Origin of the sequence: Bradyrhizobium sp. 155, from assembly GCF_023101105.1 — a bacterium.
In the GTDB taxonomy this organism is placed as follows: domain Bacteria; phylum Pseudomonadota; class Alphaproteobacteria; order Rhizobiales; family Xanthobacteraceae; genus Bradyrhizobium; species Bradyrhizobium canariense_D.
The window spans coordinates 1,032,609-1,085,892 of record NZ_CP064704.1; the positions used below are offsets into that span (position 1 = coordinate 1,032,609).

61 protein-coding genes and 1 riboswitch (2 of these 62 only partly in view) are annotated in these 53,284 nt (G+C 64.6%); of the genes, 19 read left to right on the top strand and 42 right to left on the bottom strand.

What is annotated here, in order from left to right; genetic code table 11:
* Positions 1–780 carry the 5' portion of a DNA mismatch repair endonuclease MutL gene (mutL, locus tag IVA93_RS04990; RefSeq protein WP_018453471.1) on the bottom strand. The gene continues 1,032 nt to the left of window position 1, outside the view, so the window shows 780 of its 1,812 coding nt (coding positions 1–780); its start codon is at positions 778–780; the stop codon falls past the left edge of the window.
* 264 nt (positions 781–1,044) lie between these two features.
* Between mutL and IVA93_RS04995 the strand changes: the two genes are divergently transcribed.
* The gene (locus IVA93_RS04995; RefSeq protein ID WP_018453472.1) at positions 1,045–1,362 is read left to right on the top strand and encodes a ribbon-helix-helix domain-containing protein; all 318 of its coding nucleotides are present in this window, start codon (positions 1,045–1,047) and stop codon (positions 1,360–1,362) included.
* Positions 1,363–1,509: 147 nt separating this feature from the next.
* On the opposite strand, the gene IVA93_RS05000 is transcribed toward IVA93_RS04995, so the two are convergent.
* The 4 genes from IVA93_RS05000 to IVA93_RS05015 are packed head-to-tail and all read right to left on the bottom strand — an operon-like array spanning position 1,510 to position 4,477.
* On the bottom strand, positions 1,510–3,078 hold the full coding sequence (locus tag IVA93_RS05000; RefSeq protein ID WP_085350087.1) for a GMC family oxidoreductase: 1,569 nt from the start codon (positions 3,076–3,078) through the stop codon (positions 1,510–1,512).
* Between the two features lie 29 nt (positions 3,079–3,107).
* Positions 3,108–3,656: a hypothetical protein gene (locus tag IVA93_RS05005; RefSeq protein ID WP_018453474.1), complete on the bottom strand. Its 549-nt coding sequence runs from the start codon at positions 3,654–3,656 to the stop codon at positions 3,108–3,110.
* Positions 3,657–3,694: 38 nt separating this feature from the next.
* Entirely contained in the window at positions 3,695–4,090 is a 396-nt protein-coding gene (locus IVA93_RS05010) for a VOC family protein (protein WP_018453475.1), read from the bottom strand.
* Positions 4,091–4,477: a c-type cytochrome gene (locus IVA93_RS05015; RefSeq protein WP_018453476.1), complete on the bottom strand. Its 387-nt coding sequence runs from the start codon at positions 4,475–4,477 to the stop codon at positions 4,091–4,093.
* A 425-nt stretch (positions 4,478–4,902) separates the two neighbouring features.
* On the opposite strand from IVA93_RS05015, the gene IVA93_RS05020 reads away from it, so the two are divergent.
* The gene (locus tag IVA93_RS05020; protein ID WP_240544164.1) at positions 4,903–5,091 is read left to right on the top strand and encodes a hypothetical protein; all 189 of its coding nucleotides are present in this window, start codon (positions 4,903–4,905) and stop codon (positions 5,089–5,091) included.
* A 62-nt stretch (positions 5,092–5,153) separates the two neighbouring features.
* Here IVA93_RS05020 and arfB read toward each other — a convergent pair whose 3' ends face one another.
* From arfB to IVA93_RS05055, 7 genes are all read right to left on the bottom strand, one after another.
* The gene (arfB, locus tag IVA93_RS05025; protein ID WP_018453479.1) at positions 5,154–5,570 is read right to left on the bottom strand and encodes an alternative ribosome rescue aminoacyl-tRNA hydrolase ArfB; all 417 of its coding nucleotides are present in this window, start codon (positions 5,568–5,570) and stop codon (positions 5,154–5,156) included.
* 113 nt (positions 5,571–5,683) lie between these two features.
* The gene (locus IVA93_RS05030) at positions 5,684–7,051 is read right to left on the bottom strand and encodes a M16 family metallopeptidase (protein ID WP_018453480.1); all 1,368 of its coding nucleotides are present in this window, start codon (positions 7,049–7,051) and stop codon (positions 5,684–5,686) included.
* Positions 7,048–8,442, bottom strand: coding sequence for a M16 family metallopeptidase (locus IVA93_RS05035; protein ID WP_018453481.1), 1,395 nt, complete (start codon positions 8,440–8,442; stop codon positions 7,048–7,050). Before IVA93_RS05035 ends, IVA93_RS05030 begins: the two co-directional genes overlap by 4 nt.
* A gap of 199 nt (positions 8,443–8,641) precedes the next feature.
* Positions 8,642–9,367, bottom strand: coding sequence for a hypothetical protein (locus tag IVA93_RS05040; protein WP_018453482.1), 726 nt, complete (start codon positions 9,365–9,367; stop codon positions 8,642–8,644).
* A 97-nt stretch (positions 9,368–9,464) separates the two neighbouring features.
* Positions 9,465–9,959: a signal peptidase II gene (gene lspA, locus IVA93_RS05045; RefSeq protein WP_026232539.1), complete on the bottom strand. Its 495-nt coding sequence runs from the start codon at positions 9,957–9,959 to the stop codon at positions 9,465–9,467.
* A gap of 156 nt (positions 9,960–10,115) precedes the next feature.
* On the bottom strand, positions 10,116–13,124 hold the full coding sequence (gene ileS / locus IVA93_RS05050; protein WP_247299163.1) for an isoleucine--tRNA ligase: 3,009 nt from the start codon (positions 13,122–13,124) through the stop codon (positions 10,116–10,118).
* 202 nt (positions 13,125–13,326) lie between these two features.
* Entirely contained in the window at positions 13,327–14,298 is a 972-nt protein-coding gene (locus IVA93_RS05055; RefSeq protein ID WP_018453485.1) for a bifunctional riboflavin kinase/FAD synthetase, read from the bottom strand.
* A 228-nt stretch (positions 14,299–14,526) separates the two neighbouring features.
* Between IVA93_RS05055 and IVA93_RS05060 the strand changes: the two genes are divergently transcribed.
* Entirely contained in the window at positions 14,527–14,922 is a 396-nt protein-coding gene (locus IVA93_RS05060; RefSeq protein ID WP_007596883.1) for a response regulator, read from the top strand.
* 120 nt (positions 14,923–15,042) lie between these two features.
* Here IVA93_RS05060 and IVA93_RS05065 read toward each other — a convergent pair whose 3' ends face one another.
* The 9 genes from IVA93_RS05065 to uvrC form a co-directional block, all read right to left on the bottom strand.
* Positions 15,043–15,897 carry a TIGR01459 family HAD-type hydrolase gene (locus IVA93_RS05065; protein ID WP_018453486.1) on the bottom strand — a complete coding sequence of 285 codons (855 nt, stop codon included), beginning with the start codon at positions 15,895–15,897 and terminating at the stop codon, positions 15,043–15,045.
* 15 nt (positions 15,898–15,912) lie between these two features.
* Positions 15,913–17,385: an EAL domain-containing protein gene (locus tag IVA93_RS05070; protein ID WP_018453487.1), complete on the bottom strand. Its 1,473-nt coding sequence runs from the start codon at positions 17,383–17,385 to the stop codon at positions 15,913–15,915.
* Positions 17,386–17,527: 142 nt separating this feature from the next.
* Complete coding sequence (locus IVA93_RS05075; protein WP_026232540.1) at positions 17,528–18,658, bottom strand: YihY/virulence factor BrkB family protein; 1,131 nt, start codon at positions 18,656–18,658, stop codon at positions 17,528–17,530.
* 2 nt (positions 18,659–18,660) lie between these two features.
* Complete coding sequence (locus IVA93_RS05080) at positions 18,661–19,260, bottom strand: hypothetical protein (protein WP_018453489.1); 600 nt, start codon at positions 19,258–19,260, stop codon at positions 18,661–18,663.
* Between the two features lie 90 nt (positions 19,261–19,350).
* A complete protein-coding gene (prmB, locus tag IVA93_RS05085; protein ID WP_018453490.1) occupies positions 19,351–20,310 on the bottom strand; it encodes a 50S ribosomal protein L3 N(5)-glutamine methyltransferase in 960 nt (319 codons plus the stop codon).
* Positions 20,310–20,786 (bottom strand): molybdenum cofactor biosynthesis protein MoaE, encoded by a 477-nt coding sequence (locus IVA93_RS05090; RefSeq protein WP_018453491.1) that lies wholly within the window; start codon positions 20,784–20,786, stop codon positions 20,310–20,312. Before IVA93_RS05090 ends, prmB begins: the two co-directional genes overlap by 1 nt.
* A 3-nt stretch (positions 20,787–20,789) precedes the next feature.
* The gene (moaD, locus tag IVA93_RS05095) at positions 20,790–21,041 is read right to left on the bottom strand and encodes a molybdopterin converting factor subunit 1 (protein ID WP_018453492.1); all 252 of its coding nucleotides are present in this window, start codon (positions 21,039–21,041) and stop codon (positions 20,790–20,792) included.
* Positions 21,038–21,655, bottom strand: a complete 618-nt coding sequence (gene pgsA / locus IVA93_RS05100) for a CDP-diacylglycerol--glycerol-3-phosphate 3-phosphatidyltransferase (protein WP_007596859.1) — start codon at positions 21,653–21,655, stop codon at positions 21,038–21,040. The genes moaD and pgsA overlap by 4 nt, the downstream gene beginning before the upstream one ends.
* Positions 21,656–21,754: 99 nt before the next feature.
* Positions 21,755–23,824, bottom strand: a complete 2,070-nt coding sequence (gene uvrC, locus IVA93_RS05105; protein ID WP_018453494.1) for an excinuclease ABC subunit UvrC — start codon at positions 23,822–23,824, stop codon at positions 21,755–21,757.
* Between the two features lie 249 nt (positions 23,825–24,073).
* On the opposite strand from uvrC, the gene IVA93_RS05110 reads away from it, so the two are divergent.
* Positions 24,074–24,697 carry an outer membrane protein gene (locus IVA93_RS05110; RefSeq protein ID WP_018453495.1) on the top strand — a complete coding sequence of 208 codons (624 nt, stop codon included), beginning with the start codon at positions 24,074–24,076 and terminating at the stop codon, positions 24,695–24,697.
* Positions 24,698–24,768: 71 nt separating this feature from the next.
* On the opposite strand, the gene IVA93_RS05115 is transcribed toward IVA93_RS05110, so the two are convergent.
* The 4 genes from IVA93_RS05115 to IVA93_RS05130 all read right to left on the bottom strand — a co-directional run bounded on the left by IVA93_RS05115 (position 24,769) and on the right by IVA93_RS05130 (position 27,424).
* Positions 24,769–24,984: a cold-shock protein gene (locus tag IVA93_RS05115; protein WP_007614865.1), complete on the bottom strand. Its 216-nt coding sequence runs from the start codon at positions 24,982–24,984 to the stop codon at positions 24,769–24,771.
* Between the two features lie 250 nt (positions 24,985–25,234).
* On the bottom strand, positions 25,235–26,095 hold the full coding sequence (locus IVA93_RS05120; RefSeq protein ID WP_018453496.1) for a 23S rRNA (adenine(2030)-N(6))-methyltransferase RlmJ: 861 nt from the start codon (positions 26,093–26,095) through the stop codon (positions 25,235–25,237).
* Between the two features lie 52 nt (positions 26,096–26,147).
* The gene (locus IVA93_RS05125; protein ID WP_247539322.1) at positions 26,148–26,840 is read right to left on the bottom strand and encodes a ribonuclease T2 family protein; all 693 of its coding nucleotides are present in this window, start codon (positions 26,838–26,840) and stop codon (positions 26,148–26,150) included.
* Positions 26,841–26,959: 119 nt separating this feature from the next.
* Positions 26,960–27,424 (bottom strand): hypothetical protein, encoded by a 465-nt coding sequence (locus IVA93_RS05130; RefSeq protein ID WP_018453498.1) that lies wholly within the window; start codon positions 27,422–27,424, stop codon positions 26,960–26,962.
* Positions 27,425–27,606: 182 nt separating this feature from the next.
* Between IVA93_RS05130 and IVA93_RS05135 the strand changes: the two genes are divergently transcribed.
* Positions 27,607–27,900, top strand: coding sequence for a hypothetical protein (locus IVA93_RS05135; RefSeq protein WP_026232542.1), 294 nt, complete (start codon positions 27,607–27,609; stop codon positions 27,898–27,900).
* Positions 27,901–27,943: 43 nt separating this feature from the next.
* Positions 27,944–28,474 carry a DUF3617 domain-containing protein gene (locus IVA93_RS05140; protein ID WP_018453500.1) on the top strand — a complete coding sequence of 177 codons (531 nt, stop codon included), beginning with the start codon at positions 27,944–27,946 and terminating at the stop codon, positions 28,472–28,474.
* A 168-nt stretch (positions 28,475–28,642) separates the two neighbouring features.
* On the opposite strand, the gene IVA93_RS05145 is transcribed toward IVA93_RS05140, so the two are convergent.
* The 3 genes from IVA93_RS05145 to IVA93_RS05155 are packed head-to-tail and all read right to left on the bottom strand — an operon-like array spanning position 28,643 to position 31,316.
* A complete protein-coding gene (locus tag IVA93_RS05145) occupies positions 28,643–30,031 on the bottom strand; it encodes an ATP-binding protein (RefSeq protein ID WP_018453501.1) in 1,389 nt (462 codons plus the stop codon).
* Positions 30,032–30,048: 17 nt separating this feature from the next.
* Entirely contained in the window at positions 30,049–30,780 is a 732-nt protein-coding gene (locus tag IVA93_RS05150; protein WP_018453502.1) for a response regulator, read from the bottom strand.
* Entirely contained in the window at positions 30,777–31,316 is a 540-nt protein-coding gene (locus IVA93_RS05155) for a MarR family winged helix-turn-helix transcriptional regulator (RefSeq protein WP_007596846.1), read from the bottom strand. The genes IVA93_RS05150 and IVA93_RS05155 overlap by 4 nt, the downstream gene beginning before the upstream one ends.
* A 338-nt stretch (positions 31,317–31,654) precedes the next feature.
* Here IVA93_RS05155 and IVA93_RS05160 point away from each other — a divergent pair, with 338 nt between their 5' ends.
* From IVA93_RS05160 to IVA93_RS05180, 5 genes are all read left to right on the top strand, one after another.
* Positions 31,655–32,737, top strand: a complete 1,083-nt coding sequence (locus IVA93_RS05160; RefSeq protein ID WP_026232543.1) for a branched-chain amino acid aminotransferase — start codon at positions 31,655–31,657, stop codon at positions 32,735–32,737.
* A 268-nt stretch (positions 32,738–33,005) separates the two neighbouring features.
* The gene (locus IVA93_RS05165) at positions 33,006–33,530 is read left to right on the top strand and encodes a YegJ family protein (protein WP_247539324.1); all 525 of its coding nucleotides are present in this window, start codon (positions 33,006–33,008) and stop codon (positions 33,528–33,530) included.
* A 50-nt stretch (positions 33,531–33,580) separates the two neighbouring features.
* Positions 33,581–35,101, top strand: coding sequence for a histidine--tRNA ligase (gene hisS, locus IVA93_RS05170; RefSeq protein ID WP_026232544.1), 1,521 nt, complete (start codon positions 33,581–33,583; stop codon positions 35,099–35,101).
* Between the two features lie 55 nt (positions 35,102–35,156).
* A complete protein-coding gene (locus IVA93_RS05175; RefSeq protein ID WP_083926322.1) occupies positions 35,157–35,405 on the top strand; it encodes a tautomerase family protein in 249 nt (82 codons plus the stop codon).
* A gap of 183 nt (positions 35,406–35,588) precedes the next feature.
* On the top strand, positions 35,589–35,993 hold the full coding sequence (locus IVA93_RS05180; protein ID WP_018453507.1) for a thioesterase family protein: 405 nt from the start codon (positions 35,589–35,591) through the stop codon (positions 35,991–35,993).
* Between the two features lie 99 nt (positions 35,994–36,092).
* Here IVA93_RS05180 and proC read toward each other — a convergent pair whose 3' ends face one another.
* On the bottom strand, positions 36,093–36,920 hold the full coding sequence (gene proC / locus IVA93_RS05185) for a pyrroline-5-carboxylate reductase (protein ID WP_018453508.1): 828 nt from the start codon (positions 36,918–36,920) through the stop codon (positions 36,093–36,095).
* Between the two features lie 193 nt (positions 36,921–37,113).
* A complete protein-coding gene (locus tag IVA93_RS05190) occupies positions 37,114–37,614 on the bottom strand; it encodes a type III secretion system chaperone family protein (RefSeq protein ID WP_018453509.1) in 501 nt (166 codons plus the stop codon).
* Positions 37,615–38,025: 411 nt separating this feature from the next.
* A riboswitch (FMN riboswitch) is annotated at positions 38,026–38,183 on the top strand.
* A gap of 76 nt (positions 38,184–38,259) precedes the next feature.
* Between IVA93_RS05190 and IVA93_RS05195 the strand changes: the two genes are divergently transcribed.
* Positions 38,260–38,823: a 6,7-dimethyl-8-ribityllumazine synthase gene (locus tag IVA93_RS05195; protein WP_026232546.1), complete on the top strand. Its 564-nt coding sequence runs from the start codon at positions 38,260–38,262 to the stop codon at positions 38,821–38,823.
* A gap of 75 nt (positions 38,824–38,898) precedes the next feature.
* Here the strand turns inward: IVA93_RS05195 and IVA93_RS05200 are convergent, their stop codons facing one another.
* From IVA93_RS05200 to IVA93_RS05235, 8 genes are all read right to left on the bottom strand, one after another.
* A complete protein-coding gene (locus IVA93_RS05200; RefSeq protein ID WP_018453512.1) occupies positions 38,899–39,933 on the bottom strand; it encodes a D-alanine--D-alanine ligase family protein in 1,035 nt (344 codons plus the stop codon).
* Positions 39,930–40,958, bottom strand: a complete 1,029-nt coding sequence (locus IVA93_RS05205; protein ID WP_018453513.1) for a putative zinc-binding metallopeptidase — start codon at positions 40,956–40,958, stop codon at positions 39,930–39,932. Before IVA93_RS05205 ends, IVA93_RS05200 begins: the two co-directional genes overlap by 4 nt.
* 239 nt (positions 40,959–41,197) lie before the next feature.
* A complete protein-coding gene (locus IVA93_RS05210) occupies positions 41,198–42,151 on the bottom strand; it encodes a ribose-phosphate pyrophosphokinase (RefSeq protein ID WP_007614838.1) in 954 nt (317 codons plus the stop codon).
* A gap of 193 nt (positions 42,152–42,344) precedes the next feature.
* On the bottom strand, positions 42,345–42,953 hold the full coding sequence (locus IVA93_RS05215) for a hypothetical protein (protein ID WP_018453515.1): 609 nt from the start codon (positions 42,951–42,953) through the stop codon (positions 42,345–42,347).
* 113 nt (positions 42,954–43,066) lie between these two features.
* The gene (pgeF, locus tag IVA93_RS05220; protein WP_018453516.1) at positions 43,067–43,834 is read right to left on the bottom strand and encodes a peptidoglycan editing factor PgeF; all 768 of its coding nucleotides are present in this window, start codon (positions 43,832–43,834) and stop codon (positions 43,067–43,069) included.
* Complete coding sequence (locus IVA93_RS05225; protein WP_018453517.1) at positions 43,831–44,949, bottom strand: class I SAM-dependent methyltransferase; 1,119 nt, start codon at positions 44,947–44,949, stop codon at positions 43,831–43,833. The genes pgeF and IVA93_RS05225 overlap by 4 nt, the downstream gene beginning before the upstream one ends.
* 21 nt (positions 44,950–44,970) lie before the next feature.
* A complete protein-coding gene (gene lgt / locus IVA93_RS05230; protein WP_018453518.1) occupies positions 44,971–45,816 on the bottom strand; it encodes a prolipoprotein diacylglyceryl transferase in 846 nt (281 codons plus the stop codon).
* An 8-nt stretch (positions 45,817–45,824) separates the two neighbouring features.
* The gene (locus IVA93_RS05235) at positions 45,825–46,562 is read right to left on the bottom strand and encodes a dienelactone hydrolase family protein (protein WP_018453519.1); all 738 of its coding nucleotides are present in this window, start codon (positions 46,560–46,562) and stop codon (positions 45,825–45,827) included.
* A 169-nt stretch (positions 46,563–46,731) separates the two neighbouring features.
* On the opposite strand from IVA93_RS05235, the gene IVA93_RS05240 reads away from it, so the two are divergent.
* The 4 genes from IVA93_RS05240 to ychF all read left to right on the top strand — a co-directional run bounded on the left by IVA93_RS05240 (position 46,732) and on the right by ychF (position 49,653).
* On the top strand, positions 46,732–46,983 hold the full coding sequence (locus IVA93_RS05240) for an accessory factor UbiK family protein (protein ID WP_007596812.1): 252 nt from the start codon (positions 46,732–46,734) through the stop codon (positions 46,981–46,983).
* Between the two features lie 183 nt (positions 46,984–47,166).
* Positions 47,167–47,886 (top strand): 50S ribosomal protein L25/general stress protein Ctc, encoded by a 720-nt coding sequence (locus IVA93_RS05245; protein WP_018453521.1) that lies wholly within the window; start codon positions 47,167–47,169, stop codon positions 47,884–47,886.
* Between the two features lie 58 nt (positions 47,887–47,944).
* Positions 47,945–48,550 carry an aminoacyl-tRNA hydrolase gene (gene pth / locus IVA93_RS05250; RefSeq protein ID WP_018453522.1) on the top strand — a complete coding sequence of 202 codons (606 nt, stop codon included), beginning with the start codon at positions 47,945–47,947 and terminating at the stop codon, positions 48,548–48,550.
* Between the two features lie 5 nt (positions 48,551–48,555).
* Entirely contained in the window at positions 48,556–49,653 is a 1,098-nt protein-coding gene (ychF, locus tag IVA93_RS05255; protein WP_026232547.1) for a redox-regulated ATPase YchF, read from the top strand.
* Positions 49,654–49,682: 29 nt separating this feature from the next.
* Here the strand turns inward: ychF and IVA93_RS05260 are convergent, their stop codons facing one another.
* On the bottom strand, positions 49,683–49,979 hold the full coding sequence (locus tag IVA93_RS05260) for a DUF4282 domain-containing protein (RefSeq protein WP_018453524.1): 297 nt from the start codon (positions 49,977–49,979) through the stop codon (positions 49,683–49,685).
* Between the two features lie 178 nt (positions 49,980–50,157).
* Here IVA93_RS05260 and IVA93_RS05265 point away from each other — a divergent pair, with 178 nt between their 5' ends.
* The 3 genes from IVA93_RS05265 (at position 50,158) to IVA93_RS05275 (ending at position 51,437) form a co-directional block, all read left to right on the top strand.
* Positions 50,158–50,610, top strand: a complete 453-nt coding sequence (locus tag IVA93_RS05265) for a MaoC family dehydratase (RefSeq protein ID WP_018453525.1) — start codon at positions 50,158–50,160, stop codon at positions 50,608–50,610.
* Positions 50,610–51,092 (top strand): MaoC family dehydratase, encoded by a 483-nt coding sequence (locus tag IVA93_RS05270; RefSeq protein ID WP_018453526.1) that lies wholly within the window; start codon positions 50,610–50,612, stop codon positions 51,090–51,092. Before IVA93_RS05265 ends, IVA93_RS05270 begins: the two co-directional genes overlap by 1 nt.
* 198 nt (positions 51,093–51,290) lie before the next feature.
* Positions 51,291–51,437, top strand: coding sequence for a hypothetical protein (locus tag IVA93_RS05275; protein ID WP_007596790.1), 147 nt, complete (start codon positions 51,291–51,293; stop codon positions 51,435–51,437).
* A gap of 28 nt (positions 51,438–51,465) precedes the next feature.
* Here the strand turns inward: IVA93_RS05275 and IVA93_RS05280 are convergent, their stop codons facing one another.
* The 3 genes from IVA93_RS05280 to IVA93_RS05290 form a co-directional block, all read right to left on the bottom strand.
* A complete protein-coding gene (locus tag IVA93_RS05280; RefSeq protein ID WP_018453527.1) occupies positions 51,466–51,603 on the bottom strand; it encodes a hypothetical protein in 138 nt (45 codons plus the stop codon).
* 280 nt (positions 51,604–51,883) lie between these two features.
* A complete protein-coding gene (locus IVA93_RS05285; RefSeq protein WP_018453528.1) occupies positions 51,884–52,306 on the bottom strand; it encodes a hypothetical protein in 423 nt (140 codons plus the stop codon).
* 240 nt (positions 52,307–52,546) lie between these two features.
* Positions 52,547–53,284: the 3' portion of a hypothetical protein gene (locus IVA93_RS05290; protein ID WP_026232548.1), read on the bottom strand. It continues 180 nt past the right edge of the window; the window shows 738 of its 918 coding nt (coding positions 181–918); its start codon lies off the right edge, out of view; it ends in the stop codon at positions 52,547–52,549.

Consider the following 53,284-nt stretch of genomic DNA (forward strand, 5'->3'; position numbering starts at 1 on the left):
CGGGCGGCCGTTGACGAAGAGATATTGCCCGAGCGCGTTGGCTTTGGTCAGCGCCGGCGCTGCGGCATAGCCGGCGACCACCACGCCCTCGCGCTCGGCATGGACCCCGATGGCATGGCTGCGGAACTCCGCCCCCAGGATGTCGCCGAGACGGGTCAGGCGACCGGCGACGCCGGGCAGCGCCGCAGCCCAGGTCACCGGCGCGCGCTCTTCGCCCGCGAGCGTGAAAGCGATTTCGGGTCGCGCCATCGCGAGGCGCCGCACCACCTCACGGATCGCTTCCGCCTCGGTCCGGTCGGTCTTCAAGAACTTCAGCCGCGCCGGCGTCGCGTAGAAGAGGTCGTTGACCTCGACCCGCGTGCCGTGGGCCAGCGCCGCCGGCATGATCTCGGATTTCTCGCCGCCCTCGACATTGAGCGCCCAGGCGTGCGGCTCGCTGGCATGCCGCGTGGTGATGGCAAGCCGCGCCACGGAGCCGATCGAGGGCAGCGCCTCGCCGCGGAATCCGAGCGTGCGGATCTGCAGCAAGTCCTCGTCGTCGAGCTTGGAGGTGGCGTGACGCTCGACCGCCAGCGACAGGTCCCTGGCGGTCATGCCGCCGCCGTCGTCGGTGATGCCGATCCGCCGGCGTCCGCCGCCATCGGTAAAGACGTCGATCCGGCTCGCGCCGGCGTCGATGGCGTTCTCGACCAGTTCCTTGACCACGCTCGCGGGACGCTCGACCACTTCGCCGGCGGCGATGCGGTTGACGACCTGTTCGGGTAATTGGCGGACGGGCATGAAACTCGATTTTCGGCTTTGATCTTGGGCTTCGATCTGGATTCGCGGAGAACGCCATTCTAGGCCGTGTTGCGTCAAAAGCATGTGTTGGGCAACAGGAACGTGGCGGGCTGGGGAAAAGGGCTATCTATCGCATTGATGGGATTGGACGTTCGAGAAAATCGCGCAACCGGGATGGATCGATCTCCGGCTGCCGTCCCGATTGTGGGGTACCGGGCTGCGGTGTAGCATCGCGAAAAAATGGCAACAGGACGGGAGGACGCCATGTGCCATCTCTTCGCGCATCAGCCCCAAGGCGACTACGAATCCCAGACCCGCTCGTTGCGGATCGGTGGGCATTGCACCTCGATCCGGCTGGAAATGGCATTCTGGGACACGCTGGAGGAGATCGCGGCCAAGGAGAACATGAGCGTCGGCAAGTTCCTGACGACGCTCTACACCGAGGTGCTCGACCATCACGGCGAGGTCAACAATTTCGCTTCGTTGCTGCGCTGCTCCTGCCTGATCTACCGCTCCAAGACGGCAGCGCCGGTGCAGGCGTTCAAGACGACGGTTGCGCCCATCCTCGATGCAGCGGAATAGCCCTGATGTCGTCCTGGCGAAGGCCAGGACCCATACCGCGGAATCCATCAGCGATGGGCGGTATGAGTCCCGAACAACAAGCCTTCGCCGAACTCCTTCCCGGGGCAATGGGTCCTGGCTTTCGCCAGGACGACGAACGAGATTGGATCAAATTTCCTTCTTCTGCATCGCACCCGCAATGTAATCCGCCTGCCGGATCGCCAGCGAGACGATGGTCAGCGTCGGATTGCAGGCTGCGCCGCTGGTGAACTGGCTGCCGTCGGAGACGAACAGGTTCTTGACGTCGTGGCTTTGCCCGAACTTGTTGACCACACCATCCCTGGGCTTCTCGCTCATCCGGTTGGTGCCGAGATTGTGCGTGCTCGGATAGGGCGGTGTCGGATAGCTCACGGTGGCGCCGACGGCGTCGTAGACCGCAGCGCCCTGCTTGTAGGCGTGCGCGCGCATCGCGAGATCGTTGGGATGATCGTCGAAGTGCACGCTTGCGACCGGCTGGCCGAACTTGTCCTTCACGACAGGATCGAGCGTGATGCGGTTGGTTTCCTGCGCCATGTCCTCGCCGACCAGCCACATCCCGGCCATCCTGGGATAACCGTCGAGCGCGGCGGTGAACGGACGTCCCCAGGCGCCGGGGTTGAGGAACGCCGCCATGAAGGGCAGTCCGAGCGACAGCGTCTCCATCTCGTAGCCGCCGACGAAGCCGCGCTTCGGATTGTTGGCGGCCTCGTCGCGGATGATGCCGGCCATGGTGGTGCCGCGATACATGTGCACCGACTTCTCGAACACGGCATAGACGCTACCGGTCATGTGGCGCATGTAATTGCGGCCGACCTGACCGCTTGAGTTGCCGAGGCCGTCGGGGAACATCGTGGATGCGCTGTTCAACAGCAGCCGTGGGCTTTCAATCGAATTGCCGGCGACCGCAACGATGCGTGCCTTCTGGCGCTGCATTGCACCGCTCTCGTCGGCGTAAACCACGCCGGTGACTTTGCCGGCGGCATCGTGCTCGATCTTGACCGCCATGCTGGCGGGGCGAACCTCGAGATTGCCGGTCGCCTCGCCCTTGGGTATCTCGGTGTAGAGCGTCGACCATTTCGCGCCGGACTTGCAGCCCTGGAAGCAGAAGCCGATCTGCTGACAGGCGCCGCGTCCGTCGCGCGGCTGGCTGTTGATCGCCATGTTGCCGGTGTGCACCGTCTTGTAGCCGAGCTTCTTTGCGCCGGCCTCCATCACTCTGAAGTTATTGTTGCCGGGAAGTCCGGGAATGCCGTTGGTGCGGGTCACGCCCATCTTGTTCTCGGCCTTGGCGTACCACGGCTCCATCTCCGCGAGCGTGACCGGCCAGTCCAGCAGGTTGGCGCCGGGAATGTTGCCGTAGGTGCTCTTCACCTTGAACTCGTGCTCGTCGAACCGCAGCGACGCGCCAGCCCAGTGTGTGGTCGAGCCGCCGACCGCCTTGACGATCCAGGCGGGAAGACCCGAGAAGTCTTTTGCGACGCGCCATGATCCCGATGTGGTGCGCGCATCGGTCCAGGCGAGCTGCGAGAAACTCTCCCACTCGTCATTGACGAAGTCCTGATTCTCGATGCGGGGACCTGCTTCGAGAATCACGACCTTGACGCCCTTCTGTGCGAGCTCGTTACCCAGCGTGCCGCCGCCGGCACCGGAGCCGACGATCACCACAACGCTGGAGTCGTTCAGATCGAATTTTGCCATATGCGTTCTCCTGAACCGTTGGGTGAGCCTTAAGCCTTCGGCAGCCAGTCGATGTCGGCGAAGCCGCGGTTGATGTAGCCGCCGTGTTCGGCGGAGGAGCCCTCGTAGCCGAACCGCGGCCAGACCTCTTTCTGGTTGTAGAGAGAGACGACGAGGTCGCCGCGCACCTTCTGGAAGAAGTCGCTCTGCTCGATCTCCTTCAAAAGCACCACGCGGTCGGCTTCCCAGGGCACTTCGACATAGGGCGCCTTGTGGCGATCACGCGCGTTCTGATCGAGCCTGGTGATGCCGTCGCTGATTAGCGCCTTGACGGCGGGGTCCTTGGCGGCCTTTCCGTCCCACGGCTTGATCGCGGTGATGTAGTAGCTGTCGCCGAGGACGTCGTGTGGATAGATATCGCGCGCGACTTTCAGCAGCGTCTTCATCGTCGCGGGCGAAAGCGCGCTTGCCTCGTCGGCCCAGGCGCCCTCGATGCTGACGGCGACGCTGGTCGCGACTGCCGCGACCGGCACGGCGGCCGCGGCGCCCTTGAGAAAGATGCGGCGGCTGTGCCTGCTTCGACGATCGACTTCTCTCATGGCATTCCTCCTTTTATGATTTTGATTTTGTGGTTCGATCAGTTGAAACGTCCGCCGCGCTGGATCACCTCGATCTTGTAGCCGTCGGGATCGCTGACGAAGAAGAAGCGCGCCAGCGTTTTGCCGTCGTGCTTGAAGTCGCGCAGCGGACCCGGTGCGAGCTTCTCACGCTCGAAGCGGGCATGTTCGGCATCGAGATCCTCGACCACCACGGCGAGATGTCCGTAGCCGTCGCCGAGCGCATACGACTCCTTGCGATCGAAATTGACCGTCAGCTCCAACTCGAAGGGTGAGGAGGGGTGACGCAGATAGATCAGGGCAAAGTCTGCGAACTTCAGACGGTCGGTGACTTCCAGGCCAAAGGCCCGTCTGTAGAAGTCGAGCGAGCGCGCCTCGTCGAGTGCGCGGATCATGGAATGGACCGGCTTTGCCACTCAGTTCTGCTCCTTAAGAAAGGCGATGATGGCGGCGCGCGTCTCCGGCTTCGCCTGCCGGTAGACCATGACCACGCCGGGAATCACGGCTTGCGGATTGGTCAGCCATGCGTCGAGCTTCGTCTCGTCCCAGGCGAAGGCTGCTTTTGCGAGGGGCTCTGAATAGTGAAAGCCTTCGACCTTGCCGGCGGGCCGCCCGACGATCCCGACCAGCGGCGGACCCTGCCGCACCGGTTCTGACAGGTTCGTGGTGTGGCACACCGCGCATTGCTGCTTGAACAGTGTTGCGCCATCCGGCGGCTTTGCAGCCGGCAAGGGCATCTGCGCCTCGGCCACCCGCACCACCAGCACCACCGCTGTGCACAATCCCAGCACGATCGCGCGCATCGTCAAAAGTCCGCCCGTCGACGTCAATTCAGCGTGCGCAAACTCTAGGCGCGGCAAAACATGCGGTGGTAGTAGCGGGCTGTTTCGCTGCGTGCGGAGGTGCACGCGGGTGCGTTGTTCCGCGCTGCCGTATATGCGGAGGACAATTCCGCGAAACCGCCGTCAAATCCCTAAACGATCACCACACGAGACAGGTTGCATTGCGGTCGCGCCGTTCGAGCTCGTAACGCGATGGACTGGTTCGGCTCAGACGGACGGCGCATCAAGCCGCCGAACCGATCATCGCGAAAATCCAGGAGAAATGGATGAAGTTGGTGAAGACCTCCGCAATCGCATGCGCCGTCTCGGCTCTCATTGTGACACCGGTTCTCGCGCAAGGTACGTCGTCTGGCGCGAGGCCTAGCGGCGCCGTGCAAAGCAAACCCATGCAAGGCAGCACAATGGGCAGCGGCGACGAGGAGATGAGCGCCCAGCCGGGCGCGGCGGGCGAGACGACGGGCATGAAGCCGACGAAGGGCACCAGGGGCACGGTTGGCACCACGGGCAGTGCTGCACACAAAGGGACCGCCGACGATTCCGCGACGGGCGGTGCAGCCACGGGCAAGCGCTACTAGCCAATGGAGTGAGACGGCAGAACTCCGGTCGCCCTGCGGCCGGAGTTCTTTTGCAGTCTCTGCTAGTCGTCGAAACCGCGCCCGCGCTTCGACTTGATGTCGCTGCGGTGTTTCTTGCCCTCGAGCCGGCGCTGCTTGGAGCCAAAGGTCGGCTTTGTCGCGCGCCTCGGCTTCGGCCGGATCATGGCTTCGCCGAGCATCTCCGTAAGGCGGTCGATGGCGTCCTGGCGGTTGCGCTCCTGGGTGCGGAAGCGTTGGGCCTGGATCACGATGACGCCGTCCTTGGTCATGCGCTGCCCTGCGAGCCGGGCGAGGCGCAACGCGGCATCCTCCGGAAGCGTCAGCTTCCGGGTGTCGAAGCGCAATTGCGCCGAGGTCGCGACCTTGTTGACGTTCTGCCCGCCCGGGCCGGAGGCGCGGACAAAGCCGATCTCGATGTCGTCCTCGTCGATGACAAGATCGCGGGATATCCGCAGCATGGTGGCACCATTCGTGATGCCCGGACATATCCCGGACGCCCAAGTTCGGCAATGGCGCCCCCAAATGCAAATGGCCGGGCGAGCCCGGCCATTTCAGAAGGGTATGGAAGACGTCAGTTCGACTTCGTCGCCGGTGCGGCTGCCGGTTGCGCCGCGGCCTGCGGAGCGCGGCCGACGACGACGGTCAGGAGGCCCTGGCCCCAGAGGCGCTTTGCGGCCGCCTTGGCGTCGTCCATGGTGACCGCATCCACGACGGCGTTGCGCTTCTCGATATAGTCGATCGGCAGCTTGTCCTGCTGATATTGCAGCAGCGCCTGCGCGAGCTTCGAGGAGGTGTCGAGCGCCAGCATCTGCGAGCCCTTGAGGTAGGATTTGGCCTCGTCGAGCTCCTTCTGCGTCGGGCCTTCCTCGGCGATCCGGCGCACCTCCTTGTCGATGGCATCGATGGTGTCGCCGGCACGGTCGGCGCGGGTGCCGGTATTGCCGATGAAAACCGCCGAATGCTCCATCCAAAGCAGTGATTCGAACACCGAATAGGCGAGCCCGCGCTTCTCGCGCACCTCGCGATAGAGCCGCGAGGACAACCCGCCGCCGCCGAGGATGTGGTTGACGACATAGGCCGCCATGAAGTTCGGATCGCTGCGCTTCACCCCGGGACCGCCGAAGGTGATCACGGTCTGGGGCACGTCGAGCGTCACGAAGGCGCGTTGCGGCGGCTTGGCGGCCTCGACGTCGGGGACGGGCACGAGATTGGCCTTGGCCGGCAGGCTACCAAATGTGTGGTCGAGCAGCTTGCCGAGCGTATCGGGATCCACGTCGCCAACCACCGCGATCTTGAGCGTGTCCTTGGCGAGCACGCGGCCGACATAATCCTTCATGTCGGCAACCGTAATGGTCGGAACGCTGTCGAGGTTGCCGTTGGACTGCCGACTGTAGGGATGATCGCCAAAGGCAACCTCCAGGAATTTGCGGCTCGCGAGCGAGGTCGGGTTGGTTGTCTCGCGGCGCAGGCCCGAGATCACCTGCGAGCGAATGCGTTCGACGTCGGCAGTTTCGAAATGCGGCGAGGTCAGCGCGCTCCGCAGCAGGTCGAAGGCCTCGTCCTTGTTGTCGCGCAGCATGCGCAGGCTGCCGCGGAACGTGTCGCGGGTGGCGCTGAAAGAGAGCTCGATGGCACGGCGATCGAGCCGCTCATGGAAGGTCTTGGAATCGAGATCGCCGGAGCCTTCGTCGAGGAGATCGCCGACCAGATTGGCGACGCCCGATTTGTCCTTGGGATCCTGGGCCGAACCGCCGGCAAAGGAATATTCCATGGCGATCAGCGGCACGGTCGCATCCTGCACGAACCAGGCCTCGATGCCGCCCGGCGAGGTCAAATGCTGGATCTTCGCCGCCGCCTGTGACGGCGAGACGGTAGCGAGCGCGAGTGCCGCGCCGGTGGCAAAGGAGAATGCAACGCGTCGAAGGAAGGGATAGGTCACGAACGCTTCTCCTCGCGCTTGGTGGTCGCGGTGTCTTTGATCAGATAGCCCGTCACCGAGCGCTTCTTCTCGAGCCATTTCTGCGCGACGGTGCGGACCTGCTCGGCGGTGACGGCGCGGATGCGATCTGGCCAGCTCCGGATGTCCTCGATCGACAGGCCCGTGGTCAGTGCGCCGCCATACCAGCGCGCCAGCACCGCCTGGTTGTCCTGGGCGTAGATCGCCTCGGCGATGAGCTGGGTCTTGACCCGCTCGAGATCCTCGGCGCGGATCGGATTCTGCGCGATGTCGGCAATGACGCCGTCGACCACCTGCTCGACCTCGGCGAAGCTGACCCCGGATTTGGGCGAAGCCGAGATCGCGAACTGGGTCGGGTCGAGCGAGATGCTCGAATAGCTGGCGCTGGCGGAGACCGCGAGCGGCTTGTCCACCACGAGCGCGCGGTAGAGATAGGAATTGCTGCCGCTGCCCATCAGCTGCGCCAGCACGTCGAGGGCCGCGCTTTCGCCGGCCGCAGCCGTGGTCGCCGAGGGCACTAGGTAATAGCGTCGCAGGCCGGGTTGCTCGACGCGCGGATCGGCCAGGGTCACGGTGCGCGGCGCCGCGGGTTCCGGCTCCTGCGGGCGGACGCGGCGCGCCGGGATCGCGGGCTGCGCCGGGATGGCGCCGAAATTGCGCTCGACCAGCGGGCGGATGTCGGCGGGCTCGACGTCGCCGGCGATCACCAGGATCGCGTTGTTCGGCGCATAGAAGCGGCGGTAGAAGGCGAGCGCATCCTCGCGATCGAGCTTCTCGATCTCCTGGTGCCAGCCGATCACCGGCCGGCCGTAGGGATGGTTGAGATAGAGCGCGGCCATGATCTGCTCGTTCAGCCGCGCGTCCGGATTGTTGGCGACGCGCATGTTGTATTCTTCGAGCACGACGTCACGCTCGGGCAACACGTTCTCGTCCTTGAGGATCAGGCCGGTCATGCGGTCGGCCTCGAATTCCATCATGGTCGGCAACTGCTCGCGCGGCACGCGCTGGTAGTAGTTGGTGTAGTCGACCGAAGTCGAGGCGTTCTCGTTGCCGCCGACGCGGAGCACGGTCTGGGAGAATTCGCCGACCGCATGCTTCGATGTGCCCTTGAACATCAGGTGCTCGAGGAAGTGCGCGAGCCCGGACTTGCCGGGCGTCTCGTCCGCCGAGCCGACCTTGTACCAGATCATTTCCGTGACGACGGGCGTGCGGTGGTCGGGAATCACCACGACCTGCATGCCGTTTCCAAGCGTGAAGCTGGCGGGCGGAGCCGATGTCACCGTGGTCTGCGCAAGGGATGCGCCGGCCGTGAGGACACTCGTCGAAAGCAGCGCGGCAAGGAGGCGGGCAGCCGATCGGTAAGAGGACATCATGATCCTTATGAAAGGCCGAGCCCGGATGTCCGGCTCGGAGGCACGGCATGGTACACCGTGCGGCAAACGCTTCGCGTCACGAAGCAGAGAACTCAACTCGGGCGCAAGTTACTGATCAGCAATTAAAGACCGCGTCCGGCGCGCACGAGCCGCCGGCGCGGGACCGCGTCTGTCGCGATATCGCGAAGGGACAGGAGCGCTATTGTTCCTTGTCCTTGCCGGACATGATGTCGAAATAGGTCCGCCGGGTCTTGTCCTCTCCGGCGCCATAGGCATAGCTCGGTGACGGTGTCTGGTAGCCCGGCGGCGGCTCGACCAGCGACTGGCGCGGCGGCTCGGTCGTGAATTGCTTGGCCTCGCCTTTGTTGTTCGACATCATGCCCCACAGACCGCCGGAGAAACCGAGCTGGGCCGGGCTGAGCGACGGATTGCCGTTGGTGCCCGGCTGAATAGGATCATTGCTCGTGCGCTCGGGTGCGGCTGTCCTGCCGACCTCCATCTCGGCGGGCGACAACGCCCGGCCTGCCTGCCAGCTCTCCGTGGCCTTGACGGCCTTCTTCCGCTGCGCGATGGCCTCCTTGCGGCGTCTCTCGTCAGGGTCCTTCGGCCAGTTCGGCGCGTTCTTGGCTTCAACGCCGGCGGGCGGCGGCAGGTCGAGCTTGGGCGGCACCACCAGCGGCGACCGCTCGCGGTATTCGATACCCTTCTTCTCCATGCTCTTGGCGCCGATGCCCGACATCAGATTGTCGATGAGCTTCTCTTCGAAGGTCATGTCGTCGTCGTCCTCGCCGTCGTCACCGGCGCGAGCGACGCCAGCCGACATGACGAGACCGATGCCGAGCGCGACAGCGGACAATTTCAACGCCCGCCAGAACCCCTGCCGGGGGTCTTCAACCATCGAACCGCTGGTCTTCGAGCTGCGCATCACTGTACCTGTTCCAAAATGTGGCAGTTTGCCGCTCTCGCGCGGCATAATCCCTCGCAAAAGCAAGGTTCCGCCTGCCGGTCCGTATCGGCCGGGATCAGGGCGCTTTTGCGGCGGGTACCCCCAGGAAGGAATCATACAATAGCGCCGCCACGCCAGCAACGATGGCCACGTCCGCGAGGTTGAACACGTACCAATTATAGGTATTTTCGCCGATATTGATGTGAAACAGGGCGAAATCGACCACCGCGCCATAGGCGAGGCGATCGATCCCATTGCCGATGGCGCCGCCAATGATCAGGCCAAGCGCGATGGTTGCCAGCAGGGTGTGCGAGCGGGCCATCCAGATCGCCAGCGCAACCACCGCGACGACCTTCACGGCCATCAGCGCCATTTGCGCCGCCTGACCGTCGTTCTGGAGCCAGCCGAAGCTGATGCCGATGTTCCAGGCCAGCACCAGGTCGAAGAACGGGGTCACCTCGACCGCGCCGCGACGGGCGAGGTCGAACACGTTCAGCAGCCAGAGCTTTGAAGCCTGGTCGGCCACGAGCGTGAGCAGGGCCGCGAGGATGCCGGCGCGGAGCGGGGTCATGGGCAGTCGGCCACAACACGCTCCGTCGTCGTCCTGGCGAAAGCCAGGACCCATAGTCCGAGGCGGTCGTTGTTTGAAAGACTTGCGGTCATCAGCCTTCGTCGCAATTGGCGGCCGTGGAATGGGTCCTGGCTTTCGCCAGGACGACGGTGAGACCTAGATGCTGACCCCCAGCGCCTTCCATTCGCGCAGCGCCTTGGCGTCGCGCGGGGTGACGTCGGGATATTCGGGGTCTTCACCCACCGTCGGCGAAATCTTCCAGGAACGGGCGCATTTGGTGCCGACCGCCTTCTCCACCACGACAGCGACGCCTGGAACGGCATCGAGACGGAATGCGGAAGCCGGCACCTCGCCCTCGCGCACCTCGTAGTTCGAGGTGATGCAGATCTCGGCGAGATCGGTGTCGAACAGCGTCGCAAGCATGTCGCGGTCGGCGACATAGATGACCGGTGATGCCTCCAGCGACGAGCCGATGTTCTTGGCGGCGCGTTCGAGCTCCAGCGCACCGGTGACGACGCGGCGGACATTGCGGATCGCTTCCCACTTCGCGGCGAGCTTGTCGTCGCGCAGGCTTTCGAGGTCGTCGGGAAACTGCGTCAGGTGCACCGAGGGCTCGGCGTCGGGCCTGTACATCCGCCAGGCCTCCTCCGCGGTGAAGCTGAGGATAGGCGCCAGCCATTTCAGGATCGAGCTGCACAACAGGTCGATCGTGGTCAGCGCCGCCTTGCGCGTCGGCGAGGACGGCGGATCGCAATACAGCGTGTCCTTGCGGATGTCGAAATAGAACGCGGAGAGCTCACTGTTCAGGAACGCGGACAAGGTTGCGACCACGGTCTTGTAGTCGAACTCCTGATAGGCTTTGCGGACGACGGCAGCACGGACCGCGAGCTCGTGCAGCATCAGCCGTTCGAGTTCGGGCATGTCGGCGGGCGCGACTGCGTCGGCCGGCTTGTAGTGATCCAGCGTTCCCAGCATCCAGCGTACGGTGTTGCGCAGCTTGCGATAGGTCTCGATGGTGTTCTTCAGGATCTCCGGGCCGATGCGCTGGTCGTCGGCATAGTCGGTGGCGCAGACCCAGAGGCGCAGGATATCCGCGCCCGAATCCTTGATCACCTTCTGAGGCTCGACGGTGTTGCCGATCGACTTCGACATCTTGCGGCCGTTCTCGTCGAGCGTGAAGCCGTGGGTGAGCACGATGTCGTAGGGCGCGCGGCCGCGCGTGCCGGCGCTCTCCAGCAGCGACGAATGAAACCAGCCGCGATGCTGGTCGCTGCCTTCGAGATACATCACGGTGTCGTCGCCGCCGTCGACCTTGCGAACGATGTTGCCGAGCTGCGGGAAGTTCTGGCGATCCTCGAGCACGAAGGCATGTGTGGAGCCGGAATCGAACCAGACGTCGCAGATGTCGTCGATCTTCTTCCAGTCTTCCTTCGCGCGGGATCCAAGGAAGCGCTCGCGGGCGCCTTCCATGTACCAGGCGTCGGCGCCTTCCTCCATGAAGGCCTCGGTGATGCGCTGGTTGACGATCTCGTCCTGCAGGATCTCGGCCGAGCCGTCGCTGTTCTCGCGCACGAAAACGGCGATGGGAACGCCCCAGGCGCGCTGGCGCGAGATCACCCAGTCCGGACGGTTGGCGATCATGCCGTTGATGCGGTTCTCACCTGACGGCGGCACCCATTGCGTGACCGAGATAGCATGCAGCGCGCGAGCCCGCAGCGTATCGCCCTTCCTGGCGTGGCCATCTTCGCTGATGTCCTTGTCCATCGCGATGAACCATTGCGGCGTGTTGCGGAAGATCACCGGCTTCTTCGATCGCCAGGAATGCGGGTACTGGTGCTTGAGGCGGCCGCGCGCGAGCAGCTTGCCGGCCTCGACCAACGCCTTGATCACGGCTTCATTGGCATCGCCCTTCTCGCCCTTGTCGTTGAGCACGCGCTTGCCGGTGAAGCCGGGGGCCTGCGCGGTATAGGCGCCGTTCTCGTCGACAGTGTAGGGGGTCGCGGTCGAGATGCCGCGCTCATCGAGCTCGCGGGTATTGGCCATCCAGACGTCGAAATCCTCGCGGCCGTGGCTCGGCGCGGTGTGCACGAAACCGGTGCCGGTATCGTCGGTGACATGCTCGCCGGCGAGCAGCGGCACGATAAACGCGTAACCGCCATCGAGGCCGCGCAAGGGATGGGCGCACTCCACGGCGTCCAGCGTATCGCCGGGAATGTCGCGCAGCTTCTCATAGGCCGTGACGCGCGCCTGCTTGAACACCTCTGCTGCAAGCGCATCGGCCAGGATCAGGAGATCGCCGGTCTTCGCCCAATTGTCCGCGGCCGCATCCGTCACCTTGTAGAGGCCGTAGGCGATCTTCGGTGAGAACGAGATCGCGCGATTGCCGGGCAGCGTCCAGGGCGTGGTGGTCCAGATCACGACCGATGCATTGGCGAGCGCACCATGTGCCGGGGACGTGACGGGAAACTTCACCCATACCATGTCGGATGTGTAGTCCTCGTACTCGACCTCGGCCTCGGCGAGGGCGGTCTTCTCGACCACGCTCCACATCACCGGCTTGGAGCCGCGATACAGCGTGCCGTTGGCGGCGAACTTCATCAGCTCGCGGGCGATCTGCGCTTCGGCGGGATAGCTCATCGTCTGATAGGGATGATCCCAGTCGCCGATGATGCCGAGCCGCTTGAATTCCTCGCGCTGCACGTTGATCCAGTGTGTCGCATAGGCGCGGCATTCCTTGCGGAACGCCACCATCGCAGCGGAGTCGCGGAAGTCGGGCTTCTGCTTGCCCTTGGAACGGTAGTTCTCTTCCTCGATCTTCCATTCGATCGGCAGGCCGTGGCAGTCCCAACCGGGCACGTAGTTGGAGTCGAAGCCGAGCATCTGCTGGCTCTTGGTCACGACGTCCTTGAGGATCTTGTTCAGCGCGTGCCCGATATGGATGTTGCCATTGGCGTAGGGCGGGCCGTCATGCAGCACGAATTTGGCGCGGCCCTGGGCTTCCTGGCGGAGCTTGTCGTAAAGGCCGATGTCGTTCCAGTATTTCAGCAGCTCCGGCTCGCGCTGCGGCAGGCCGGCCCGCATCGGGAATTCGGTCTGCGGCAGGAACAGGGTTTTCGAATAGTCTTTGGCTTCGGATTTTTGGGACTTTTGTGGCTTGTCGGACATGAGGCTGACTGGCTCGGAAGGGCGCGGGAACGGATGGCGATGCGGAATCGCGGGTGAAACGACGACATCCCGGTCTTGCGCCGAGCCGAAGGCTCAGGCGGAAGCCGGGCCGCTAATCCCTATGATGCGCCGCGCAAACATGGGCTCTCCATAGCAGGGGGGCGGGGGAAGCGCAAAAGGTTCGGCGGGCCGGTTTCCGGCCTCAATCGATGACGCCAAGCCGCGGAAACGCGTCCGGGGCGGCGGCGAGCATGGCGCGGGCGCGGGCGGAATCGTTGTCCATCTGGCGGATCAGGGCATCCAGGCCCTCGAATTTCAGCTCCTCGCGGATGAAGCCGATAAAGGCGCAGTCGAGCGTCTGCCCGTAGAGATCCCCCTTGAAGTCGAACAGGAAGATTTCCAGCAGCGGCGCACCATTGTCGAACGTCGGGCGGCGGCCGAAGCTTGCGACCCCATCCAGCCGCTCCGCGCCGCGGCCGACCCGCACCGCATAGATGCCGTGCTTGAGGCCGCAATTGGCATCAAGGCGGATATTGGCGGTGGGATAACCGAGGTCGCGGCCGCGCTTCTCTCCGTGGATGACCTCGCCGGTGATAAACCAGGGCGCGCCGAGCATGGCCGTGGCCTCGTCGAGTTGGCCTTCGGCGAGCGCGATTCGGATCGCGCTGGACGAGACCGGCCGCTCGTCGATATCGACATGCGGCTGCACGTCGACCTCGATGCCGAGCCGGGGCGCCTCGTTGACGAGGAGGCTCGGCGAGCCGACCCGACCCTTGCCGAAGTGGAAGTCGTAGCCGACGGCGATTCCGCCGATGCCCAGGCGCCCGATCAGGTCGTGGTGAATGAAGTCTTGCGCGCTGGTCCCGGCGCGGGACTTGTCGAAGGTCATGACCACGGCGCCGTCAAGTCCGGTGCCGGCCAGAAGCCGCAGCTTGGCACGCTCGTCCGTCAGGCGGAATTGCGGGGTGTTGGGGCTGAAAAACCGGCGCGGATGCGGCTCGAAGGTCAATGCCAGCGCAGGGCGGCCATGTAGCCGGCCCATTTCCAGCGCCGCAGCGATTACGGCGCGATGGCCGAGATGAACGCCGTCGAAATTGCCCATGGCGACCACGGCACCCCTTGCAATGGCGGAGTCCGGCGTGGTGTCGCGGATAACGGTAAAATGCGGGGCCATCAGGGGAATCTCGAACCGGCGGGACCGGCCGGGACCGTGGCGCGACGGGCCGGATGAAGTCAAGCAGGAGGGGGCGGCCGCATCGAGTGCGATTTCAGTCCACCGGGGGCGTTCCCAGTTAACGCGCTGTTTAACGCCTTGGTGCTAGTCCTTGGGCGTGGAACCGCGGGGCTCCGGCCCGGCAGGTCCGATCGTAATATTTCCTGGGTTTGCGTTGGGGGAGTCGAGATGGCGGTTGATTTGTCGATGTCGGTTCTGGTGGTTGACGACTACAGCACCATGATCCGTATCATCAGGAACCTCCTGAAGCAGCTTGGCTTCGAGAATATCGATGATGCAAGCGACGGTTCGGCAGCGCTGAACAAGATGCGTGGCAAGAAGTACGGGCTCGTGATTTCCGACTGGAACATGGAGCCGATGACGGGTTACGACCTGCTGCGCGAAGTGCGCGCGGATCCGAACCTCGCCACCACGCCCTTCATCATGATCACGGCCGAATCAAAGACCGAGAACGTGATCGCGGCCAAGAAGGCCGGCGTGAACAACTACATCGTCAAGCCGTTCAACGCGGCGACGCTGAAGACCAAGATCGAGGCGGTCTTCCCGGACATGGCGAGCGCGTAAGGCGCGATCGAAGCCATCAGTTGAATTCGGAAAGCCCGGGCGATTGTCCCGGGCTTTCTGCGTCGGGTTCGTCGTTCCGGAATCGACGCCCCACATCAACCGGGAATGACGATCAACTCGCTACCACTTCAGTTCGCGCATCAGCGCCTTCGGGGGATGGCCGAACAATTCCAGCACCGACGCCGGGTCGAGCTGGTCGAGACCCTCGAACTCCTCGGCATGGATGCCGCGGGTCACGAACAGGCAATCGATGCCGAACTCGCGCGCGCCGGTGAGGTCGGTCCGGACGGAATCGCCGATCGCGAGCACCTTTTTGCGGTCGATCTGGTGGCCTTGGCGTTCGCCGGCGAGCGCCATCGCGCGCTCGTAGATCGGCCGGTGCGGCTTGCCGTAGAAGATCACCTCGCCGCCGAGCTCGCGATAGAGCTCCGCGATCGCGCCGGCGCAATAGATCAGGCGGTCGCCGCGTTCCACCACGATGTCGGGGTTGGCACAAACCAGCGTCAGCTTGCGCTCGCGCGCCTTCAGCATCATGCCGCGATAGTCTTCCGCCGTCTCGGTCTCGTCGTCATAGAGGCCGGTGCAGACGATGTAATCCGCCTCTTCCAGCGGCGCGGTCACCGCATCGAGGCCGCGATAGATCGAGTTGTCGCGCTCGGGGCCGAGCCAGAACATCTTGCGGCCGGGATGGTCGGCGACATAGAGCCGCGTCAGGTCGCCTGAAGACACGATCGCGTCATAGGTCTCGTCGGCGACGCCGAGCTTGCGCAATTGCCGCTGCACGGAGTCGGCCGGGCGCGGCGCGTTGGTGATCAGGATGACCGTACCGCCGCGGCTGCGGTAGGTGTGCAGCGCCTCGCAGGCTTCGGGGAAGGATTCAAGACCGTTATGGACCACGCCCCAGATGTCGCTGAGCACGACGTCCACGCCCGCCACGAGTTCACGCAGGCTTTCGGCGAAATGCAGTGTGGTCATGATGCGTGCGGCCGATCAGATACGTCGCGCGAGCGCGGCGTTGCCGGTGACGCGCTGTGGCGCAGACGCAGCCGACGTCGCGCCTGAGCTGGATATGCCGGAGCCATTGGATCCCTGAATGTCCTGTGCCTGGTTCGGCGCGGCGGTAGCAGATGACCCCTCCGGCCGCAATGGCCGGGGCGGCGCGAACAGGAACCCCTGGCCGAACCGCACGTCATAATCGAGCAGGTCGATCACGGCGCGCTCGCCCTCGATTCGCTCGGCGATCAGATCGATGCCGAAGCGGCCGAGCAGGTCGGAGAGATCGGACGGGTGGATGTCCGAGGCCGAAGCCTGCCTGGGGTCGAGCAGGAGCGAGGCCGGCACCTTGATGAAGCGCACGCCGCGATCGGCGAGCTCGCGCGGTTCGATGCGCAAATCGGTGACATGGTCGATCGAGAAACGGAAGCCGCGCTGGGCGAGCGCCGCGAGATTCTCGGTTTCGGCCGGGCCGAGATTGCGGAAGGTGGATTGCTTGAATTCCAGCACCAGCGAGGGCGCCAGCGCCCGATTGGCTTCGAGGAAATCGAGGTATTGCGCGAAGGTCGTGGAATTGCCGAGCGTGGAAGCCGCGACGTTGCAGAACACGCCGACTTCCTTGTTGCGTACCATCAGGCGCCGCAGCACCTGCACGCAGCGCAGCATGACCATGTTGTCGATGCGCCCGATCAACCCGGAGGCCTCCGCGATGCTGATGAACTCCTCGGCCGCGACCAGCTGGTCACGCTCGTCGCGCAGGCGCGTCACGGCCTCGTAGAACCGGACCTTGCGCTGCGGCAGCGACACCATCGGCTGGAGGAAGATGTCGATGCGGTTCTCGTCGATCGCGTTGCGGAGCGTCGCCAGCAATTGGGTCTGGTTGCGGCCGTTGGCGGTCTGAACCGGATTGGCGGTCTGGGTCTGGATCGCCGGTGCTGCCGGCCGCATTGGCGGCGGCGCGGGCGCCGGGGCAGCCGGCCGTTCCTCCTCGAACGTGGCCATCAGGTCGAGCGGCGCGTCCGGCTCCTGCCTTGCGACCGGCGCGGGGGCCGACACTGGCGCGTTGCCGGCCATCAGATCCTCATGGGCCGACACGGTGGTGGCGAGTTGCCTGACCAGTCCGCCGAGTTCGTTGATCTCGCCGACCACCGACTGGATGCGGTCGGAGTTGGCCGAATTGGAAGAGGCGATGCGTGCTTCGATCGTGGCGAGCCGGCGGCCGAATTCGGCGACCTGACGGGCGAGGTCGGCGGTGCCGCGCGAAAGATCGGCGATCTGGCCGCCGACGTCGCTGCGGTCGCGCAGTCGCATCGACACTGCATTGTAGAGGATCAGGAAGGTCAGCGCCGTCAGCGCCACGATCGCGGATTCGGTTCCGCTGATGCCGGCGACCGCGTAGAGCAGGAGCCCGAGCGAGGCGGCGACCAGAACCATGCAGATCGCGATGAAGATCGTCGAAATACGAATCATGCCGCGCGTTACGCCTCAAGAGCTGACTGCCTGACCGGGAAAACACGGGTGGCGTTTCGAACCCGTCACGCCGCATGCTCCCCCAAGCGGCATGACCTTAACATCATTGTTGATTCGAGGGGATAGCGGCCCAATCGCAGAGTCAGGACGGCGCCGCGGCGCCGACCGTGTCGGCCGAGACGGCCTCGCGGGTGCCTAGCGGCTTGGGCGGCCCGGTGGTCGTGTCGCGCAAGGTCTGCCGTTCGATCTCCGAATTCAGCTCAGCCCCGAACATGATGACGATGGCCGACATCCACATCCACATCATCAAGCCGATCGCAGCGCCGAGCGAGCCGTAGGTCGCGTTGTAATTTGCGAATTCGGACAGATACCAGGACAGCAGCGCCGAGCCGGCGATCCAGAGGATCGCGGCCGTCACAGCGCCGGGGCTCAGCCATTGCCAGCGCGGGGCGTCGCGGCTGGGCGCGAAGCGGTAGAGGACGGCGAGCGCCGCAAGGAGAATGACGAACAGCACCGGCCATCGCGCCAGCGCCACGATCAGCTTGCTTTCGGGCGCCATGCCGAGGTGGTTGAGCGCGAGCGGGAAGGCGACGACGGCGCCCACCATCAGCAGCAGGGCAACGATGCCACCGACCGTGAAAGCCAGCGAGACCGTGTTCAGCCGGATGAAGCTGCGCTTTTCACGCTCCTCATAGGCGACGTTGAGGGCGTCGAAGATGGCTTTGACGCCGGCATTGGCGCTCCAGATCGCGAGCACGAGTCCAAACAGGAAAGTGAAACCAAGGGTCGCGCCGCCGTTCGACACGACGCGCGCCACCTGGTCCTCGACGATCTGGAACGCGCCCTCGGGCAGCATCATCGCGAGCGATTGCAGGTTGGAACTGATCGTCGAGGGATCGGCGAACAGGCCATAGAATGAAACCAGCGCCGTGATAGCGGGAAAGATCGCGAGCAGTCCGAAAAAGACGACGCCGCCGGCGGTCGCGAGCAGGCGATCCTCGTCGATGCGCTGATAGGTGCGCCAGAGGATGTCCTTCCAGCCTGCCCACGGGATCGCGAACGGGCTTTTCGCGCGGCGGCCGCGGCCGGGCTGCGAGGCTGCGCCCGTCGGGCTCGTTTCCGGCGAATTCGCCTCGCCGTTGCGGTGGTCTTGCGGAGGTCCCGGCCGGATCAGGCCAGAATCCTGGAAATACCGTTCCGCGGTGAGCACGAACACGGTCGTGGCTGCGACTAACAGCCAGCTGTCGAATTGCTCGGCGCGCCGCATACGCATTTTCAGGTATCCGCTCCGTGGCCGTGACGCCGCCTGCGCGCGGCCGTGATCCCGACCAGCCCAACGGCCGCGAGCATCAGCCCGAGTTGCACGGGCCGGTTGGACCGAGCCGGCCACGTGCTGCCGCCATGTCCTGACTCATGTCCTCGTTCGCCCGGCGCGAGCGGCGCCAGGGGAATTGTCGTCGCGACCTCTTTCACCGCCTCCTTCACCGTTCCGCGCGGGATGCGCGGGGTGGCGATAGCCACCCGTAGGCGGCTGGCGAGCGGCACGATCGGCTTGGTCTTGCGCTTCATCTGGGCCATGGCCACGCCGGCGCAGGCGGCGGCCAGGACCAGGAGCACAGCGCCGACGGCGCCGAACCCCCAGAATTGCCCGTAATGGATTGCAATCCAGCGGTACAGGGCGATCAGGCCGACGAAGAAGGCTGCGACGACGAACAAGCCCGCAACCGCGAGCAGTCCGGCCGCAGCCGCGTACGACGTCATGCGCCCTGTGGCCTGGTTGCTCCGGTCGCGGGCATAGGACTGGGCGGCGCGCTTGAGATGGTTGAGCTTGAGCGCGACGCCGGCGCGCAGCAATTCGCCCGATGGCGCAAGCATGCAGTTATCCTCCGAGTGCGAGAAAATTCGTCGGGGGATGAACGTGGCGGTATTTGACTTGTTCCGACGAGGTCTGCCCGCCGTGATGGATCAGCCGAGATCGGCTGCCGCGATCCAGAACACTTCGCCCTCGGAGTCCTCGGTGTCGAGCCAGAGCAGCGGCAATTCAGGAAAGGCCTCGTCAACCAATTCGCGGCCGCGGCCGATCTCGCAGATCAGCCCGCCATGCGGCGTCAAATGGCCGGGCGCATCGCGCAGGATCCGGCGCACCACATCGAGACCGTCGGCGCCGCCGTCGAAGGCGAGCTTCGGCTCGGCCCGGCACTCGGGCGGCAGCGCCGCCATGCCTTCGGCGTCGACATAAGGCGGGTTGGTGATGATCAGGTCGTATTTGGTGTTACCGAGTGGGGCGAACAGGTCGCCGCGATGCAGGCTGATCCGGCCATCGAGCCCGTATTCGCCGACATTTCGTCTGGCGACGTCGATCGCGCCCTTCGAGATATCGACGGCATCGATCGTGGCGTTCGGGAAATGATGCGCGGCGAGGATCGCGAGGCATCCCGATCCCGTGCAGAGATCGAGCACGCGCTCGACGGCGCTGGAATCGTCGATCAGCGAGCCGGCTTCGCCGTCGCCGCCGAAATGCGACTCCAAGAGTTCACCGATGAAGGAGCGCGGAACGATGACGCGCTCGTCGACATAAAACGGCAGGCCGCGCATGTAGATCTTGTTGACGAGATACGCGGCCGGTTTGCGCGTGGTGACGCGCTGATGAACGAGATCGATGATGGTCCTGCCCTCGGCGGTCGTGACGCGCGCGTTGGCAAAAATCTCGAACTGCTCGGGATGCAGATGCAGGGCTTCACAGACCAGGAAAGCCGCTTCCGCGACCGGATCGGGCGTGCCATGGGCAAAGGCGAGCTTGGCCTCATTGAAGCGGCTCACTGCATAGCGGACGAAATCGATCAGCGTGAGAAGCTCGCCGCGGCCCACCTTCGCGAGCTTTGGCGCGGCGTGGCCGCGCACGGCCTTTTTGGATGTTGTTGCCATCAGGATCGGGTCCAGCGTGCGGCGGCTTCGTCGTCGCGGGCCTGGGCCTCGACCCAGCCGGTGCCGGTGGCGCTCTCTTCCTTCTTCCAGAACGGCGCGTTGGTCTTGAGATAATCCATCAGGAACTCGGCTGCCTGGAACGCTGCCTGGCGGTGCTGCGAGGCGGTCAGCACCAGCACGATGTTCTGGCCGGGCATGAAACGGCCGACGCGATGGATCACCGTGACGCCGCTGAGAGGCCAGCGCGAGATGGCCTCGTCGGCATGGCGCCTGATCTCTTCCTCGGCCATGCCGGGATAATGCTCCAGCGAGAGCGCGGCGATCTTCGCGCTGTCTTCGTCGCTGCGGCAGATGCCGGAAAAACTCACGACCGCACCGATGTCGGTGCGGTTCCCGGTCAGCACCGCGATCTCGCGTGCGATGTCGAAATCGTCTTGCTGGATACGGATGGTGACGGGGCAGGTGGTGACGGGCATGGCCTAGCCGCCGGTCATCGGCGGGAAGAACGCGATCTCGCGAGCGCCCGCGATCGCGGCGTCCGACTTGACGTGGGCATGGTCGATCGCGGTGCGGATCACCTTCGGCTTCTCGAACGCATAGGCGTAGGCTTCGCCTTGGCCGGACAGCCAGGCGATCAGCTCTTCCACGGTGCGCACGGTCGCAGGCGGCTCGATCGTCTCCTCGGCCTTGCCGATGCGCTCGCGCACCCAGGCGAAGTACTTCACCTTCATCCCTCATCCTCCTTGATGAGGTGATGGATGCCCGCGCCGAAATAGTCGTAGCCGGTGTACATGGTGAGGATCGCCGAGGCCCAGAGCAGCGCCAGCCCGATCATCGAGACCATGGGCACGACCTCATCGCCGGCCGGACCAGCCAGCAGGAAGCCGATGGCGATGAGCTGAACCGTCGTCTTCCATTTCGCAAGCTTGGTCACGGGCACGCTGACACGCAGCGCGGCAAGATATTCGCGCAGGCCCGAGACCAGGATCTCGCGGCACAGGATCACGATGGCGGCCCACAGCGACCAGCCGTGAATGATGCCGTCGGCGGCCAGCATCAGCAGGCACGAGGCGACCAGAAGCTTGTCGGCGATCGGATCGAGCATGCGGCCGAACGCCGATTGCTGATTCCAGATCCGTGCGTAATAGCCGTCGAGGTAATCGGTGACCGCAGCCGCGATAAAAATGGCGACGGCGACCCAGCGCAGCCACAGCGGGCCGTCCATGATCGACTGTGCGTAGATGCACCCGACCACGACCGGGATCGCGGCGATCCGGCCGTAGGTCAGGATGTTCGGGAGGGACATCGCGCGGCTGGTCGTCCCTCGTGTCGTGGCGATGTTCATCCGTCCTACCAATACCGCTGCAGCCTGAAGGTCAACCGTTCCGCTCCCCAAATGGGGTGCGGGATGCGACGACCATATGACCGCGGCCCCCCTTTTATTTCACCCCGGCTGGGGATGGAAATACTCGAAAATCCTGCGGGCGCTCTCGGCGCTCACCCCCGGAACCTTACCGAGATCGGTGATCGAGGCCCGTTCGATCTCCTTCAGGGTTCCGAAATGATGCAGCAAGGCACGTTTGCGTGACGGACCGATGCCAGGAATCTCCTGCAAGCCGGCCTCGCGGATGTCCTTCTTGCGCAGCTTGCGGTGCGAGCCGATGACGAAACGGTGCGCCTCGTCCCGCAGCCGCTGGATGAAATAGAGCACGGGGTCGCGCGGCTCCAGCTTGATCGCCTCGCGCTCCGGCATGAACAGGGTCTCGCGGCCGGCATCCCGGTCCGGCCCCTTGGCCACCGACATCAGCGCCACCTGGGTCAGGCCGAGATTTGCAAAGATGTCCCGGACCGCGTTGAGCTGGCCGCGGCCGCCATCGATGATCACGAGATCGGGCCATTGCGGGAAGTCGTCGTCCTTGGCTTTGGCCGCATTGTCCTCGGGTGGATTGATCAAGCGCTTGAAACGGCGTTCGAGCACCTCGCGCATCATCCCGTAATCGTCGCCGGGCGTCAGGCCCTCCGACTTGATGTTGAACTTGCGGTACTGGTTTTTCACAAAACCGTCCGGGCCGGCGACGATCATGGCGCCGACTGCGTTGGTGCCCTGGATGTGGCTGTTGTCGTAGACCTCGATCCGCTTCGGCGCATGCGTCAGGCTCAGGGTCGTGGCCATGGCGTCCAACAGGCGGCTCTGCGTCGCGGTGTCCGCGAGCTTGCGGCCCAGGGCCTCGCGCGCGTTGGTGAGCGCGTGGGTGACGAGCTCCTTCTTCTCGCCGCGCTTCGGCATGGACACTTCGACCTTGCGGCCGGCCTTGATCGACAGCGCGTTGGCGAGCAGCTCGCTCTCCTCGATCTCGTGCGAGAGCAGGATATTCCTCGGCGGCGGCTTGTCGTCATAGAACTGGGCGAGGAAGGAGCCGAGCACCTCTTCCGGCGTATAGGTCTTCTCCGCGCGCGGGAAATAGGCGCGGTTGCCCCAGTTCTGCCCGGTGCGGAAGAAGAACACCTCGACGCAGGAGAAGCCGCCCTCCTGGTGGATGGCGAACACGTCGGCTTCTTCCACCGTGCGCGGATTGATGCCCTGCTGCGACTGGATCGCGGACAGCGCAGCGAGGCGGTCGCGGTAGAGCGCGGCGCTCTCGAATTCGAGCTCGCCGGAGGCCTTCTCCATCTCCGCGGCAAGCTCCTGCTTCACCGCATGGCTCCTGCCGGACAGGAAGTCGCTCGCCTCGCGCACCAGGGTCGTGTAGCCGGGGAAGTCGATCTCGCGGGTGCAGGGGCCGGCGCAACGGCGGATCTGGTAGAGCAGGCAGGGCCGCGAGCGACTCTCGAAGAAGGAATCCGTGCAGGAGCGGATCAGGAACGCGCGCTGAAGTGCGGTGATGGTGCGGTTGACGGCGCCGGCGGAGGCGAACGGGCCGAAATAGCGACCCGGCCGCGTCTGCGCGCCGCGATGCTTCAGGATCTGCGGCGCCCAATGGTCGCCCGTGATCAGGATATAGGGAAACGACTTGTCGTCGCGCAGCTGCACGTTGAAGCGCGGCCGAAGCTGCTTGATGAGGTTGGCCTCCAGCAGCAGGGCTTCGGTCTCGGTGTGGGTCGAGATGATTTCCACGGTCACCGTGGCGGCGATCATGCGCAGGATGCGCGCCGGCTGCGGCGCACTCTGGCGCGCATAGTTCGACAGGCGCTTTTTGACGTTCTTGGCCTTGCCGACATAGAGCACGTCGGCATTCGCATTGAGCATGCGGTAGACGCCGGGCGAGGTGGGGGCGAGGCGCACCGCGCGTTCGATCGCCTCGTGGCCGGTCGCCAGCGGCTCTTCGCCGACGGTGCCGCTCTCTTCCAGGATGTCCGGCAGCCGCGCATCGTCCTCGTCGTCGCCATTCGCAGTGGCGGGATCGAGGTCCGGCGGCGCGGCTTCCGTTTCCTGGGGAGGGACGTCGGGTGCGTTGCCGCGCACGGGTTTGCGTACGCGTGCGTCGTCCGGATTGTCGGGGGAATCGTGAACCATGGTGCGAATTTAAGCGCTGCGGGTGTCGATTTGAAGTTCCGGCCGAGCGGCACGCACAGGATGGCGGCGCAGTTCCCGGTAACGCTTGCTTAAGCCTGTTAACAGCGCAGTAACCCGGCTTAACAGGCCTTTAACTTAAAACTCTCGATAAATCTTACGCGAAAAATGGTGGTTCCGTAACCATGCGGTTTTGCCTCGCGCGGCGACGCGGGCATCGCAGCGGTGACGGGAGTTGCGTTGGAGTGTGTGATGAAGAGGCTCGTTGTGGGCGCAGCCGCATTGGCTGCAGTCGGCTGGACGGCTTCGGCAGAGGCCGCCGATCTCAATTACGGGCAGCGAGCGCCCTACACGGTCAATCAGCCGCTCAACGCCTATAGCTGGGCCGGTCCGTATCTCGGTGGCAATCTTGGCTATGAATGGGGTTCGGTGAACAACAATCCCGCAAAACCGTCGGGCTTCGTCGGCGGCGTTCAGGCCGGCTACAATTTCCAGAACGGCCCATGGGTGTTCGGCGTCGAGGGCGACATCCAGGCCGCCGGTGCCGACGACACCTTCGCGCCGTGGAAGTTCTCCAATCCGTGGTTCGGAACCCTGCGCGGCCGCGCCGGCTACGCCTTCAGCAACGTGCTGTTCTACGGCACGGCGGGCCTCGCCTTCGGCGAGCTGCGCGCGCAGACGTTCGGCTGGACCGAGTCGCACACCAGCGCCGGCTGGACCATCGGTGCCGGCGCGGAAGTTATGTTCGCGCCGAACTGGAGCGCCAAGCTCGAATATCTCTATATCGATCTCTCGACGAGTCAGTTCGCGATTACGGGCGTGTCAAACGGCTATAGCGCCAGCGTTGTGCGCGCAGGCGTGAACTATCACTTCTGATAGCTAAAGAAGAAAATACCGGACCAACCTCCCGGCCGCTTGCGGCCGGGATTTTTTTGACGCTTGGCTCGCTAGGGAAGGATGACCAAATCGACCGCCTTCGGCCCCTTGCCCTTCTTGTCCGGTTCGACTTCGAAAGTAATACGCTGTCCTTCGGCAAGGTCCTTCAGTCCGGCCCGCTCCACAGCAGTAATATGTACGAAGACGTCGCGGCCCCCGTCGTCCGGTTTGATGAATCCGTAGCCGCGCTCACCGTTGAAAAACTTGACCGTTCCCGTCATGGCCATCGGGAAACTCCCCCTCATTGCTCCTCCGTCGTGACGCAGACGCGCGTCACGACATGACCGGGCCTTACGAAGCCCGGGAGCTGGCCATCCTTCGGCAGACCATTCGGTCCGACTGGATCTTTCTTAGGCCTTCACTCCGCCGCAACCATTCGCGGAAGCGGAACGTAAAGCCAGTCACTGCAACAGCATAATACGGTTCTCTGCAGATTGACTACCGCTCCTGCATATTTTTCCCAAGAATGCCGGAGTGTTACGGTCTCGGCACCTCTAACCGGAATCTGGCAGCGCCACCCTGGCCGAGCGGCATTTCCAGCTCCGGCAGGATCGTCTTGAGTTCGCCGTGCAGCGTGTAAGGGGGATTGACGATCAAGAGCCCGCTGGAGGTGAGGGCTGCGCCGTCGGCTTGCGGCGCCACGCTGAATTCGAGGCGCAGGCATTTTCCCGGCGGTTTTGCTGCGGCTGCGAGCCGCGCCACTGATTGCACCAGCGTGTCGGTGGCGCGTCGGCTCTTGGCGGGATACCAGATTACATAGATACCGGTCGGCCATTTCGCGAAAGCCGCCGAGAAGGCCTCTGCGAGCTTTTCGAACTCGTCCTTTGCCTCGAAGGGCGGGTCGATCAGAACGAGCCCACGCCGTTCCTTCGGCGGCACGAAAGCCGGCAGCGCCATCCAGCCGTCGAGGTCGACCACGCGGGCCTGTTCGTCGCGGCGCAGTACGCCGATCAGCGCCTTGCGCGCCTTCGGCTCGAGCTCGCAGAGCAAGAGGCGGTCCTGCGGCCTCAGCAGGCCGCGTGCGATCAGCGGCGAGCCCGGATAGGCCTTGAGCTCGCCCTTCGGATTGAAGGCGCGGACGATGTCGAGATAGGGCTTGGTCAGCGCCATGGCGTCGTTCGACAACCGCGCCTGCATCAGCCGCGCAATGCCCGTCAGCCACTCGCCGCCCCGGCGCGCTTCGTCGCTTTCGAGATCGTAGAGGCCAGCGCCGGCATGGGTGTCGATGACGCGGAACGCACCCGGCTTGTCCTGGAGATAGGTGATGATGCGCGTCAGCACGATGTGCTTGATGACATCGGCGAAGTTGCCGGCATGGAAGGCGTGGCGGTAATTCATGCAAGAGCACTACGCCACGTGACGGCCCGAGCAAAGAGGCACGACGCCTGGGCTAGCCACCCCGGATCGGCGGCATCGTCACCTGGTCGCGGCGGCAGGCGCGGCGGTCGATCTCCTCGCAGGCGCGGAATTGCAGGTCCTTGCTGAGGCAGATGCGGACTTCCGATAGCCGCGTCCGGTTGCAGGTGATCGAGACGGCGGCATTGCTGAGGCCCGGATTGGCCTTGATGAAGGCTTCCTCCACCTCCGCCGGCGCCACGGTCTTGGCCTGCGATAGATCGAGATATTCGGCTGGAATCTTGATCGCGGCGCGCGCCTTGCGGATCGTCTCGAAATAGCTGCGGTCAGCGAGCCCCGAGCAGGTGCCGTGCTTGTCCCACTCATTGAAGATCAGCCCCGGCGCCGGCATCAGATCGAGCATGGAGGAGACGATGCTGCGGTTCAGCCGCGGCGAGGGCCGCTGGCAATATTCCGGAAATCCGCTCTCATATTGCGGCCACAAACCATGCACCACGAAAGCGTAGGGCCGTCCGCTGCACTGGGTCTGCGAGCGGCCGCCGCGCTCCGCCGCCTCCTCGCAGAAAGAGGGCGACCAAGACAGTGACAGCACATAAAAATCGAATTCGCCGGGCGTGTTCTGCCGCTTGTCCTGGGCCTTTGCGCCATCGCCCAGCGCAGCCAGCCCGGCCGCAAGCGTCAGCGAGATCATCAGGCGGGAGAACGAATGCAATCTGGAATGAAACATGGCGACGCCCCTCAACTAGACTGTGCAGACAAGCCTAGCAGGCGATAAGAACATTTCAAGAACAAAATGCGGGTGACCGTCGTTCGGCCGCCTGATCGGTCCGGATCAGAACGTTTCAATTACTGTTTGGCGGCGCGGCAGGCCGGGTTGTAGGCCCAGTTGCGGTCGAGCCCGACCACGCACCATTCGACGCCTTGGCCGTAGCCGGCGAAGCCGCCATCCTCCACGATCGAGAAATGCACCTTGCGCATCTTGCCGTCCGTGAGCATGGCCTCGCCGGTGCAATAGCGGCGCGGGATGTTGTCGGATGCCCAAGGCCGGAACGCGGTCTCGTGAACTGCGGCGAAGCCGGTGATCTTCAACGAAGAATTCCAGAACGCGCTTTCTTTCTCCCAGAACTGGGTCGCGATCGTCGGCAGCGCCCTGTCGCACTCGGAGACGTTGCCGTCATAGCGCGGCCCGCTCAGCCAGAAATTCAGCTCCAGCGGATTGGCGGCCCTGGCCTCGCCGAGCGACAGCGCCCCGAACAGGAGGCCGAGCACGGCGGCAAAGCGGAGCGATTTCAGGAAGGTCGAGGCGCGCATGGATGATCCAGACAGCATGATCTGCAAGGGTCGGACGGTGCCGTGAAGGCCGGGGGAGGTCAAGTGCAGCGCGGCAACACTTGCCGACGAGTTGACCGCAATGCTGCGTTGGACCGGCCATCCGTTCTTTCCACCGCCGCGCCGACACCGTAAACTGCCGCCAACCAATCGGAGTGACGGGAATGCGAATCATTGCGGCCGCGGGCCTACTTGCCTTGGGTATGATGGCGAGCCAGTCGGCGCATGCCGATCTGCTTCCGGTGCCTCCGTTCAAGGGCAACGACACCGGCGGCATCATCGCCTATTCGATGGCAACCCAGGTCGATGCGCGGCAGGTCGCGGTCGATCACTGCGCGCGCTATGGCAAAGTCGCCAAATTCCTGGCGGTGCAGGCCTATGAGGGCGGCTACATCTCGTTCTCCTGCCGCTGGGTGCCCTATGGCGCCGCCGACCAGCCGATCCGCACGCTCTACTGAGGCGCTTTCGCACGCCGCTACCTCTCAGCCGGGAACTTCCCACATGACGCGCAAACTCGCTTTGCTCGGCTCCGCCCTTTGCCTCGTGTTGTCGGCAGGCAGCGCTCGCGCTGACGACCTGCCGGTGCGTAAGGCAGGGCTGTGGGAATTGAAGATGGTCCGGACCGGCACGCCGGTGCCCGAGATGACCATGCAGCACTGCACCGACGAGACCGTCGACAAGGAAATGAACAACAACGTCTCGCCGATGGCCAAGCAGATCTGCGCCAAGCAGGACATCAAGAAGACCGCGACCGGCTATGTCAGCGATTCCGAGTGCAATGTCGCCGGCATCAGCACGACTTCGCATGCTGAGATCACCGGCGATTTCAATTCGGCCTATACGGTGAAGACGTCGTCGCACGCGCAAGGCGGCGCCGCCGGCGCGGCAGGCCGCGACACGACCGTGCAGCTCGAAGCGAAATGGCTGGGAGCCTGCAAGCCGGACCAGAAGCCCGGCGACATCGTGATGCCCGGCGGCTTCAAGATGAACGTGCGTGACATGGACAAGCTGAAGGCGCTGCTGCCGAAGTAAGGCTCTTCCCCTCTCCCCTTGTGGGAGAGGGTGGCCGCCGCGCAGCGGCGAGACGGGTGAGGGGTTTGTCTCCGCGTGTGACTCTTTTCGCTTTGAATTCGCGGAGAGAGACCCCTCATCCGGCGCTTCGCGCCACCTTCTCCCACAGGGGGAGAAGGGAAGAGGCAGCTACACCGGTATCCGCACGCTCGCCCTTAATCCGCCCATCGGACTGTCGCCAAGCGTGATGTCGCCGCCGTGCGAGCGGGCGATGTCGCGGGCGATCGCGAGGCCAAGACCTGTGCCGCCTTCGTCCTGGTTGCGGGCGTTGTCGAGCCGCAGGAACGGCTTGAACACCTCTTCGCGCAGATGGGCGGGAATGCCCGGCCCGTCATCGTCCACCGTCACGGTCAAATAACGGTGATCGCGCTGGCCGGTGATGGCGATGCTCTTGCCGTAGCGGGCGGCGTTGGTGACGAGGTTGGCGAGGCAGCGCTTGAATGAGGCCGGCTTCACCGTGACCACGGGCAGCCCGTTGAACGCAACGGTCGCCGTGTGGCCGTGGCGCTCGGCGTCGCTGCGCAGCTCCTCGAGCGCCTGGGCCATGTCGGTCGGCTGCGACTGCTCGCCGGAATCGCCGCGGGCAAACGCGAGGTAGTCCTCGAGCATCATCGACATCTCGTCGACGTCCTTGCGCATGCCCTCCATTTCGGGGCTGTCGCCGATCAACGCCAGCTCGAGCTTGAACCGCGTCAGGATCGTGCGCAGATCATGGCTGACGCCGGCTAGCATCGCGGTGCGTTGCTCCATCGTTCGCTCGATGCGCGACTTCATTTCGAGGAAGGCGACCGACGCGCGCCGCACCTCGCGCGCGCCACGCGGGCGGAAATTCGGCGCCTCGCGGCCCTTGCCAAAACTTTCGGCGGCGTCGGCAAGTCGCAGGATCGGCTTGATCTGGTTGCGCAGGAATAGCACCGCGACGATCAGCAGGATCGAGGACGTGCCGACCATCCAGAACAGGAAGATCTCCGAGTTCGAGGCATAGGCGGCGCTGCGCTGCGCGAACACGCGCATCACGGCGTCGTCGAGCTGGATCCGGATCTCGACGAGGTTGGAGCGGCCGACCGTGTCGATCCAGAAGGAGCGCCCGATCTGGCGGCCGAGCTGCACCGACAGCGTCTGGTCGAGCAGCGAGAAGAACGGCTTTGGTCCCGGCGGCGGCATGTCGCCGGCCGGGAGGAAATCGACGACGAGGCCCAGGCGCTGCTGCGCGATGCGGCGGATCTGGTCGCGATCCTTGTCTTGCGGGTAGCCCTTGTAGACGTCGATCAGCGCGGCGATGTCCTGCACCACCGCGGCCGACAGGCGGCGTGTCACCGTGTTCCAGTGCCGCTCCATGAACACGAAGGCGACCACCGATTGCAGGATCACCATCGGCACGATCATGATCAGCAGCGCACGCGCATAAAGGCCGGTCGGCATCCAGCCCTTGAACGCATTGCCCATCCAGCCATTGGCGGCGGAGACGCGGCCGGCGGCGCTCTTCAAAAGCGTCAGGCCGGTATCGATCGTGCTCATCGGTGGCGGTTCACTCTTTATGGCGAGGCTACCAGCCGGTAGCCGATGCCGCGCACGGCCTGGAGGAACAGCGGATTGGCGGGATCGGTCTCGATCTTGCGCCGCAGGCGGTTGATCTGCACGTCGACGGCGCGCTCGTTGACGCTGCCATTGCCGGTCAGCGCGCTGCGCGGCACGGTCTCGCCCGGTGTCTCCGACAAAATCCGCAGCATCTCGCGCTCGCGGTCGGTGAGGTGAATGACGTCTTCGCCCTGGCGCAATTCGCCGCGGTCGAGGTGATAGATGTACGGGCCAAACGCGATCTTCTCGACCGCAGCGGCCTGTGGCGGCGGCGCGGCGCGCTTGAGGATGTTGTTGATGCGCAGCGCAAGCTCGCGCGGCTCGAACGGCTTTGCGACGTAATCGTCGGCACCGATCTGCAGGCCCTCGATGCGCGCTTCGGCTTCATGCCGCGCCGTCAGCATCACGATCGGCACCGAGGACGAGGTCCGGATGAAACGGGCGAGATCGAAGCCGGTCTCGCCGGGCATCATGACATCCAGGATCAAGAGGTCGAAGTGCAGGCCCAAAAGCTTGGAACGGGCATCGCTAGCGCTCGCGGCGGTCGAGACGCGATAACCTTCGCCGGCAAGGAAGCGCGAGAGCAGATCGCGGATGCGGCGGTCGTCATCGACCAGCAGGAGATGCGGGGCATCGTCTGCGGGACGTGCCGGCGGGCGTGCGAGCGTGGCAGCGAGCGGCACGGTCACTCCTTGTCCTGATTGACGGTGGCAAAGATCGTCTCGAGCACCTTGTCCGGATCGTCGCGGTCGATCATCGCGCGCAGGAAGCGCTTGACGGTCTCGGCATCCTGCGGCGCCATCTCGGCAAGCGCCTTGGTGATGCGCGTGGTCTGGAGGCCGGCGAGCTTCTGCACCAGCGCCTCGCCCTTCGGTGTCGCAAACAGCAGGCGTTGGCGGCGATCATTGTCGCCGGTCTTCTGCACGATATAGCCCTCGTCCAGGAGCTGCTTGAGCACCCGGCCGAGCGATTGCTTGGTGATGCGCAGGACGTCGAGGAGGTCGGCGACCTTGAGGCCGGGATAACGATAGACAAAGTGCATGACGCGGTGATGGGCCCGGCCGAAGCCGAACGCCTCCAGCTCCTGGTCGGGATCGCCGACAAAATCGCGATAGGCGAAGAACAGCAGTTCGATGATATCCCAGCGCAAATTGCCTCCGTCGTCTGCGGCCGGCCGCGGCCCGGCTGCGTCTTGAGAAGGAGTCGCGAAATTTATGTCAGGCATATTGACGTATCTTGGTCTCAATTTTACAAAACGATCAGCCCGCACGAAATTTTAGATCGTTTCGCGTCGGGTGGGCGTCGAAGCAAGGCGGCCGCAGTGGGCCGGACAGGCGGCAACGGCCGGAGCAGATCTACCGTGCGATGTCGAACGGCATTTCGGCAAAACATACTGGACTTCCGTCTTCCGCAAAAGCATGTCCTCCGTGACATGCTGGCCACGGAAACCGGCCGTAACAAGGCTGGCGGCGGTCCGGCCAGAAACCAATCGAGCCAGCCGGGCCCAAATCGGGGCAGGCGGGTGCCACAACGGCGCCGCTACCGGCAGCGGGAGGCAAGGACATGAGCATGAAATTCGACATCCAGCCCGCATCCAATCCGACCTCCGAGAAGGATCGGGTCGCCAAGCTGGTCGACCCCGGTTTCGGGCGGGTCTTCACCGACCACATGGCAGTGGTCCGCTACAACCAGGCCAAGGGTGGCTGGTACGAGGCGCGTGTCGAGGCCCGCGCCAATTTCCAGCTCGATCCGGCCGGCGCCGTCCTGCACTACGCCCAGGAAATTTTTGAAGGCCTCAAGGCCTACAAGCGCGACGACGGCGGCGTGAACCTGTTTCGCCCCGATGCCAATGCCCGGCGCTTCAAGGACTCGGCGGACCGCATGGCGATGGCGCAGCTCCCTGAAGACGTCTTCATCGAGGCGGTCGAGCAAATCGTGCGCATCGATCGCGCCTGGATGCCGGGCGGCGAGGGCAGCCTTTACCTGCGCCCCTTCATGATCGCGAGCGAGACCTTCCTCGGCGTCAAGCCGTCGTCCGAATACATTTTCGCGGTGATCGCCTCGCCGGTCGGCTCCTACTTCAAGGGCGGCCCCGCGCCGGTCTCGATCTGGGTGTCGGAGAATTACACGCGCGCTGCCGTCGGCGGCACCGGCGCCGTCAAATGCGGCGGCAACTATGCCGCAAGCCTGCGTGCGCAGGCCGAGGCGATCCAGCACGGCTGCGACCAGGTCGTCTTTCTCGATGCAATCGAGCGCCGCTACATCGAAGAGCTCGGCGGCATGAATGTGTTCTTCGTGTTCGACGACGGGTCGCTCTCGACGCCGCCGCTGGGCACCATCCTGCCCGGCATCACCCGCGACTCCATCATTGCGCTGGCCAAAGACGCCGGCAAGACCGTGCGTGAGGAGCCGTACTCGCTCGACCAGTGGCGCAAGGATGCGGCCAGCGGCAAGCTGAAGGAAGCGTTTGCCTGCGGCACCGCCGCCGTGATCTCGCCGATCGGCACGGTGCGCTCGGTGAGCGGCGATTTCGAGATCAGCGGCGGTGCCGCGGGCCCCGTCGCCATGGGCCTGCGCAAGCAGCTCGTCGACATCCAGTACGGCCGCACCAACGATCCGCACAACTGGATCCGGAAGGTGGATTGAGGCCCTTCTTCCTTCTCCCCTTGTGGGAGAAGGTGGCGCGAAGCGCCGGATGAGGGGTTCTATCCGCGAGTTCAAGGGTCAGTTGGACTCGCGGATAGAACCCCTCACCCGTCTCGCCGCTACGCGGCGAGCCACCCTCTCCCACAAGGGGAGAGGGGAAAAGGGCATCGCTGGTTGGCTTTTCTCGCCATGAACGCGACACCATGATCGTGCGACAAAGTCCAAGACCTCGCATACCCAGACATCGAGTCATCCGGACATCGCGATCATGACATCCACTCTTCCCCAGTCCCTGAAATGGGTCGTTCTTGCCGCGGTCACCGGCATCACCGTATTCGGCATTCTGACCATCGGCCCCAAGCCGGACGTCTCCGCTGAGGGCCGTTCGCCCGTCGTCGACGTGCGCACCACCGATCCGGAGATGAACACCGCGATCGCGCGCGCCCGCGGCACGCTGCCGACCTTTTGGGCCTCCTACGAGGCGCCGAAGCCGTCGGAGACAGGGCATGCCCTGAAGGTGCACTTTTCGACCCGCAAAGGCGGTGAGCACATCTGGATGGCCGAGGTGAAGAAGCTACCCAATGGGGCCTATTCCGGCCTCTTCGCCAACGAGCCACGCGATCTGGCCGGCAAGCGGGCAGGCGATAAGGTCGAATTCACTGAAGCCGACATCTCGGACTGGATGTTCATGCGCAACGGCAAGATCGTCGGCGGCGAAACCATCAAGCCAACGCTGAAGTCGCTGCCGAATGCGGATGCCGACGCGCTCCGGGCGCGGATGGAGCAGCCGTAAGCGATTACCCGGCAGTTGCCGCATCACGCGTCGGCTGGTAAATGCCGCGCATGGCCGAAAAACCCAAAAAATCCCAGAAACTGAAGGCGCGCCTGCCGCGCGGGCTCGAGGATCGCGATCCCGCCGCGATCCGGGCGACGCGCGAGATGGTGGAAAAGATCCGGACCGTGTACGAACTCTACGGGTTCGAGCCGGTGGAAACGCCGGCGATGGAATACACCGACGCGCTCGGCAAGTTCCTGCCCGACCAGGATCGTCCGAACGAGGGCGTGTTCTCGTTCCAGGACGACGACGAGCAGTGGATCAGCCTCCGCTATGATTTGACCGCGCCGCTCGCCCGCTATGTCGGCGAGCGATACGGGACCGACGGTCTTGTGTTGCCCTACCGCAGCTACCGCGTCGGCTACGTCTTCCGCAACGAGAAGCCCGGCCCCGGCCGCTTCCGCCAGTTCATGCAGTTCGATGCGGATACGGTGGGATCGGCCACGCCGGCGGCGGACGCGGAGATCTGCATGATGGCCGCGGACACGATGGAAGCGCTAGGCATTGCGCGCGGCTCGTATGTCGTCAAGGTGAACAATCGCAAGGTGCTCGACGGCGTTCTGGAAGCCATCGGGCTCGGCGGCGAAGAGAACGCAGCACGCAGACTGACGGTGCTGCGCGCGATCGACAAGCTCGACAAATTTCCCGCCGAGGAAGTTCGCAAACTGCTCGGTCCCGGTAGATGGGATGGCGGCGAAGAAGGCAAGGGCGACTTCACGAAGGGCGCCAATTTGAGCGCGTCGGAGGCTGACGTCGTTCTCGCCATCACCAAACCGCGCGACGATTGGAAAGAGGCGATCGCCGCGGCGGAGGTCTATCTCGCCAAGAGCGAAGTCGGTCAGGCCGGCGTGAGCGAGCTGGAAGAGATCGCGAAACTGGTGACGGCGTCGGGGTACGGCGCGGACCGCATCAAGATCGATCCCTCCGTGGTGCGCGGTCTCGAATATTACACGGGCCCCGTCTACGAGGTCGAATTGCTGCTCGAGACCAAGGATGACAAGGGCCGCCCGGTCCGCTTCGGCTCGGTCGGCGGTGGTGGCCGCTATGATGGTCTCGTCTCGCGCTTTCGCGGCGAGCCGGTGCCGGCGACCGGATTCTCGATCGGCGTGTCGCGGCTTCAGGCCGCGCTGACTCTGCTTGGCAAGCTCGACACGCGGCCCGAGTTCGGCCCCGTCGTCGTCACCGTGTTCGACCGCGACCGCGTCGCCGACTATCAGAAGATGGTCGCATCGTTGCGAACCGCCGGCATTCGCGCCGAACTCTATCTCGGCAATCCCAAGAACATGGGCAACCAGCTCAAATATGCCGATCGCCGCAATGCGCCCTGCGTCATCATCCAGGGCTCGGATGAAAAAGCGCGTGGCGAGGTGCAGATCAAGGATCTGATCGAGGGCGCGAAGGCGGCGGCCGCGATCGCTTCCAACCAGGAATGGCGCGAGAGCCGCCCGGCGCAGTTCTCGTGCAGCGAGGCCGACCTCGTCGCCAAAGTGCGCGAGGTGTTGGCGCGGCATGACGTGAGCTGGGGCTAGCCATTCGCTGACGTCGCCATGCCCGGGCTTGTCCCGGACATCTACCTCCTGTTTGATGGCGCCCGTCAATGGCCGGTGTCCGGCCCCAAGGGAGAGAAAAATGCCTGAGATCACTGTCAGCATGGCCGAAGGCCGCACCGACGAACAAAAGGCCGGCATGATGCGCGACATCACCCAGGCACTGGTGAAGAATCTCGGCGTCGATGCCGACGCCGTCGTCATCCAGATCAATGAAGCCCCGCTCCGCCACAAGATGAAGGGCGGCAAGACGTTCGTGGAGCGCGCGGCGGCTGCGAAGAAGTAGCCGGCGCTGGTTCGGCAACCACAAAGGTCGTCCTGGCGAAAGCCAAGGACCCATTACCCCAAGCGGCAGTTGTCGCAGCAGGTCGTGGTTTAGACCGCGCATGACAATGTTGGGTCGGGGTAATGGGTCCTGGATCGGCGCTCCGCTTCGCTGCGCTTGTCCAGGACGACGGGGGGAGGCCCCATGGACGCACGCGACTTCATCAAGGTCGGCATGAGCGCCGAGCGCACGCTGGTGGTGCCGGTGGAGCGCACGGTCGGGCATTTCGTGCCCGGCATGCCGATGGTCTATGCGACGCCGATGATGATCCTGGAAATGGAGATGACGTCGGGCGATGCGATTCGTGCGGCGCTTCAGCCGGGCTGGGTCACCGTCGGCACCGAGGTCGATATCCGCCATCTTGCAGCAGCCCTCGTCGGTGCGACGGTGCGGACCACTGCGAAGGTTTTCGCGGTCGAGCGCCGCGTCATCCGCTTCGAGGTCGAGGCCTTCGAAGGCCCGCGAAAACTCGGCGAAGGGCGCCACGCGCGCGGGCTCGTCAATGTCGAGATGTTCAACAAGCGGCTAGCCGCAGGCTCGAAATCGTAGGGTGGGCAAAGGCGCGGAGCGCCGTGCCCACCATCTTTCCGCGATTGCATTCGAATGGGTGGGGCACGCTTCGCTTTGCCCACCCTACGGCACACTTTCTTACTTCGCCAATTCCTTCGACCGCTTCGTCGCCGCCGCGATGGCGCGGATCATCAGATCGCGCAGGCCGGGCTCGCCCATCAGCACGCCGAGTGCCGCGGCCGTGGTACCGCCGGGCGAGGTGACGTTCTGGCGCAGCGTGCCGGACGCAAGCTCCGACTGGTGGAGAAGTTCACCCGAGCCGGCGACGGTTTCGCGCGCGAGTTTTGTCGCGAGCGCCTCGGGCAATCCCGCCTCGACACCGGCGCGCGCGAGTTCCTCGGCCAGCAAAAACACATAGGCCGGACCCGAGCCGGACACCGCAGTGACCGCGTCCATCAGGCTCTCATCGTTGACCCATTCGACCGAGCCGGTGGCGCGTAGCAGCGCATCGGCCACCGCGCGTTGCTGTGCGCTGACATTGTTCGCGGCGACAGCCACCGTGATGCCGCGACCGATCGCGGCCGGCGTGTTCGGCATCGCGCGCACCACCGCGCCGCCGCAGACCTCCTCGAGCGAGGCGATCGTGGTTCCCGCCATGATCGACACCACCGCGGTCTTGTCGGAGACGAATGGCTTCAGCTTGGCGCCGGCCTCGCGGAACATTTGCGGCTTCACCGCGACGACGAGCGTCTCGACCTGGCCTGCCGTCGTCACATCAGGATTGAGCGCAATCCCCTTGGCGGCAAGTGCGGTGATCTCGGCCGAGATGTGCGGATCGATCACCGCGACGCGGCGCGGATCGAGCCCGCCCGAAAGCCATCCGGTCAGCATCGCGCCGCCCATCTTGCCGGCACCGGCGAGCAGGATGGTGCCGGTGATGTTCTCGAGAGTGTTGTTGCTCGTCATAGCCGTTGCCACAAACTCAGTGTCGTCCCGGCGAAGGCCGGGACCCATAACCACAACTGGTTTTAATGGATGGAGGTGTTGGCAACAAGCAGCGTGCCACAAGCGAAATCACGCGGTATGGGTCCCGGCCTTCGCCGGGACGACGGCGAGCAGGGAGCGACGCCTTCCTCACGCGCTGGAGAGCTGAGTGCGCTTACGCCTCGCCCACCGTGTCGAACATGGCCGCGTCCATGGCTTCCGTCGTGGACTTGCCTGCCCACACCACGAACTGGAACGCCGGGAAATAGCGTTCGCAGGCGTGGATGGCGCCTGCGAGCATGGCTTCGCACTGGCCGGTGGAGGCGATGAGCCCGCCCGGCAGCACCAGGGCCTGCCGGTGCATGATCATGCCGGTGGTGGTCCACAGGTCGAAGTGCCCGACCCACAATTGCTCGTTGACCGCGGCCACGAGCCGCTGGACCTCCGGTCGCCGCGCAACCGGGATCTTCATGTCAAACGCGCAGGCCAGATGCAGCGCCTCGATCTCGCCCATCCAGGTGAAGGAGATCTGGTAGTCGGTCCATTGTCCCTTGGAGACAATCGTGAGTTCGTCTTCGCCGGAGCGTTCGAACGGCCAGTTGTTGCTGGCAGCGATATCCTCGACCACCGCGAGCGGATGGTTTTTGGAATCGATGGTGCCTTCGAGCAGGGACATGCCGTCTCGACCTCTTGCCTTTTTGTTGTCTTTGATACGCACGCGGTTGGTCCGCCGCGCGCTCCCTTAAATCTTGCTAAGGCGATCCATTCGGATCAGCGCGGGCTTGTCGCGGATCAACTGATGTGATTTGCGGAATCTGCGCAACTGGCTGCCGAGTCCGTCCACAAGTCAGGACTCGTTCGTCCACAGCTCATCTCCGCCACAATTATTAACGCCGGTGAGGCCGAACCGGATGGAGAAGAACAAACCGGAATCGGATTCGCCAAAGGCCTGCCAATCGCTAATTCCGTCGCGTGCCCCCTGGACCGCCATGGCGGCATGGGACCATGCGGTTTTCCCATGCGGAACCCGCTTGCCGCGGCCCCGAACCGGCGTCATATTCCGGTCAGGCCGTTCATCCCGGGCGGCCGATGTTCTCAGGGCGGGGTGAAAGTCCCCACCGGCGGTAAGGGCCGTAAGGCCTAAGCCCGCGAGCGCCTTCCTCAAAGCCTTGCTGAGGGGAAGGGTCAGCAGATTCGGTGCAACTCCGAAGCCGACGGTTAAAGTCCGGATGAAAGAGAACGGTCGGTGGCAGACGCATCGCAGGATGCGGCTGTTTGTCGTTCCGTGTGCCCTGATTCTGGTCCTTAACTGAGGAAAGCCATGAATCAGATGTTGCAAGATCCCCAAGCCGAAACGTCCCAACCAACTCAAACGCCACCGCCGGTTCCGCAAGATCCGGTGCCCGACCATCCGCGCTTCGCGAAACCGCAGCGGGTGGCCTTCGTGCAGGCCTGCTGGCACCGCGACGTGGTCGAGGAGGCCCGCATCGCCTTCGCGAAGGAGGCAGAAGCGCGCCACCTCAATCATGTCGACGTGTTCGAGGTGCCGGGCTCGTTCGAGATCCCGCTGCATGCGCAGATCCTGGCCAAGACACGACGCTACACCGCGATCGTCGCGGCCGGCCTCGTCGTCGACGGCGGCATCTACCGCCATGAGTTCGTCGCCGATACCGTGATCAAGGCGTTGATGGACGTGCAGCTGCGCACCGAGGTGCCCGTGTTCTCCGCGGTGCTGACGCCGCAGCAATTCCACGAGACCGAGGTGCACTACGATTTCTTCCGCAAGCATTTTGCCATCAAGGGCGTCGAAGTGGCAGCCGCCTGCGCGGAGACACTGCTCGGGCTCGAACGCCTGCGCGGCCAGGTCGCCGCGGGAATCGTGTAACGCAGCGCAACGACCATCCCTCATCCCGAGGGGCGCGAAACGCGTCTCGAAGGATGAGGGCGATCGCCGCCGTCATCACCCCAGTGACACCCCCGCTTTGGCGCGGCTGATCCCAAGCGTCAGGATGCGCTGCAGGAGAGCCGGATATTTCAGTCCGTCATGTAGAGCGGCCGTGGCGAACTCCTGGCTCTTGGCGATCTCGGGATTGGGATTGGCTTCGATGAAATATGGCGTGCCGTCGGCAGTGAGACGAAAATCGATGCGCGCATAGCCGTCGAGGCCGAGCACCCGGTAGATGCGTTTCGCGGCCCGCTGGATCCTGGCGGTCACTTCCGGCGCCAGATCCTTCGCAGGCCCGTCGACGATGCCGACCTTCTCCTGATAGTCGGTGTCGTGCTTGGCCTTCTCCGTGGCGATATGCCGTGACGAGCGGCCACCCATGCTGCCGAATTTCAGCTCCCAGACCGGCAGAACGCGCAAGCGATTGTTGCCGAGCACGCCGACGTAAAGCTCTCGCCCCTCGATGAACTGCTCGGCGATGGCGGCGGATTCGACCCGCTCGTGGATGAAGGCAACCCGCTCGGCCAGCTTCTCGTCGGTGTCGACGATGGAGGCTTGCGAGATGCCGAACGAGCCATCCATGTTCAGGCTCTTGACGATCAGCGGCAGCGCAAGGCGTGTCGGGCGTTTCACCTTGCGGCGCATCGGGAAGACCGCAAAGGCCGGCGCAGCGATCCGGCGGTGATGCACCAGCGTCTTGGACAAATCCTTGCCGCGGGCCAGGGTCAGGCCGCGCGGATTGCACCCGGTATAAGGGACCTTCATCAGCTCGAGATAGCTCGCGATGTGCTGGTCGAAGGCGACGTTGTTGTGGAATTCCTCCAGCAGCGTGAACACCACGTGCGGCTTGAACTCCTCGATCGCCTCGCGCACCGGCTTGATTTCCTCCTGCGCGCCGAGTGGTCGAACCTCGTGGCCGGCTGCGCGCAAGGTACTCACGACGTCGTATTCGGTTTTCCACGCGTTGATCTCCTGCACGGTGTGTCCGTCGCTGGAGTCCGGCGGCACGAAGTCCGGATGCATGAGCACCAGAATGCGCAGACGTCTCATAGCGCGATCCATTTTCGTTGAGACGGGCCAAACATCGTGTGCATCGTCTTGGCGGTCACGAGGACGATGAAGTCGAGAACGAGCTTCTGTTCGGGGCCGACGGCACGCAGATCGAGCTCGCGGCAGCGAGAGATCATCTCGTCGAGCACGGCATCGAGTGTAAGCTGATTCTCGCCCGTCCATCGCGCCACCAGCTGCCTGATATGGGCGCGGTGCCGCCGGATCAGGGCCGAAGCCGGCTTCGAGCGGTGATGCCGTGGATCGGCTGAAAACAGCCGGGACAGATCGCGGTCGTAGGTCTTGGGGGGCGTGAAGGCGTAGAACGCCTGCTTCTTCTTGTAGTGCTCTTCGAGCGTCTGGCTCAGCCGACCCAGCGTATCGACACGCTCCCGCGTCGTGATCAGCGGTCGCTTGCCCGCGATCTCGCCCATCAGTTCGTCGACATATTCGAGCTTCTTCAGCGCCGGCCAGCCGGCGTATCGTGTCCGCCAGTTCGAACGGGGCCGCAGCCACACCGCAAAGGTCTCGGCGAAATCCTCGTCCGGATGGCTCTGCGCGTACCAGAGCCGCAGATGCTGGACATAGCGCCGGCTGGCCGGATTGGGCCGGTAATAGCGCGGATAATGTTTCGACGACGGGCCGAACAGTTGCTGCCAGCGCCGGCGGCGCTGCAACTGGTAGCCGTGCTGTATGGCGTGGCCCGCTTCGTGACGGAGGATGGCCATGCATTCACGCCAGGTTCCGCCCTCGACGTCGAACATCATCTTCTTCTCGAGCTTCATCAGGCGGGGATGAGCGAGATAGAACGGAATGGCGATGCCGGGAACGCCGCCCGGACTGAACCATTCGCTCGACATCCAGGTGTGCGGCCGCAGCCGGATGCCGCGCTCCTGGAGCTCCTCGTACAGCGCGCTGACGCAATCCTCGAGCCAGGTGCCTTCGACCGTAACCCTCAGGCTGGAGAGGCGTTGCTTGAGCAACTCATCATCCGACAGCTTCTCCCAGGCAAATTTCCGGCGTGGCATCGGGCATCCAGAGGGCAGAGATGACTCGGGATTCGGATGATGTCATGGGCGCTCGTTGGCAACAACCCGGGGGGCGGCGGCGCGTGAGGCCGTAGGGGGCAAAGCGACTTGTCCGCCGGAACTCGACGAGCGAAGGCGGAAGCGTGCTCACCGTCTTCATGGCCACAAAAAAGGTGGGCACGGCGCGTTGCGCCTTTGCCCACCCTACGATTTTCCGCAAGCGGCCAGAGGCGAAAACCTCAGTCAAACAGGCTCGACACCGACTCTTCCGCCGCGGTGCGCGCGATCGCGTCGGAGATCAGGCTGGCGATCGGCAGCGTGCGGATGTTCGGGGCCTTGCTCACCGCATCCGTCGGCAGGATCGAGTCGGTGATCACCAGCTCCTTCAGCCTGGAGTTCGTGATCCGGGCCGCCGCGCCGCCGGAGAGCACGCCGTGGGTGATGTAGGCGTAGACGTCCTTGGCGCCCTTGGCGATCAGCGCGTCAGCGGCGTTCACCAGCGTGCCGCCGGAATCCACGATGTCGTCGATCAGGATGCAGGTGTAGCCGGCGACGTCGCCGATGACGTTCATGACCTCGGATTCACCCGCCCTCTCGCGGCGCTTGTCGACGATCGCGAGCGGGGTGTTGATGCGCTTGGCGAGGCCGCGTGCGCGCGCCACGCCGCCGACGTCGGGCGAGATCACCATTGTCCTGGAGAGGTCGAACTTGTCCTTGATGTCGCGCACCATCAGCGGCGCTGCGTAGAGATTGTCGGTCGGGATGTCGAAGAAGCCCTGGATCTGGCCGGCATGCAGGTCGAGCGTCATGACGCGGTCGACGCCAGCCTGGGTGATCAAATTGGCGACGAGTTTTGCCGAGATCGGCGTGCGCGAACCCGACTTGCGGTCCTGCCGGGCGTAGCCGAAATAGGGCAACACCGCGGTGATGCGGCGCGCCGAGGAGCGGCGCAGTGCGTCGGTGATGATCAGCAATTCCATCAGATGGTCGTTCGCCGGAAACGAGGTCGACTGGATGACGAAGGCATCCGAGCCCCGCACGTTCTCCTGGATCTCGACGAAGATCTCCATGTCGGCGAAGCGCCGTACCACCGCCTTGGTCAGCGGCAGGTCGAGACCTTGCGCGATGGCCTGAGCGAGAGCCGGATTGGAGTTGCCGGCGACGAGCTTGATGGAGCCGTTCTTGGCCGACATGGACGCTTCCTCCCGCGCTTTGCTGGACACGATGTTCAACATCAAACAATACCCACTGGAAGCACGGTTACGACGGGCGAGGAAATATCAGGCCGGGGGCTGCAATGGCAACCCGGGGCACTACGTTTTCCCTGCGAAATCCCGAGTCCGGCCAACGGTTTGGCCGGAAAACGGGGCCGTGGTTTCGCGGGGGTTAGCGCTCGGCATAGCCCAGCGCCGAGGCCGGCATGTCGGCCAATGGAGCCTCCGGGATCACGCTCGCCACGGCCGGCCCGCGCAAGCCGGGCGCCGAGTTCGGCGCATCCGGTGTACCGTTGATCATGTTGGAAAGTCCGCTGAATCCGGCCTGGGCGATCTTCCGCAGCACGAGGTCGTCGGCAGCGCCCCAAGGATCCCGGCCGCCCTTGGCCGCGGTCGGTTCCTCGCCGGAAAGGCGCAGCGCCCGCTGCTGGTTGGCGTCGTAGACGTCCCAGACCCAGGCGATCACGGTCTTGCCACGAACGATCTGGGCGGAGAGGTAGCTGCGCACGCGGTAGGCAGCCGTCCCCTCGCGGGAGACCACGGACAGGCTGCGCAGCTTGGATTCGCTGTCGAGCACGCCGACCATGCGGTCGAACACTTGCGGCGGCGGCCCGTCGATCGATTCGAACGCGACTGTCGCCCCCGAGCCGGCGCTCGGCGCCATCGCATAGGAGTTCGCGGCGCCACCGCCACCGGCACAGCCGCCAAGCGCGGCCGTCAGCAGCATGACCGCGAGCACGCGCGAACCCGCGCGGCGCAAGATGAATGACGCGTCCCTCATTATGGAGGGCAGCGATATCGTTAAAACGCATTAACGTCTAGGGCGGGGGCGCCACAGGCCACTATCATCGCGCGCAGGCATCGCCCCGGAATGACACGGGGTTGCCTTTGTGTTCACGCTTCGAGCGCGATCGCGTGAACGTGGCGGCCGTAATCCGGCTCCTTGCGATGTACCGAGCGGCGGTAGCTGAAGAAGCGTTCGTCGGCGTAGGTGTCCAGACCGAGATCGTCGATCATCAGGATGCCCGCGGCTTCCAGACGCTTGCGGATGAAGCCGGCGAGGTCGAACATCGCGTGTCCCTCGCGCACCGACGGGATGAAGAACATGGCGTTGTCTCCATCCGCCTCGATGAAGCGCGCCACGAACTCGTTGCCGACTTCATAACTGTCCTGGCGGATCAGTGGGCCGATCGCGGCGATGATGCGGCTCCGCGAGGCGCCGAGTTTTTCCATCGCCGAAATGGTCTGCTCCAGCACGCCGGTGAGCGCACCCTTCCAGCCGGCATGCGCGCCGCCGATCACGCCCGCATTGGGATCGACGAACAGCACCGGTCCGCAATCGGCGGTGGAGACGCCGAGCGCGATGCCGGGCACCTTCGTCACCAGCGCATCGCCCTTCGGCCGCGGCCCGCTCGGCCACCGAGCTTCGGCCACGAGCACGTCGGGCGAATGGATCTGGTGCAGGCTGAGAAAGCGTTCGGGTGCGACGCCGACATGCTCGGCCATGCGGCGGCGGTTCTCCGCAACAAGGGCCTGGTCGTCATTGGAGCCGAGCCCGCCGTTCAGCGCGGAATAGATGCCGCCCGAGACGCCGCCCTCGCGGGTGAAGAAGGCGTGGCGCAGGCCGGGCACCGCGGACAGCAGCGAGGAGGCAAGCGTCATGAATCGTCTCCGGCGCGTTCGAGATCGCTGAGTCCCGCAAGGCCCGTCAGCCGCGGCTCGGAGATGCCGAGCACCTTGAACATCGAACCCATGCCGCTGCGCCCGGTTTCGGTCAGGCGCTTGAGCGCGATCGAAATGTCGGTGGCGACGTCAGGCGCCGCCTTCTGCATCAAGGCGGCTGCACGGGTCTCGATGCCGACGCGTTTGAGGAAATCGCCCTGCGTCACCGGCCCGTGCACGCGGGCGCCGACGTCCTCCGCCCCGCGCGCGAGCGCCTGGAAGTCGACATGGGCTGTGACGTCGGCCTGGCCCGGCGCCTTCAGGGGATCGGTGAAGGTGTGGCGCGCGATCGCCTGGAAGGTGTCGCCGGCATCGCTGCGCAGATGACCGTAATCGATGATCAGCGCCGCGCCGTCCTGGTCGCGCACGCGGCTGGCGAGCTTCATGATCTCGGCATCGGGCCGCCATTCGAACACGGCCCCGACGGGCGCGGCGCGCACCAGAGGCGGCAGCAACACCTCGAAGCGCGGCGTCGGCTCGGCCGCCGCGCCGAATTGAAGTTTTCCGTTGGCGTCGACCTCGATCACGCGCTCGTGCCAGCCGTTCTCGTGTCGGACCATCTGGTGGATCGGCAGCACGTCGAAATATTCGTTGGCGAGGATGATGCTCGGTCCCTCGGGCACGTCGTCGATGCTGTCGTGCCAGGCGATGTTGCGCACGCCCGACAGCGTCGCACTCTGCCGCTCGCGGAGGACGGGATTGACCTCGACCATGTGGATGTGGAGCGCCTGGTAGAGCGGCGGCAGCACGCGGAGCGCGCGCAGGGCGTCGGCCATCATGGTGCCGCGGCCGGGGCCGAGCTCGATCAGCCGCAGGAATTGCGGCGAGCCCATCTGCTTCCACACCGAGGCGGTCCACAGGCCCAAGAGCTCGCCGAACATCTGGCTGACCTCCGGCGCAGTGGTGAAGTCGCCTTCTCGTCCCAACGGATCGCGCGAGACGTAGTAGCCATAGCGCGGATGCATCAGGCACAGTTCCATGTACCGCCAGACCGGCATGGGGCCCGAGGATTTGATCAGCGCCTTGATCTCGTCGAGTAACGGCTGGTCGGTCACGGCCTATCTTCTCAAAAGGAATTAACGAATAGCCCCTACGGGCTCGGGCGCACCGCGCCTCACTGCCAATACAATAAGTATGAGGCCTACAATAAGCATCGGGATCGACAACAGCATGCCCATGGTTAATCCGCCCCAGAGGAAGCCGAGCTGGACGTCCGGTTCGCGGAAATGCTCGCCGGCGATCCGGCTCAAACCATAGATCAGGATGAAGGCGCCGAGGATCATGCCCGGCCGTTTCAGGGCGCCGAAGCGGATCATGATCGCGAGGGCGGCAAACAGCAAAATGCCCTCCATGCCGGCCTCGTAGAGCTGGCTCGGATGGCGTGGCAGCTGGGTGGGATCATTGGGGAAGATCATCGCCCAGGGCAGCTCCGGGTCGGCGGCGCGGCCCCACAATTCGCCGTTGATGAAATTGGCGATGCGGCCGAGCAGCAGCCCGACCGGAGCGACGGCGGTGGTGATGTCGCCGAGCGACAGGATCGAGATGCGGTTGCGATAGGCGAACCACATCACCGCGACGACGCAGCCGAGGAAGCCGCCGTGGAAGGACATGCCGCCTTCCCACAGCCTGAAAATCGCGGCGGGATGGTCGATGAAGAAGGGCAGGTTGTAGAACAGCACATAACCGGTGCGGCCGCCGAGGATGATGCCGAGCGTGACCCACAGAATGAAGTCGTCGATCTGCACCAGCGACATCGGCGCCGGGCCGCCCCACAGCCGCTCCCTTTTCAGGAGCGAGCGCGCATAGAGCCAGCCGAACACGATGCCGCAGATATAGGCCAGGGCATACCAGCGGATCGCGAACGGGCCGATCTCGATCGCGATCGGCTTGAAGGCGGGAAAGTCGATGAGCAGAAGTTGCATCGCGCCTTCTATGTCTGGACGAGATTGCGGCGATAGAGCGCCAGCAGACGCTCCCAATGCCGCTCGGCGGCGTCGCGGTGATAGGCCGGACGCTTGGGGAAGGCGAAGCCGTGATGGGTGCCGGGATAGATCTCGACTTCGGCTTTGGCGCCGCTCATGCCCTGCTTCACCTTCTCGATGATCTCGGCGGGCGCGTAGATGTCGGTCTCGGCGCAGGCGAAGTAGAGTTCGGCCTTGGTCTTGGCTGCCGCCAGATGCGGGCTGTCGTCCTGGTCGGTTGCGAGCTGGGTGCCGTAGACCGAAGCGGCGGCCTTGACGCGATCGGGAAAATGCGTGGCGGCGTTGACGGCGTAGCGGCCGCTCATGCAGTAGCCGACTGTACCGATCAGTTTGGTGTTCGCGGCCGCCTGGCCCTCGGCATAGGTGAGCAACGCCCGCGTGTCGTCCATGATCATGGGGATCGTGAGCGATCCCATCAGCGCGAACATGCGCTTGCGTTCCGGGGCGTTCGGATCGGCCGGCAGCGCGCCGAGCTCCATCACGCCGGAGCGGTAATAGAGGTTCGGCAGCATCACGTAATAGCCCGATGTTGCGAGCCGGCGCGCCATGTCGCGCAGCTCTTCGCGGATCGCCGGCGCGTCCATGTAGAACAGGATGACCGGAAACGGCCCGCCGCGTTCGGGATGGCTGATGAAGGTTGCGGTGTGACCGTCCTTGGTGGGGATCGCGATCTGCTGATCGATCATCTCGAGCGCCTTTTGTGATTCTTCTTATGCAGGGACGTTGAATACGATTGCAAGGAAACCGGGGCATGACAAGGATACCGCCGATCGGCCCTTGAACCCGCCCAATCGGATTGCCATTGTCTCCCCGCGCGTTCGCGCAGAGTTCATCGAAAGCCGCCAGGAGACCGACATGACCCAGACCAACAACCGGTTTTTCGACGAGATCGGCCGCCTGATGAACGATGCCGCCGGCGCCGCGCAGGGCGTCAAGCGCGAGTTCGACACGGTGATGCGCACCCAAGCCGAAAAATTCCTGCGCGACATGGACCTGGTCAAGCGCGAGGAGTTTGAGGCGGTCAAGGATATGGCGCGCCTGGCGCGCGAGGAGAACGAGGCCCTGAAGGCGCGCATCGCGGCGCTGGAGGCCAAGCTCGGCGGGTAACTCCGCCGGCTCCTTCCGGGCGATCCGGTTCCTTCCGGCCGCCCATTCTCCTTGTTATTTCCGCGTCTTCCGGGTAAAAGCCCGCCACGTCCGCAGCCCCCGCACCCCTGGAGGCTTGCTGCGGCGTATGCCATGGGCCGCGTTGCGGCCCATTAACTTTTGCAAAAACAAGGACTTAACGTTATGGCGACCGTCAAGGAATTGAAGGCGACCGCACGTCCGAAGAGCGGCAAGGGGGCCGCCCGGGCTGAGCGTCGCGCCGGGAGAGTGCCCGGAGTGATCTACGGCAACAACCAGCCCCCGCTGACCATCTCGGTGGACGATCGCGAACTGCGCTCGCGCATCCTCGCCGGCCGGTTCCTGACCACGCTGGTCGACATCGACCTCGAAGGCAACAAGCACCGCGTGATTCCGCGCGACTACCACCTCGATCCGGTCAAGGACTTCCCGATCCACGTCGACTTCATGCGGCTCGGCGAAGGCGCCACCATCCGCATCAGCGTTCCCTTGCACGTGGTGAAGGCCGAAGGTTCGCCCGGCGTGAAGCGCGGCGGCGCCGTGAACATCGTTGCGCATGCGATCGAGCTCGAGTGCGGCGTGGAGAACATCCCGCAGTTCATCGAGGCCGACGTGGGTTCGCTCGAAATCGGCCACTCGCTGCATCTCTCCGACATCAAGCTGCCGGCCGGCGTGAAGGCGCTGACCTCCGAGGACGCGACCCTCGTCACCATCGTGCCGCCGTCCGGCTACGCCGAAGAGCTGAAGGCTGCTGCTGCTGCTCCTGCCGCGGGTGCTGCTGCTCCGGCGGCTGGTGCTGCTCCGGCTGCGGGTGCTGCTGCTCCGGCAGCGGCTGCCAAGGCCCCGGCTGCCAAGGCTCCCGCCGGCGGCGACAAGAAGAAGTAATCTCTCAAAGCTGGCGCGCGGTCCCTGATCGCGCGCCGAGCGAGGGGCGCGCCGCGTCATGCGACTGTTTGTTGGGCTCGGCAATCCCGGCCCGAAATTCGCACGTAACCGGCACAATGTCGGCTTCATGGCCGTCGACGAGATCGCGCGGCGTCATGGTTTCGCACCCTGGCGCCGCAGGTTTCAGGGCGAGACCTCGGAAGGCACGCTCGGCACCGAGCGCGTGATCCTGCTCAAGCCGATGACCTACATGAATGATTCCGGCCGCAGCGTTCAGGAAGCGGCAAGCTTCTTCAAGATCGCGCCGGGCGACGTCACCGTATTCCATGACGAACTCGAACTGCCGCCGGGCAAGGTGCGGGTGAAGATCGGCGGCGGCATCGCCGGCCACAACGGCCTGCGCTCGATCTCCGCCCATATCGGCAACGAGTACCGCCGGGTGCGGCTCGGCATCGGTCATCCCGGCGTCAAGGAATTGGTGCACGGCCATGTGCTGTCGGACTTCGCCAAAGCGGACAACGACTGGGTGGCGACGCTCTGCGACGCGGTGGCCGAGCACGCGGCATTGGTTGCCAAAGGCACGGACGCGACCTTCGCCAACAGGGTGCACCTCGCCATGCAGGCGAAGGGATTTTTGACCAAGGACGACAACGGCAAGGAATAACGCTCGTGGGATTTAAATGCGGGATCGTCGGGTTGCCCAATGTCGGCAAGTCGACCTTGTTCAACGCGCTGACCGAGACGGCCGCGGCGCAGGCGGCGAACTATCCGTTCTGCACGATCGAGCCGAATGTCGGCGAGGTCGCGGTGCCGGATCCGCGGCTCGATAAGCTCGCAGCGATCGCCAAGTCGGGCCAGATCATCCCGACCCGGCTGACCTTCGTTGACATCGCCGGCCTCGTGCGCGGCGCGTCCAAGGGTGAAGGCCTCGGCAACCAGTTCCTCGCCAACATCCGTGAGGTCGACGCCATCGCGCATGTCGTGCGCTGCTTCGAGGACTCCGACATTACCCATGTCGAAGGCAAGATCGCCCCGCTCGCCGATATCGAGACCATCGAGACCGAGCTGATGCTCGCCGATCTCGACAGCCTCGAGAAGCGCGTCGACAATTTGTCCAAGAAGGCCAAGGGCAACGACAAGGACGCCAAGGAGCAGCTCGACCTCGTCAATCGCACGCTGGTGCTGCTGCGCGAAGGCAAGCCCGCGCGCCTCGTCGAGCGCAAGGCGGAGGAGGAGCGCGCCTTCGGGATGCTCGGCCTGCTGTCGTCCAAGCCCGTGCTCTACGTCTGCAACGTCGAGGAAGGCTCGGCCGCATCAGGCAATTCGTTCTCGAAGGCGGTGCAGGACCAGGCTGCCAAGGAAGGCGCCATTGCGGTCGTCATCTCGGCAAAAATCGAATCCGAGATCGCCACCATTTCGCGCGACGAACGCGCCGACTTCCTGGAGACGCTGGGTCTCGAAGAGGCCGGCCTCGATCGCCTGATCCGCGCCGGCTACACGCTGCTCGACCTCATCACCTATTTCACGGTGGGCCCGAAGGAAGCGCGCGCCTGGACCATCTATCGCGGCACCAAGGCGCCGGGCGCGGCCGGCGTGATCCACACCGACTTCGAGAAGGGTTTTATCCGCGCCGAGACCATCGCGTATGAGGACTACGTCGCGCTGAACGGCGAAGCCGGCGCCCGCGATGCCGGCAAGCTCCGCCTCGAAGGCAAGGAATACGTCGTCGCCGACGGCGACGTGATGCATTTCAGGTTCAACACGTAAGACGCTGGAGTTCGTGCCCCGGAAGCGCCCTACCGCACCCCGCCGCCTTGATCCCTGATCGCGCCAAGATGCTCGTTGATGCGGAAGATGATCAGGATCAGCTCGGCGAGAATGCGCGAGAACACGATTCCGACGACGACGCTCGCGATCGACGACAGCAGCATCAGGAAGCCGCCGAACGGGCTGATCGCCATCATTGCGAGGCCGGAGAAGATGCCGGAGAGGCCGAACAGGCAGATCAGCGCGATCACCAGCCAGTAGAAGGTCTTGATGATCGTCGGCGTGATAAAGCGGTCCCATTGAAACAGGTCGCTGAATGAAAACATTGCTCTCCCCAGGGCAATTCAGGTGTTGTCGGGCCTTGCAAATGGATCGTGGCCCCTGCTCGATCCGACTCAAGACCGACGCCGGCGCGCCGAATGTAGCACGAGCCATGCGGGCCGGCGGGTTGAGATTGCCGCAAAGTGCGGCCACAATCTGTCGTTCCCTCAAACCTTTCCCAAGATGACCCTGACCTTCGAAGATTTCCCGCCCGGCCGGTTCGGAACATTCGGCCCGCGCCATGTCACGCGCGACGAGATCGTGGCCTTTGCCGCCGAGTTCGATCCGCAGCCGATGCACCTCGACGAGGACGCCGCCAGCAAAAGCATGCTGCGCGGCCTGTCCGGCTCGGGCTGGCATCTCTGTTCGCTGATGATGCGGATGATGGCCGACGGTTTCATCACCCGCGCCGCTTCGCTGGGATCTCCCGGCGTCGACGAAGTGCGGTGGCTGTCGCCGCTCAGACCCGGCGACGATCTCATGCTCGAAGTCGACGTCGTGGAGGCCCGCACCTCGAAGAGCCGCCCGGAGCTCGGCATCGTCAAATTCAAATGCACCGTGCGCAACGCCGGGGGTGATGCGCTGTGCGAGATGACGTCGCCGATCCTGATCAAGCGGCGCGAAGGGGCGGTCTGATGCCGTTTTTCGAGGAGATCGAGATTGGGCATCGCCGTGAGATCGGCGCCTATACGTTCACGGCCGAGTCGATCAAGACATTCGCCGCAAAGTTCGATCCGCAGCGTTTTCACCTCGACGAGGAGGAGGGCAAGAACTCCTTGTTTGGCGGGCTCGCGGCCTCGGGCTGGCACGTCGGGTCGGCCTGCATGAGCCTGCTTGTCGCCGACGGCCAGCGCCTGGCGCGGGAAGCCGCTTCGCGCGGCGAGGAGGTCGCGGTGTGGGGCCCGTCGCCGGGCTTTCGCGACCTGCGCTGGATCAGGCCGGTGCTCGCCGGCGACATCGTCACCTACGTCAACGTCGTCATCGACAAGCGCAGCTCCGCCTCGCGACCCGGTTGGGGCATCCTGACCGCGCGCACCACCGGCACCAACCAGCGCGGCGAGGACGTCTACGCCATCACCGCAACCGCCTTCGTGCCGATGCGTGTGAACGGCGGTTAGATTCGTTCCAGGATGAACGGCGAAAACAGCGCGCGAGTGTTGCCCCCGCGCTATGGACGCGATTCCGGGTGGCTGCCATAAGCCTGCGCAACATGGTTTTCCCGCGAAGCAATGCGCGGAACCATCGAGTTGCTAACCAATTATGAACCTGTCGCTGTCTATTTGAACGAACTGGGCAGAGTACAGGGGACGAGGACCATGGCAGACCGCGGCGCACTCAAGCTGGTCGGATTCATCTTTGCTACCGCGACGCTGGCCGTGATGCTGGTGGCCGGCATGGTGGTGAAGGGCTATGCCGACGGCGCCTACACCCTGGAAGCTTCGACCGTGGAAGCCGCCCGGTAAGATTTCGTTAACTCCGCGGCCTCCGCCCTCAGCGGCTATAGACGAACGCCAATGTCGCGATCGCAACCGCCAGCAAACCGACAAAACGCAGCATGATCGTGCCGAACTGGTTCGGCGCGGGCCGCAGCGGTATCGGGTCGGTGGTGTCGGGCCGAATGCTTTCCATGAAAAGTCCCCAGGCCCGGCCGCGATGGCAAGAGCGCTTGGCGTTAGTCGCCGGATGGATGCGGGAAGTTCAAACCCCTCCGCTGTTATGCCCCGCCAAAGCGGGGCATCCGGTACGCCGCGCGTCACAGTTCTAGCCTCGCTGCCTCTGGAATACTGGATCACCCGCTTTCGCGTGATGACACTTTTCGTGGGGCGCGTGCGCACCGTCACACACCCCACGAATCAAAACCGCCGCGCCCCTTTCGGAACGCGGCGGCTGGTGATGCGGGATGCAGCGATCAACTGTTGCGCAGGCCGTCGGCGGCGCGCTTCCACTGCGAGACGTTGTCGGCGATCATGCGGGTCGACTTCATCGCGGCCTGGCTGAGCTGGGCGTAGCCGGAGATCTCGCGCTGGACGCGCTGGCCTTCGGCGTGGAGCAGGTCGCGCAGGCTCTCGAGCTCGGAGATCAAATTCTCGATCTCGGCGAGGGAGGTGCCGGCGACGCGCTGGATCAGCGAGTTGACGTTGGTGACGGTGGCCTCCGCGCTCGGATCGAGCGGCGGCGCGTCCGCGGCGGTCGCTGCCGGACGGCGCAGATAGGCGATGTCGTTGCGGACGAAGTCACGGATGCCGGCTTCGACTTCCGTCACTGCGGCAAGGTTGGTGTCGATGGTCTCGGTCTCGGTGGCTTCGGTCTTTTCCGGACGCATGGCGTTCATCGTTATTCCCCTGTTCGCGTTGAGCGCAGCGCGAGTGTCCCCCGCACGACGACGTCGGTCTGGGACTAGGGCGCCGGATTTTGGCCGCAACTTGGCCGAGGTGCGGCAAGGGCGGTCCATTCGGGGGCTTTGCCGTGGCGTATGGTTACCGGAGTCTGAACGCGGCCGCCGCGCCGAAGTGAATGCGCGGCCGGTCGGTGCTCGACTCCCTCGCCCCGCAGGGGGGAGAGGCGAAAACAGCTACCAGCTCTTCTTGAAACCCGCCGTCAGGCTCTTGTTGATCGCCCCTTGCGAGGTTTCGCCGACGGAACCGGAGACGGTGACGTTGTCGAACAGCTTCTGTTCCGCGCCGACCTTGCGCAGCCATTTGTCGTCCGTGGTCGACAGCGACTGGCCCGCGGTGATGCTGGTGCCGGTATCGGTGAGAGTGACCTTGGCCGACTGCTCGGTCTCGTAATTGCGCGTGACGTGACCGCCGACGCCGGGGAGCGCCGTGGTGCCCTGCTGGTTGACGCTGTAGCCGTTCTGCAGCGTCAGCGACGTGTCGCCCGACAGCGGCACCGACTTGATCAGCGAGGCCCCGAGCTTGCTCTGCTCCGCGCCGGGATCGACGCGAGCCTCCACCGCGGTCTTGTCCCAGATCGCGCCGGCGCCCGGCGCGGTCGCGGCCGCCCAGGCGCTGCCGGACGATTGAGGCACGCTGCCGCCATTGCTGGCCTTCTGTGCCAGCAGCTCGGACATCGTCCGCGGCTCGCTCGTCACCGTCATGTCGGCGCCGATGCGGGCGTCCCAGAATGAGGATACCGACTGCTTCACCGTCACCGCCGAGGAGCCGTTGGCGTTGGCGTTCGTCGCCCAGTTCAGCCCGTCCTTGGCGGCGGCCTGCGCGCGCTTCTTGGCGGCGATGATGTCGTTGAGCGTGCCGGCGTCGATCGCGAGCTGGCCCCAGTCGAGCTTGTCAACGTCGATGCCGCTCAG

What these genes read in the sequence shown, in the direction of transcription:
- IVA93_RS04995 (WP_018453472.1), top strand. Translation starts at nt 1,045, where the DNA reads ATGTGCCATCTCTTCGCGCATCAGCCCCAAGGCGACTACGAATCCCAG.
- IVA93_RS05000 (WP_085350087.1), bottom strand. Translation starts at nt 3,078, where the DNA reads ATGGCAAAATTCGATCTGAACGACTCCAGCGTTGTGGTGATCGTCGGC.
- IVA93_RS05005 (WP_018453474.1), bottom strand. Translation starts at nt 3,656, where the DNA reads ATGAGAGAAGTCGATCGTCGAAGCAGGCACAGCCGCCGCATCTTTCTC.
- IVA93_RS05015 (WP_018453476.1), bottom strand. Translation starts at nt 4,477, where the DNA reads ATGCGCGCGATCGTGCTGGGATTGTGCACAGCGGTGGTGCTGGTGGTG.
- IVA93_RS05020 (WP_240544164.1), top strand. Translation starts at nt 4,903, where the DNA reads ATGCAAGGCAGCACAATGGGCAGCGGCGACGAGGAGATGAGCGCCCAG.
- arfB (WP_018453479.1), bottom strand. Translation starts at nt 5,570, where the DNA reads ATGCTGCGGATATCCCGCGATCTTGTCATCGACGAGGACGACATCGAG.
- IVA93_RS05035 (WP_018453481.1), bottom strand. Translation starts at nt 8,442, where the DNA reads ATGATGTCCTCTTACCGATCGGCTGCCCGCCTCCTTGCCGCGCTGCTT.
- IVA93_RS05040 (WP_018453482.1), bottom strand. Translation starts at nt 9,367, where the DNA reads ATGCGCAGCTCGAAGACCAGCGGTTCGATGGTTGAAGACCCCCGGCAG.
- lspA (WP_026232539.1), bottom strand. Translation starts at nt 9,959, where the DNA reads ATGACCCCGCTCCGCGCCGGCATCCTCGCGGCCCTGCTCACGCTCGTG.
- ileS (WP_247299163.1), bottom strand. Translation starts at nt 13,124, where the DNA reads ATGTCCGACAAGCCACAAAAGTCCCAAAAATCCGAAGCCAAAGACTAT.
- IVA93_RS05055 (WP_018453485.1), bottom strand. Translation starts at nt 14,298, where the DNA reads ATGGCCCCGCATTTTACCGTTATCCGCGACACCACGCCGGACTCCGCC.
- IVA93_RS05060 (WP_007596883.1), top strand. Translation starts at nt 14,527, where the DNA reads ATGGCGGTTGATTTGTCGATGTCGGTTCTGGTGGTTGACGACTACAGC.
- IVA93_RS05065 (WP_018453486.1), bottom strand. Translation starts at nt 15,897, where the DNA reads ATGACCACACTGCATTTCGCCGAAAGCCTGCGTGAACTCGTGGCGGGC.
- IVA93_RS05070 (WP_018453487.1), bottom strand. Translation starts at nt 17,385, where the DNA reads ATGATTCGTATTTCGACGATCTTCATCGCGATCTGCATGGTTCTGGTC.
- IVA93_RS05075 (WP_026232540.1), bottom strand. Translation starts at nt 18,658, where the DNA reads ATGCGTATGCGGCGCGCCGAGCAATTCGACAGCTGGCTGTTAGTCGCA.
- IVA93_RS05080 (WP_018453489.1), bottom strand. Translation starts at nt 19,260, where the DNA reads ATGCTTGCGCCATCGGGCGAATTGCTGCGCGCCGGCGTCGCGCTCAAG.
- prmB (WP_018453490.1), bottom strand. Translation starts at nt 20,310, where the DNA reads ATGGCAACAACATCCAAAAAGGCCGTGCGCGGCCACGCCGCGCCAAAG.
- IVA93_RS05090 (WP_018453491.1), bottom strand. Translation starts at nt 20,786, where the DNA reads ATGCCCGTCACCACCTGCCCCGTCACCATCCGTATCCAGCAAGACGAT.
- moaD (WP_018453492.1), bottom strand. Translation starts at nt 21,041, where the DNA reads ATGAAGGTGAAGTACTTCGCCTGGGTGCGCGAGCGCATCGGCAAGGCC.
- pgsA (WP_007596859.1), bottom strand. Translation starts at nt 21,655, where the DNA reads ATGAACATCGCCACGACACGAGGGACGACCAGCCGCGCGATGTCCCTC.
- uvrC (WP_018453494.1), bottom strand. Translation starts at nt 23,824, where the DNA reads ATGGTTCACGATTCCCCCGACAATCCGGACGACGCACGCGTACGCAAA.
- IVA93_RS05110 (WP_018453495.1), top strand. Translation starts at nt 24,074, where the DNA reads ATGAAGAGGCTCGTTGTGGGCGCAGCCGCATTGGCTGCAGTCGGCTGG.
- IVA93_RS05115 (WP_007614865.1), bottom strand. Translation starts at nt 24,984, where the DNA reads ATGGCCATGACGGGAACGGTCAAGTTTTTCAACGGTGAGCGCGGCTAC.
- IVA93_RS05120 (WP_018453496.1), bottom strand. Translation starts at nt 26,095, where the DNA reads ATGAATTACCGCCACGCCTTCCATGCCGGCAACTTCGCCGATGTCATC.
- IVA93_RS05125 (WP_247539322.1), bottom strand. Translation starts at nt 26,840, where the DNA reads ATGTTTCATTCCAGATTGCATTCGTTCTCCCGCCTGATGATCTCGCTG.
- IVA93_RS05130 (WP_018453498.1), bottom strand. Translation starts at nt 27,424, where the DNA reads ATGCGCGCCTCGACCTTCCTGAAATCGCTCCGCTTTGCCGCCGTGCTC.
- IVA93_RS05135 (WP_026232542.1), top strand. Translation starts at nt 27,607, where the DNA reads ATGCGAATCATTGCGGCCGCGGGCCTACTTGCCTTGGGTATGATGGCG.
- IVA93_RS05140 (WP_018453500.1), top strand. Translation starts at nt 27,944, where the DNA reads ATGACGCGCAAACTCGCTTTGCTCGGCTCCGCCCTTTGCCTCGTGTTG.
- IVA93_RS05145 (WP_018453501.1), bottom strand. Translation starts at nt 30,031, where the DNA reads ATGAGCACGATCGATACCGGCCTGACGCTTTTGAAGAGCGCCGCCGGC.
- IVA93_RS05155 (WP_007596846.1), bottom strand. Translation starts at nt 31,316, where the DNA reads ATGCCTGACATAAATTTCGCGACTCCTTCTCAAGACGCAGCCGGGCCG.
- IVA93_RS05160 (WP_026232543.1), top strand. Translation starts at nt 31,655, where the DNA reads ATGAGCATGAAATTCGACATCCAGCCCGCATCCAATCCGACCTCCGAG.
- IVA93_RS05165 (WP_247539324.1), top strand. Translation starts at nt 33,006, where the DNA reads ATGACATCCACTCTTCCCCAGTCCCTGAAATGGGTCGTTCTTGCCGCG.
- hisS (WP_026232544.1), top strand. Translation starts at nt 33,581, where the DNA reads ATGGCCGAAAAACCCAAAAAATCCCAGAAACTGAAGGCGCGCCTGCCG.
- IVA93_RS05175 (WP_083926322.1), top strand. Translation starts at nt 35,157, where the DNA reads ATGGCGCCCGTCAATGGCCGGTGTCCGGCCCCAAGGGAGAGAAAAATG.
- IVA93_RS05180 (WP_018453507.1), top strand. Translation starts at nt 35,589, where the DNA reads ATGGACGCACGCGACTTCATCAAGGTCGGCATGAGCGCCGAGCGCACG.
- proC (WP_018453508.1), bottom strand. Translation starts at nt 36,920, where the DNA reads ATGACGAGCAACAACACTCTCGAGAACATCACCGGCACCATCCTGCTC.
- IVA93_RS05190 (WP_018453509.1), bottom strand. Translation starts at nt 37,614, where the DNA reads ATGTCCCTGCTCGAAGGCACCATCGATTCCAAAAACCATCCGCTCGCG.
- IVA93_RS05195 (WP_026232546.1), top strand. Translation starts at nt 38,260, where the DNA reads ATGAATCAGATGTTGCAAGATCCCCAAGCCGAAACGTCCCAACCAACT.
- IVA93_RS05200 (WP_018453512.1), bottom strand. Translation starts at nt 39,933, where the DNA reads ATGAGACGTCTGCGCATTCTGGTGCTCATGCATCCGGACTTCGTGCCG.
- IVA93_RS05205 (WP_018453513.1), bottom strand. Translation starts at nt 40,958, where the DNA reads ATGCCACGCCGGAAATTTGCCTGGGAGAAGCTGTCGGATGATGAGTTG.
- IVA93_RS05210 (WP_007614838.1), bottom strand. Translation starts at nt 42,151, where the DNA reads ATGTCGGCCAAGAACGGCTCCATCAAGCTCGTCGCCGGCAACTCCAAT.
- IVA93_RS05215 (WP_018453515.1), bottom strand. Translation starts at nt 42,953, where the DNA reads ATGAGGGACGCGTCATTCATCTTGCGCCGCGCGGGTTCGCGCGTGCTC.
- pgeF (WP_018453516.1), bottom strand. Translation starts at nt 43,834, where the DNA reads ATGACGCTTGCCTCCTCGCTGCTGTCCGCGGTGCCCGGCCTGCGCCAC.
- lgt (WP_018453518.1), bottom strand. Translation starts at nt 45,816, where the DNA reads ATGCAACTTCTGCTCATCGACTTTCCCGCCTTCAAGCCGATCGCGATC.
- IVA93_RS05235 (WP_018453519.1), bottom strand. Translation starts at nt 46,562, where the DNA reads ATGATCGATCAGCAGATCGCGATCCCCACCAAGGACGGTCACACCGCA.
- IVA93_RS05240 (WP_007596812.1), top strand. Translation starts at nt 46,732, where the DNA reads ATGACCCAGACCAACAACCGGTTTTTCGACGAGATCGGCCGCCTGATG.
- IVA93_RS05245 (WP_018453521.1), top strand. Translation starts at nt 47,167, where the DNA reads ATGGCGACCGTCAAGGAATTGAAGGCGACCGCACGTCCGAAGAGCGGC.
- pth (WP_018453522.1), top strand. Translation starts at nt 47,945, where the DNA reads ATGCGACTGTTTGTTGGGCTCGGCAATCCCGGCCCGAAATTCGCACGT.
- IVA93_RS05260 (WP_018453524.1), bottom strand. Translation starts at nt 49,979, where the DNA reads ATGTTTTCATTCAGCGACCTGTTTCAATGGGACCGCTTTATCACGCCG.
- IVA93_RS05265 (WP_018453525.1), top strand. Translation starts at nt 50,158, where the DNA reads ATGACCCTGACCTTCGAAGATTTCCCGCCCGGCCGGTTCGGAACATTC.
- IVA93_RS05270 (WP_018453526.1), top strand. Translation starts at nt 50,610, where the DNA reads ATGCCGTTTTTCGAGGAGATCGAGATTGGGCATCGCCGTGAGATCGGC.
- IVA93_RS05275 (WP_007596790.1), top strand. Translation starts at nt 51,291, where the DNA reads ATGGCAGACCGCGGCGCACTCAAGCTGGTCGGATTCATCTTTGCTACC.
- IVA93_RS05280 (WP_018453527.1), bottom strand. Translation starts at nt 51,603, where the DNA reads ATGGAAAGCATTCGGCCCGACACCACCGACCCGATACCGCTGCGGCCC.
- IVA93_RS05285 (WP_018453528.1), bottom strand. Translation starts at nt 52,306, where the DNA reads ATGAACGCCATGCGTCCGGAAAAGACCGAAGCCACCGAGACCGAGACC.